The organism is Marinifilum fragile JCM 15579 (assembly GCF_001310955.1).
Classification (GTDB): Bacteria; Bacteroidota; Bacteroidia; order Bacteroidales; family Marinifilaceae; genus Marinifilum; species Marinifilum fragile.
Genome location: NZ_BAZX01000015.1, coordinates 1 through 57671, shown reverse-complemented (window position 1 = coordinate 57671; position 57671 = coordinate 1). Strand labels below are relative to the sequence as shown.

Genomic DNA, 57671 nt, shown 5'->3' with positions numbered 1-57671 from the left:
AGATACAGATATTTAAATGTTTCTGCAAAAAAGAATGTTGGCATGTAATCTTTTTTCTTCATGGTTCTAACATCTTCAACCGACGAGAATGCAATCTCAGTTCTACAGTATTTTTTAATATCTGACCAATACTTCTCCGCCATATCGTAATATTTTTGCTTCCCGGTAATGTGGAACAAGTAATAAGCCGATTCGATAATTTCAGGATTCAAATCATATACAGGATAGGTTGGCTCACTATCTTTATAATCGTAAATCATTGGCTCCAATCCATACTTATTCCATAGGTTGTTCCATGTATCCTGAGTTTTTTCAGCTCTTCTTAAATCCCCATCCAATGCAAGAATCGATTGGAAGAATGCATCGTAAAGAGTTACTACACTAGCAAACTGACGACCTGAATGTGGATCGATACAATCACGCTCGGCAGTATGCATATTCACACGACCATACCATAAACTTTTCTCATCTTCTTCCGCAACATATTTGTTAATGGCCTTAATACTTACATCCCACATTTTCTGTGAATCCTTGTCGCCAAACAATAACATACTTTTATACAAGTACTCATAGTATGAATCAGCTCCTGCACAAATGTGCGAATGATCGTTCAACCATTCTCCTGTTTCAACATCAATTAAATCAGCAACCAAATTAAGCTTTGATCTTCTTTCCCAGATGGCCATATTAGCTTTCTTTGCAGTTTGATAGTAAACAGGATTGCCAGTATAGTAACTCAAAATCCCTAGCTCGAACATATACGAAGCAGCTTCGGCCAAATTGATTTTAGTTCCTTTGGTTTCGCCGGTTTTCAGATTTACCCAGTAATAAGGCAAACCGGTTGGTGAATCAAATGCTTTCAACATTCTTTTCCCAAAATCCTCTGCTTTCAACAAAATTTTAGGATCGTAAGTGTACTCATACATGGCAAGCAATCCTCCCATGATTCTAATGTTTACCTCAAAGGTTTTTACAAACAAATCCTTATCCCAATTAATAAAGTCAATCACATAATTTTCAACCTCTTTTGCTTGTTCATCAAGCCCCATTACCTTCATGGTACTATAGGCATCAATTGGGGAAATATGCAATGATTCTTCATACCAATCCTGATATGATTTAGACAATGGCAACAACACATCATGCCCCCATGCATACTTTTTATAAGCATCCCAGGTACGCACAAATTCTTTTTTCACTTCCTCGGCCAAAGGACTAATTTTCACCGGCTCCTTTTTGCTTTGCTTGGGCTGACATGCAGCAAGAACTATAATCAAACCAAGCAACAAACAACTTCGTTTTTTCATGATATACAGGTTTTCTTTGTTCTGAGGATTTAAATCTCATTTGCTTAATGAAATCACAAAGTAAAGTCAATCGATTAAATCTTATTTAATTCATGATTAATTCACTAAAAATCTGATTAATCCATGTAAAAAAGATTAATTGATTAGAATTTCGTCAACAAAAATCCAATGCTTTCGACCTCCCGCCATGTGCCAATCTGGTATTGGTCCGTTTTTGAATGTTATTCTTAAGTAACGGCAATTAACCGATGGAAATTCAATCGCAGGTCTTGTTACATATCTGCGCTCATCTTTTGGAGATTCCAAGTTTATATTTTTTACCAGTCGGTAGTTCTTTTGATCATTTGAAACATATACTTCGATTTCATCCGGATTAAAGATCCATGCTCCTGGATAAATTAGAATTCCAGGTTTTACTTCACAAATGGTTCTGGATTCCCCCAGATCAATATCAACATCTAGATCTTTCAAGTCTATACCCGTCCAAAATCCATCATTAAAGGTTGTTGAGCCAAAGCCGCCATCTATGAGTTGAGCTCCTGATTTTTCACCATAACCAATATCTTTGCCTTCAACCTTAACTTTTGGATAGCCTGTTTGGGAGTTAAATGGAATTCCTTTTAGGTAATGCAACTGTAAACTTCCACTCTCCTTTAGCCCAGCTTTGAATGCTTTAGCATTAATAGTAGCATCCTTACTAATCACTACTGGTTTCTTATATTTCTCAGAATTCGCATTGGGTTCAGAACCATCCATTGTATATCTGATTTCGGCCCCATTTGTACCACAAAGCAATTCTACCATTTTACTCTTCTCAAAACTAAAAGCAATATCATTAACGTAAGGCATTAGAACCTGTTTCTCTTCGTGCAACTTGTACTCCTTTGAGATTTTCATACCATTTAGTTCATTCAAATCAGCTTTTGAATTCCCCCATGATTTATTCGGTTTACTGCCCATTTCGAAAACCAGCTCACCTCCATTTTTAATTTGATCGTAAGTAATAAATGGTTTGGTAAATTCTTTTCCATTTAGTTTTGCCGATTGAATGAAAATGTTCTTTTCGGAATTGTCATGGGCTACAACTGTAAATACCTTACCATTCTCAAGATTAATACTTGCTTTTTGATAGGCTGGAGATCCAATTTGATACTGGTTACTACCCGGACAAACAGGATAAAATCCCAAAGATCCAAAAATATACCAGGATGACATTTGACCCAAATCATCATTATTATCCAGGCCTGCAGGATGATCATGATAAAAGCGAGGAAGAATTTCTCTTACCAACTTCTGAGTTTTCCATGGCTGACCAGCATAAACATACAAGTAAGGCATCTGATGGGATGGTTCATCTCCATGACCATATTTCCCAATAAAACCAGAAATGTCTACATGCTGTGAACCTCCAATTTCAGAATCATCAGCAAAGATTTCATCCAGCCAAGATGCAAACTTCCCCTTGCCTCCGTGCAATTGCATTAAGTAAGTCATATCGTGAGGCACATAAGAAGAGTATCCCCAAATGTTACCCGACACATAGTTCTTCACCAATCCATCCCACTTGCTTTTGTCCACATTCACCAATTTACCATTCTGCAGTTTAGGCAAAAGGTAGCCTGATTTTTCATCAAATAAATTACGATATCCTTTCGATCTTTGCTGGAAAAGGTAGGAGTCTTCAGTCTTTCCTAGTTTATGAGCCACCTGACTCAAACACCAATCATAGTAATTGTATTCAGTTGTTTTCGAAACAGAACTTCCAATTTCACCCGGAACAAAATCCATATCGATATAAAAGTTCATTCCATTTACATCGTAACTATTACTATGCTTTTCCAGATTAAAAGCTGCTGCTTTCATCGCATCATAGGCAGCCTGATTGTCGATTCCCTCAATATCTTTCAATATGGCATCAGACATAACCGAAACGGTGCTGTATCCTATCATACAAACATTATCGTGCCCAAGGCATTCCCATACTGGCAAACCAACTTTTGAATCGGTGTATCTTGATGAGAGCGAATTCACAAAATCAACGGTTTTCTTTTGCTCCACAATTGCCATTAAAGGATGAACAGCACGGTAGGTATCCCAAGTAGAAAAGTTGCTGTATTGATCGAAATCAGAATGGTATTTTTTTCCTTCCACCATATATTCTCCGGTAACATCCGAAATCAAGTTTGGTGATATCATGGAATGATAAAGAGCAGTGTAGAAGTTTCTCTTGTCTGATAATTTATCCGTTTCGATATGAAACTTGTTCATTTTATCTTCCCAAAGTTTCTGAGCTTTGCTTAGTGTCTGATCAAATGAAATATCTTCTGCTTCAATATCGAAATTGGCTTTGGCTCCTTCATAACTCACGTGTGAAAGTGCAACCTTAACTTCAACGCTTTCTCCTGAATTCACATCAAAACTAACGAAACCTTTCACTCTTTTGGCGGTTGCTTTCTTTGTACCAGTTTGAATTTGATCATCAATGGCAACACCACTTTGTTCGAATGCTTTTGAAAAATTTGCATAGAAATACACTTTTCTATCTCCTCCTTCACCATTGCAGTGTTTCCAACCTCTAATTTCCGTATCCGATAAGATCTCAATTTCCGTTGCCTGAACATTTTCCATGATATTGTGAGTAGGATCAAGAATTACATTTCCTTGCCCGGCAGTATTGAAAGTATATCTATGAAACCCAACTCTGGGTGTACAAGTCAATTCAACTTTTACATCGTAATCATCCAGAACAACAGAATAATAGCCTGCAGAAGCTTTCTCTTTTTCATGAGAAAATCTGGAGCGAAATCCACTATCCGGATCTTCTTCTGAACCCGCTTGTATCTTTGTTTCACCTAAAGTTGGCATCAACAAAATATCACCCAATCCAGCCAAACCAGCTCCACTAATATGGGTATGGGCAAACCCTTTTAATATGGAATCGCTATAGTGATAACCCGAACACCAATCCCAAGCTTTAAAATCATTACTTGGACTTAGCTGCACCATACCAAAAGGTAAAGTTGCCCCCGGAAATGTGTGGGCATGACCATCGGTTCCAATCATGGGATCGACATACTGAATGAGTTGCTTTTTATCCGCAAAAAGGCTAGATGTGATAAACAACAAAAGGAATATTGTAATTAATTTTTTCATGAATAAATTGCTTTAGGATACTATATCTCTACATATATCCTGCAAATAAAATCCTAAATGGTTAAGATTTTGATTAATTCATGATTAATCCCCGGTATATTTTATTATTTCTGACGTTTTCTTCTAATTCTGATATCTCCTTCAGGCAATATGGTCACCCATAAAATTTCAATTAGCAATAGGAATCTGCGCAGTACATCAAAGTACAAGGAGAAATAAAAAATGATTGTTGTTAACCAAATAATTGTAACATTGAACCAAAATGTATCAATTAAATAATTGCCAAGTCGCTTTTGTGAGGCAAACAGCTGAGCTCGCCCATTTTGACTAATGGGAGTTTGAAAAACAGGATCTTTTAGTTGAATAAATTCATCCTTATACCTTATCAACTTATTAATTTCTCTTCTGTTGGTTACGATTTGCTCAATAGCCTCGTTGTGATGGGTATTTTTGTATTCAATAATTTTCTTTCTGTCGCCAAGTTCATCAATAATCTCTTCGTAAACCTGATCTCTATGATTTGATTGTTCTTTATATTCTTTCCAGCCTGCTTGCTTAACATGCTCGAGCCAGGTTTGCACTCTTGCCGAAGAATCTCGCAAAACTCGTTTAGTTACTTCCAAGTCTGTTGGAAAGGCATAAATATCTGAAAGCTTTAACAGTTCGTTTTTAAAAACTCTATAATGTTTGTCGTTATTTTCCTTTAACCATGATTTATAGCTTTGCTGCATGGCCGGAATCAGGAAGGATGAACGAAAAGACGATTCACTCATCGCTTTCTCATATGGAAAAAACTGCTTCTCAAATTGATTGTTCTTAAATTGCTCAACCACCAAAGCCTCGTAAGCCCATCGTGAAGTCATTAAATCTCCAACGATTGGAACATACTTTTTTGTTGTAATGGCAGGATGCAATTTGTTAAAGTTCACAATGACTCCTGAGAACAGCAATTGCGGGACCAAAATAAATGGTATGGATACATAAACAGCTACCACAGAATTCAATCCAGCAGACAGGTTTAAGCCAATTAAATTGGCACATGACGAAGCCGTATACAGGATTAACCAATACTCCCAGGTTAGGCCTTTAATTTCCAAAATGTAGGTAGCTAAAATAACAAATAAAAAACTCTGTATTGCCGAAATAATCAACATAATAATGACTTTGGAGTTTAAATAGCTCCATCGACTCAAATTCAGGAATTTCTCGCGCTTCATCATTCTTCGGTCGTGAAGAATTTCTTCTGCCGAAATAATCAAACCAAGGAATAAAGCAACAACAACAGCCATGAAAATAAAAGAGGGAATATTTTCATTCTTCGCAAATACATAGTCCAAATGATCGGATTCAGAACCACTAATGTATTTGGTAAAATATCCCAAAATTATGGCTAAAAGTGGTGCCTCCAACAAGGTAATCAGCATGTACTGTCTGTTACTCAGTTTGGCTTTAAAGTCTCTGGTAAGATAAATTTTCAATTGCTCCCAACGCTTTGGGATGCTAAAAAAGTTCTTGGGTATCAATTTTTTTCTGCCAGAACCATGTACCTTGTTCTTCTTCTCAATATTCTCTTTATAGAGTTCGTACCAATCATCTGAACTTCTTTTGCGCTTACGAATTTGCTTGCCATATTCGTTCATCATTCTGGCCTCAACAATTCGTAAAATCTGTTCGGAGTTAACGTTACCACAAGTTAAACACTCACTTTCGTTGGCCTTTACGTAATGCGATTGGGTTTTAAAATAAACAACAGCATCAATCGGATTCCCAAAGTAGATTACCTTGCCTCCTTGATCCATCATGATTAGCTTATCCAAAAGTTTAAAAATATCAGACGAAGGTTGATGAATGTTACAAATCACCAATTTTCCTTTCAAAACCTGACGTTTTAGAAGAATCATTACCTTTTCGGAATCCATACTGGATAAGCCTGAGGTGGGTTCATCAACCAGGAGAACCGAAGGTTCGCGCATTAACTCCAATGCAATATTTAATCGCTTTCTTTGTCCTCCACTCAGCACTTTATTAATCGGATCACCAACCTTTAAATTCCTGGCTTCTACCAAGTCAAAATCCTCAATGGTTTTGTTTATGATTTCTTCTATTTTCTTATCCGAAGTACCATCAAAACAAAGTTTGGCATTAAAATACAGGTTCTCGTAAACCGTTAGTTCTTCAACCAACAAGTCATCTTGCGGGACATATCCAATAACCCCCTCAAGTTTATCTTTATCCAAATGAAGGTCATAGCCATTGATATAGATATTTCCCTGACGCAGGGATAAATTCCCATTTAACACATTTAGCAAAGTAGATTTTCCGGTACCACTACCGCCCATCACTCCAACCAATTGTCCAGAGTTCATTTCCAAACTAACCGGATAAATTCCATTATTGGAACCCGGGAACTTGAATTCTATATTTTTTGCAATAAACCGAAGATCGGTGAGATTTTTCTTCTCAATATAAATGGAAGCAATCTGGGAGTAATAAATCGGATCGATTCTATGACTTCGAATAACCGAACCATAGGATAAAAGATAAGCTCTATCTACTTTTATATTGTGTCCGTTCAAGAAAAGGTTATACTCTCCAAAATATTTCATCAGGAAGGTATTCGTACTTTCCAAATGCAGCACAAAAATTCTTCCCCGAAGCTTCTCACTCCGAATATGTTTCACCACCTCATGCGACCAATCCTCGCTATTGTCAATTAAAAGCAGATGTTCGTTAAAAGGAATAGACAGTTCATCTCCAATCAAAAATTGTCGACTTAATTCGAACTCTTTTTTGGGAATATTAAAGGTTTTTGAAACCGTTTTTACCAAATCTAATTCATCGTAACCAGTATATTCCGTTTCATCGATAAATTCGAGCAATTGAAGCATGATCCAAACTTTCTGCTCCTGCTCTACTTCCTCCACCAATTTTTCACAAACATCTTTCACTTGTGGATGCTTGTTTATAAAACAAACCTCTCCCGTTTCATCGCAATGAGAATCCTTTAAATATCGCTCAAAATCCTGTAGATACTTTTCGGTCCACTCCTTGCTAAATTGTTTCTGAAGCCACCCTTCAACAACATCACGTGCTGCTGTTTCGAATCCCAGCTTTTGCTCATCAACAATGATGGCAAAAAGTCTCATTAAGGCTTTCAGTAACGATTCATTCATAGTCTAGGTTTGGAATTGATTTTGGTTTTAACAAGGCCTAATTTAGATAAATAAAATGAGCTATGGAAACTCCTGTTTTAAAGAGATATTTACCATTATCTAAAGAAATCATTTAAAGCTCTAAGTTTCAACTGAAAAAATTTTTTATCCTTAAATTCATTGAATCCCGCACAAATAAAGACCTATAGCTCTCTATTAAGTTGCCATCTCTTTGAAGATCAAACTTCTTTAAGGTTTTTTAACACTTATTCTCAGGTCTTAACCAATTCTTGCCATACCTTTGTAGTGTACTATAAAAGATAGTATTTTCATAGATTAAAGATTTAGGTTAGTAATTAGTGGTTAGAGAGAATCCCGGACGCCCGTTCGGGATTTTTCTTTTGTATATCCACCAACAAATCCTTCCAAAAGTCAGATTTAAACCAATTATTAATCCATTAAAGTTATCAGTCCTTTTGACTCCCAATGGCTGACTGATTATATCACGACATTTCAATTCAAGTTTTCTCCTACAGCTCACACTGAAATTTAAATGGTATTAAATTTCTTTAACATTTGTTCAGTTCGCTTAACGCTTTAATCAACTACATTTGAATCATACAAAACAGAGAAGTTTTTTCATAGGTTAGATTTTAGGTTAGTAATTAGTGGTTAGAGAAAATCCCAGACTAGTTGGTCTGGGATTTTTCTTTTATACAATGGTATCAAGCAATAAAATTATAATTACTTAACATCAGCTTAAAACAATTCACTGTAAGCAAGCATACATTTGTACTGTAAAAAACGCGAAGTTTTTTTCATAGATTAGTGATTTGGGTTACATTTAGTGGTTAGATTTGAAATCCGGGTGGGGACCCGGATTTTTTTATTAATTTATCTGAACATGAATATGATCATCATGCCTCACCGATCTGCAACCTTGAAACCTAACTCTTTTATCCTCTAATTTTAGCCTCTGCTTCAAATGCGGCTCAATAAACATCTTTGTGAGTTTTCTTTGACTTAAAATAGCATCGATTAAGGCATTGGTTCCACTTTTAGAAAACTTTATATCATCATTAATCCTTCCAAGGGTCATATATTTTGGATAATCATACTGAAAATATCCTTTTTGCAAACAATCTTTGCACTGATCAATCTCATTCCTTAACGGATTTTCAAATACTCCATATCCACTTATAGACTTGCTTTTATTTGCGATTTGTCCATTGATATCTTCATACACCAAACTAAAATCAACCTTACAACCATCGTTATGGCTCAAATGTGGCAACAAAGGAAAACCATCAAAAAATGGAAAACAAGCATCCAAGTATCGAGCCTTTACTTCTGGTTTCTTTTCCTCTAGATTTTGGGAAATATTCTGCAAAAAATCATGGGTTTCAGAAGTAACATAGTTACGATTCAATAATACTGTTGCAAAAGTTGCTGCTTGCAAATTATCATTATTTCTAATCTTCTCCCTTCCAAACCATGGAGCAACAAAAGGAACAATCAGAAAGCTTACTGTGACATATAAAACCATAAAAACCACCAACCTTTTACCCCAAAAAGTTAGCCTAATCTTATTGTTTATAACGACACTAATTAAATAGATCAATCCGCCTATTTGCGTTATAATGGTTAGAAGAACGAATATTATAAATCGACTCAAATATTTTACCAGCTTCATCATTTCTCCAAATACTCCTTTAATCTCTGGTTGATAAAATACTTCCAACCACCTTCACAACTTTCACGTCTGAACTCGGGAACATCACTAGGGAAACTCTCAACACCCGTGGCTGTTACTCTAATTTTGCAACCTTCATTTTCTTCAAATAGTTCATAAGTTACCATGCAACTCCGTCGTACCCTTCATATTCCCATTGGCAAACCAATTTATCTTTTGGAACCACTTCAGTAATTTTCCACAAGTGCATAAACTCTCTTTCGCCAGCATCCACATTAAATTGGGTAGTAAAACCAACTTCTGCCTTATGATCTGGCATCTCAGCGAAGAACCATTTTCGCATTTCATTGGCATCGGTAATGGCTTTCCATACTTCTTCTTTGCTTTTGGTGAAGCTTTGTTCTGTAATTATTGGAGTGTTATCCTTATTCGTCATATGCAAATTTTTATTTACTCCTTTATTCTTAATAGCTAAAGAAAGCTTATTCAATACTTCAACTTAATCTCAATCAACTTCTCAATATCCTTTATTTGAGATTCATCGTTAATTTCAATTCTTACACCTCTGCCTTCGGCATATTTCTTCGCTTTCGATAGATCTGTTTTTATGCTTTCGGCAATATCTGTCTGCATAATTTCATCATAGGCTTTTTGGCCGAAAACAAAAGCCACCAAAAAGCGATTTTCTCTTGGCAAAAAATAAAGAATGGCTCTTTTCTTATCCTTTATGCGAAAGCTCCATCCATAATTTTTACCAGGATAATTCCATTCCTCTATTGCATTGGGGTATTTCTCGTATACCAAATTGTAAATATTATCCCACAAGGGATACAAATCGCCTAATTGATCTCTTACATCATTAAAGGTGGGCTTTATGGTTTTGTCGGGGAAAATGCTAATATCGGTCACAGGTTTGGGTTTATTTAGGATTAGAAATAAAAATAAGTCACATTCACTTTTTGCGTTCATAGTAAGTAACAGGCCCGTCCACATAAGATTGGTTAATGATTAAGGTATCCTTTTTGGTAGAAAAGTAAGACTCTGTTCCCTTATTGATGACCAAAACCAATGTAGAATCACTATTGACATCCATCGAGTTATCTATCCTATACTTTAGTTGGTATGGATACTTGTGACTCAACACCTCATCTCTGTAATACTCCACCGTGTCGTTGGTTTTGAACACAATCTTTTCCTGGTATCCTTCTGATGCGGGCGTAAACTCGCTTCGTGTGCGAGGACTTTCGGTTTTTACCCACTGCCATTCTCCCTGCAGCGATTTGTATGCCTCAGCTAAAGAATCATCTTCCGGTTTTTCATTGGTACAGGCAATCGTTAGGTAAAGTATACCAATAAGGATTATTACAGGTGCAAAAGGTTTTTTTGTGGCATCTTCTTTTGGTATCATACTCAAAGGTTTTGTTGATCCTACTAATTTAAAGCATCTAATTCTTTTATACCAATCGAATAAGTTTCAAATTTTCGTTCTTCCCTTCTTGCCCATTACTACCGCAAGTCTGTGACTTGTGGCTATAACAACGCTATACCAGCACAATATCTATTAATCCTGTCCCATTGGCATAATCAATTGCGCTACTATACTTGTATTCGTGACATTCAACAACAAATCCTTCTTCCACGGGATTATTGTGTAAATAATTTAGTTTCTGATCTAAAATCTTATTATCCGATAATTCAATAGGATTATTGTTCTGTTGCCAAAACTGAATATTTTTGTTGTTCCCATTTTTCTTGCCTGCTCGTTCAAACATCCACAACATCCAATCCCTACGGCTTTCTCTTGGATTCTCTCGAATAGCCTTAATGATTTCCTTTGAGGTATATTTTTTTAGATCTCGAACAATATCCTGCATCTTATCTTGTTTAGTACCAATAATCATATGCACATGACTGGTCATGATTACCCATCCATATACTATTAAGCCTTTATTTTTAATGCAATAATTTATACTATCCACAAGTATGTCTTTGTATTGTGGTCTCACAAATACATCTATCCAATGTACCGTAGCAAAACTTATGAAATACCTGCTTTCCTGATCTCTAAATTTATAATTTCGACTCATTGGTATTTTTTGTTATTACCACAAGTCACATACTTGCGGCAGTTAGGGGGGCCTCTCCCACTATCACACTGCTAGGATTGTCCATTACAACAAAAAACAAGCAGACGATCTAGATTTAATTATTTAAGGTATTTTTACACCATATTCTGGATCAACTTTTATATTAAAGAAAATGTCATATAGATCGGGATTCGTTTTAGAAACCTTTAGTATAAACAAATCACCAGGAGCAATATCATCAGTATAATAAGTTCCAATTTCTATATTTCTTATCTTGATAATAAATTTTTCGCCATTCCAATACTTAAATTTTAAAACATGTTTTCTGGTTGTTGTACCTTTAGGTCTATTTTTCCTATACTCCAACACCTTTGCTACAGCAACGTAGTAACCATTCTGAGCTTCATCTTTCTCTCTTGTATACTGGAATAATATTGCCATTATAGAAATTCCAATAGAAATTCCAATACCTATAAAATGTAGTTTTTTATTTCTTTCCATCTCCCCTCACATATTCATAAATTGAGTAAAAAATTGATTTTGAATCACTTCCTGAAGACCACCCCATAGCTTTCTCAACATTAGTATTAACAAATTGAGACTTAAAAGTATCTACCATCTGTGCGATTAGCATAAACTCGCGCCATCTGGGGTATTCTGAATTTTATTTGTTTAAAGCATTCTCTAAAAACCACATTAAATTCCCCTTAAAATAGAACATCAACAAGGCAATGGAGAAAGCAATAGCTAAAGCAATTCCATTCATTTTCATCTGTTTGGTTGTGGATGCTATATGATATCTTTTTTGCATTACACCTAAATTGATCAACACAAATAGTATTACAGGCAGTACCAATACCCAAAAACTAAACTGAGAATTGGGAGATAAAAGCGGGATTATTCTATAAAACAATATCAACGATGGCAGTATTAATATCAACACAAAACCAATAGGCTTGCGTATGAATACACCTGTTATGGCAAGCATGCAAACAATGGGATCGAAAAGTAAGTTTGATCTCAAGATGATCATAGGGTTTGCAAATAGCTCTTTCACAGAATAAAAAGCTCGCACATAATTTACCTGTTCGTAAATTCCCACTCCCAATTTCATTAACATTAAAATTAATACAAGGGCAACAATTAAATTTTCTATAATTTTTGTTCTATCCATTTCGTTATAAGCATAAGTTACAGACTTGTGGCAGTTATCGACGTATTATTTTCAACTTCTTATAAATCGGCGAACATGAAAAATCATCATGGTCCGAAAACTTGTAACCTTTAATAATTAAAGTTTCATTATCCATCCACATCAACTGCTCAGGTGCCCATCCAGGATCAAATCTCCAAATTTCATTTAGTTGCTTCTCTTTATTCCGCTCAAAAAGTTGGAATCCATTATCGCTATAACCCGCTTCTATATCATCATTAATACTCATTAGAAGTTCTCTACTTTTATTAAAAAACACACGCCCAATCGTATACTGCTTTTCTCCTGTTAATTTATTTAATAGAAAGTAGTTATTACCTTCAAACCATTGTACCCTAAACAAATAATAATCCTCAAATGCTTTTTCAAAAGTATATTCCGCTTCTTCCAATGTATCATTAGCTACCAGCCTAATATCCCTACCAGACTCTAACAAAACTATTCTATCTTGATTTTCAATTCTAACAGGAATATTAAACTTTGTAATTTGATATTTTTCAATCGCCTTTGCTTCAGCATGTCTGTTGCTAAAATTTTGAATTATGGAATCTATGACAGCCTGATCTTCAAAATATTCTTGAATTTTCATTGAATCACAATCAACAATTTCAATTCTCCAATCAGCCAATTCAATGATTTGCCTCTTACCTTGCCCAATTGAATTATTAAAAGAAAGCATTACTAATAAAAGAATAAGCATGCTTCTTGATTTAAGTAGTTGTTTCATCGTATCTTTTGTTTAGTACAGAGAATCGTTTAATTAGGCTAAAAGATCTTTTAGCATTTTTTTACTTCGGTATAAATTAATTTGAAACGCTAGCAAATAAAATACATATAAGAAGGTTATCATTCCAAATATCAAAAAGAAAGTAGGTTTTGATGTACCTGTAAACATGTATATCACATAGGCTGCAGCATTCATTAGTCCAATCACTGCACTTAAAAATGTAAAGAATATCCAGACATGTGTGTTTAATTTGAATTTACATTCTATGGCAACCCCATCTTGATTTCGTTTCATATTTCCATTCACAATTAATGTAAAGTGATTAAAAGCAGTTTGATTTTCTTCTATCCTGAATGATTCTTCTCCCACTTCTCCCTCAAACCTCTTGCCTATAAACCAGTTCAAGAATTTATTCGTTCCCGAATCTTCATTAATGAGCCTTGAGATAATTCTTTTTACTTCATCACTATTGTAAGGTGATTTTATAAGAGATTTATGGTATGGGACTAAATACATTATCATTAAGTTGTTGAATGAGCACTAAATTTAACAATTCCCCCTTATCCATTCCTCATCATTTTATAAAACTTTTGCTAGAATTATTATAAATAACCGACCTCTTGTGTCAACACAATTGCCTTCTTGTTTATACAACAAATGAGCTAGTCATAAAATTCTCCTGTCTAAGTATGAAATTTAAACGATCGAGTCAATTGTTTCATGCTCTTAGTCATTAAAACACTTGTGCGAGTCAAGATTATTGCTGTCTTGTCTGACTCGGATGGGTATATTCATGACTCAGATGGGTATATTGTTGACTCGGACGCCAATTTTAGTGACTCGGAAGGATATATCTGTGACTCAAACGGGTATTCTGTTGACTCGGATGGGTAGTTGAGTGACAAGACGACTATTTTAGTGACTCGGATCGGTATATACTGGGATACAAGAGTTTTTACTTTACTAAATATTACAAAAAAAGCTCCACTTGCAGGTGGAGCTCATAACAATGTAACAGAAAACTAACTTTCTTGGTCTGCTGTTACCTCTGCTTTTCTGTATTCGGAATTCTTTTTTTTCCAATACTTGCTCTGGTAGCGTTTTAGCTTCTTTTCATCTTTTCTGAAAAGATATTTGCCTGCTGCACGTAGCTCATCCAATCCTTCTTTAAGATAGGTGTAAGCTTTATCGCGTAACAACTTGGCCTCGCTACCACTTAAACGATTTTCGTTGGCAATGGCCAGTGCTTTTGAGGCATCAACACCCAACTTCTCCAAATCATCCAATTTGGTAAGGTCGTAGTTAATGGCTTGCAATGGCTCGGGATGCTTTCTTCCCAACACTACCAAATCGCTTGCATCTTGCAAGGAATCGGCATGGGTATTTCCATCGTCAATATCAGAAATGGCATCCAACACACTCTTATCATTTCGATAAGCATACTTAAAAGTATGAATGGTGTCGAACTTTGCCTCGTTAAGCTGCTCTCTTAAAGCTGCCCAATCTTCCTCGGCATTATTGGCACAATGGTTTTCTTCCAACCAAAGCGACTCGGTTTCCTGGCATGCGCCTGCTCTTAGCTCCAAATTATCCGTTTTTTCCGACGTATAATTTATGGTAGCCAAAGCATCAGCATCAACACGTGCACATCGTACCGTGTCGTAGGTTTCACGAACCAAAATGTTTACCGGAACCGTAATTGCAATCACCCTATCGTTAGGCATTGTCGAAATTGTTGGCTTTAATACTTCTAAAGCCTTTTCTTCATCCATTTTTTAACAAGTTTTAGTTTTATAAATGTTTGTTGTAGTAACTTCTGTATAAAGAAGTAATGAGAGGGTGGTTTGTATACAACATTGTCCGCAGGCAATATTGTTTGTGCGCTTGGTACTATCGAATAAAGAATTTTATTGACACTCTTTACTTTACAATAGTATAGTTAAAGCTAAACATTTTAATTAACACCATAATGTTAAAAAATCTTAAAATATAACTCATACCCAAAGAGCATTGCATGTGAATTTTTAAATTTTCGCTCAAAATTGTAAATTCGCTACGCTGTTAAAAAGAGAAGCATCACCTTGATTCCCTCGAAAAAAGACGGCGAATAAAAATTCAAGTTTTAATCCCTAAATAAAATTTAAACACATGAAAAGGAGTAGTATCATTCTTGCTTTCTTAGCTGTTATTGTAATTTTTAGTGCATGTAATAAAGTACCTCGATCAGGTAAATTAAAGTTTAAGAACAGTATTGATAGTGTAAGCTATGCATTGGGTTATATCGAAGCGGATAACTACAAGAAAAGTTTCGATCGCGTGCCTTTCCAAATGGATACTGCCGCTATGGTTGAGTTTGCCAAAGCTGTGGCCAAAACAAAACTATCGGAAAGATATGTGGAGTTTAGAAAGAATCAGTTCGAAGACTTAAACGAGGATATTTTTTACAAAGGATTTCTGAACGAGTTGGCATATGGCAAATCGTATTTTACAAAGATGAGTGCTGATATCTATTTAAGAAAGATTTTTGAACAGAATAAAGCCAAAAAAGATTCTCTTAAAAAAGAGGAAGGATTAGCCAACCTGGCCAAAGGAAAAAAGTTTTTAGAAGAAAATAAAGCTCGCAAAGGTGTAATCGAAACCGAAAGTGGCTTACAATACGAAATTATTAAAGAAGGTACTGGTAAAATTGCCACGTTTAACGATCGAGTAAAATGTGTTTACCATGGAACTTTAATTGATGGTACGGTTTTCGATAGCTCGAAAGAACGTGGCGACACTACTGCTTTTGGTGTAAATCGTGTAATTAAAGGTTGGACCGAAGCGCTACAATTAATGCCTGAAGGATCGGAATGGAAATTGTTCGTACCTGCTAACCTGGCTTACGGTGAAAATGGAAACAAAAAAATTGGTCCAAACGAAACTTTGATTTTCGATATCAACCTGGTTGAAGTAGTTGAAAAGGAAACGAAGAAGTAATTCGATAAAATATAAGATGTTGATGGAAGGGATGCCGATTGGTGTCCCTTTTTTAATGAATAATTGGCAATGTGGAATTAAAATTCTTTTCATATTCGACTTTATTCTCTAGCCGGATAGTTCTTCCTTTTTATTCATTCATAATTTCACGGGCATTCATATTCTCGCATAGCTCGGTTCTATTGATGAGAAAGGAAGCAAAAAATCTAGGGCGTGTAAGCACAAACTTATTCTATCTGAAAAGCTACTCTTTATACACAAATTAGGAATAACTATTTTGATTAGATAATGATGAATTATTTATAGTATTTGCATGTTGAGTGTTTCCCTTTTAGGGAAACTGTCGACAGACTAAAGGGTGAGAAAAAATAATTTCACCCAAAATGCACCCTTCTCCCTGTCGGGATCTCCCCTAAAAGGAGAACTTAAAATTAAACGATTACCCATCTAATTCTCCGTAGAATTAAATTCAGGAAAATAAATGTGTATAAAGAGTAGCTCTTTGAGGAGAAGGGGCTAGGGGTTGAGGTAAAGATTATTGCAACTAATATTTTGCTCCTACAGAGCACCCCTCCCATCATGAAAATTCATATCATATTCCACTATTAAACTTTTGCACTATTCTACCTTTCTACTTTTCCACCTTTCAAGTGACAAAGGAAAAGAAAGTGCTTAATTGGACGGTTTGACTGTTCGACTATTCAACTGTTGGACATTCTTTTACTATTAAAATAGAACTTTTACTATAAAAATAGTAGGATTTAAAAATCATTCTACTATATTTGTAGTAGAATTATAATCGAAATTGTATATGGATATCAAATCACTTACCAAAGCAGAAGAGCAAATCATGCAGATTTTATGGCAGTTACAAGATGGAACTGTAAAAGAAGTAATCGAAAATTTTAAAGATTCTAAACCTGCTTACACTACTGTAGCAACCGTTTTAAGCGTGTTAGAAAAGAAAGGATTTGTAGAACATCATAAGGTGGGAAACACAAAAGTGTTTACTCCTATGGTAAGTAAAACTGATTATACCAAAGTACAATTCTCGTCGCTCCTACGAAATTACTTTAATGGTTCGTTTCCGAAAATGGCAAGCTTTTTTGCCCGCGAAAACGATTTGGACATCTCCGACCTGGAAAATATCATGAAGCAAGCCGAAGAGGAAATGAAACAAGATCACGATAAAAATGAATAATATGAATGTTTATTTTGACTTTCTGATAAAAGCATCGGTCAGCATAGGCATCATGTATGTTCTGTACTGGTTGTTGTTACGCAATTTAACCCACTTTAAGGCCAACCGATATTTTCTGCTGGCAAGTGTGATTCTGGCAGTAATCTGTGCCGCATTTCCTGTTCGGTATGAAGTATTAATGTCGGCACCACTGCAGGTAATGCAAAGTTCTGAATTTGCAGATCAATTTCAACGCAAAATCAGCAATACCACAATTGTACAAGAGGAAAGCTTCCCATTTGGAATTTGGGAGTTTCTATTGGGCGCATACCTAATCGGCTTTGTTATGGTCTTGCTTCGCCTGATTGTTCAATCGTGGAAACCCGTACAAATTATTTTGCGAACCAATCCGAAAAAAATCGACGATTACCTGTTGCATGAGAATACGGTTTATAAAATGCCATTCTCATTCTTTAACAGGATTTTAATTCATCCCGAATATTTTAAACAAAACGAGATAAATGACATTTTAACTCATGAAAAAGTGCACATTCAAGAGCGTCATTGGATCGATTTGTTCATTATAGAGCTGTTAACAGTGTTTTTTTGGTTCAACCCATTTATTTGGCTGTTTGAACGTGCTATTAAACAAAACCACGAATACCTGGCCGACAAAGGTGTATTATCCCGGGGCCAATCACCAGTCAGGTATCAGGCTTTATTAATTAACCAGCTAATGGGCACAAAAGTTATTGGCATGGCCAATCATCTGAATTTTGCCCTCGGCCCAACCCGATTTAAAATGATGACGAAAGAAAAATGTTCGAAACGAAAATTGTACCGAATGATTTGGCTTCTGCCGGTATTGGCATTATTGATGTACTCTTTTGCTCAGCCTGAGTATAAGGTGCAGGCACAAGAAAAGAAAGAAACCAAAACTGTTACCATTCCTGACAACAAGGAGTTGGAACACACTTTAGCAGATGGTACAGTGGTTACCATTAACGGAGGAACCACTCTTACTTATCCTGTAAAATCTACAAAGAACAAAGAAGAGGTAACAAAGGATGATAAAACAAACTTTGATGTAAGCGATTCTAAGGTTCCTTTTAAAGTGAAAAACAAGAAAGGAAATATCAATACACTTTCTAATGTTGAAAAGCCTAAAACAAGCAAAAAAGTTCCTGCTAGAATTAAAGGTACAGTAAAGGATGAAAAGGGAAATCCTATTCAGGGTGCCTCAGTTATTCTAAAAGGAAGTAAAGAGGGAAGCATTACCGATTCTGAAGGAAATTATGAATTCGAATTGCCTGCTGAAGGAGAGCATGGACTAATCGCTATGCATGCTGGTTACGAAATGGTAAGTAATACCATTAATTTAAAATCAACAAAAGGTGCTGATTGGAAACATGATTTTATTATGACAGCCGTTGACTCTAATGATAAAAAAGACAAGCAAAAAGTGTTTAAAGCATATGGAACTGTTGTAGATGAAGCAGGAAACCCAATGCCTGGAGCTGCTATTATTGTACAGGGAACAACTTTAGGAACGGTTGCTGATAGGGATGGAACTTTTAAATTGGAAATTCCAACCAATAAAGATTGGGGTCTTATAGTATCATTTGTAGGCTATAGAACTATTAGTAATAAGGTTGAACTTAAAGGTGATAAAACCGATCTTAAGTTTGAATTTGTGTTAAAACGTGAGGTTATTAAAATTTCATCAAAGGATTTAAAGAACGCAGGAGATGTTCCTCCTCCACCACCACCACCAGCTCCACAAATGGAAAAGTCGGATGAACCTGTTTTTGTAATAGTTGAAGACATGCCGCAATATCCACAAGGATTTTATGGACTGGCACAACATGTAAAAAAACAATCTGCCAAAATCAAGGAAAGTTTCTTCTTCGAAGGTAAAACGTTAAAAGGAAATGCTACTATTGGTTTTACTGTAAACCCTAAAGGAGAAGTAAGCAATATTCAAATCCTTAAAAAATCGAATGAGGTAGCAGCCGAAGCTGCACAAATTATTGCTTCGAAAATGGAGGCTTGGAAACCAGGTTCTCAGCGAGGCAAAAAAGTACCTGTTGATTTTGCAATGGAACTAGAGTTCTAAACCAAAAACGATTTCGATATTATTCTAAAAAAGTGCTGTTATACACTACTAAACTAGTGTTAACAGCACTTTTTATATTTTTCGATTTGACATTCGTCTTTATTAGGCCTTTATCAAACTCTCTAACTTCTCTACCAATACTGATCCAGGCACCACTCCTACTGATTTGTCCACAATTTCAGATTTCTTTACAAAAAACAATGTTGGAATACTTCCCACCTGGTACTTGGTTCTTAAATCGGGGAATTTATGCACATCCACTTTTTGGAACTCTACTTTCCCTTCATAATCCCCTGCTAGTTTTTCTACAATTGGCATTAATGTCTGACATGGTGGACAAGTCTCGGCGTAAAAATCTATTAAGATGGCATGTTCTTTCTTCAATAGATTCTCTAATTCCTTTGCGTTTTCTATTTCTTTCATTATTCTAGGTTAAATGTTTCAAATCCATTAATCTGGCTTACAAATATGCCAAAACTTTATGCTTTGTTCATTGTTGAATATTCCCTAAAGATTGTCAATTTTTCCTTTCGCCTGATTTAATCCTTAAAATCTCTTTCTATCTTTAGCTGAATCTCAAAATTAACAGAAATGGGAAAAATAAGATGCAAGTGGGCAGGCAACGATCCATTATATTGCGACTATCACGATAATGAATGGGGCGTGCCACTCCATGATGATCAAATGCTATTTGAATTCTTAATTTTAGAAGGAGCTCAGGCGGGTTTAAGTTGGATCACAGTACTTAGAAAACGTGAAAACTACCGCAAGGCTTTTGATAATTTCGATCCGAATATCGTAGCCAAATACGATCAAAAAAAGGTGGATGAACTGCTCCAGAATGAAGGAATCATCAGGAATAAATTGAAAATAAATTCAGCCATTAAAAATGCCAAGGCTTTTCTTAAGGTTCAAGCAGAGTTCGGCAGTTTCGACAAGTACATTTGGAGCTTTACAGGTGGTAAAACCATTAAAAATGCATGGAAGAACTTGTCAGAAGTACCTGCACTTACCAATGAAGCTACTGCCATGAGTAAAGATTTAAAGAAGCGAGGCTTTAATTTTGTGGGGCCAACCATTTGCTATGCTTTTATGCAGGCAACTGGTATGGTTAACGATCATACAACCGATTGTTTTAAATACAATACAGAATAAAAAAAAAAGGATGTCCAAAAAGTAAGTTCCAAGCTTGTGGTATCATATTGAAATATTTTATTCTCAAATCCAAAGACTCTTAATTACACTCAGAATAACAATAAGGTTCAACTTTTTGGACTCCCTCATATTTTTTAGGATTTAAAAGTAATTGGAACCGTATAGGAACAATGAACCGGCTTTCCTTTTTCTTTTCCCGGACTCCATGTTGGCATACCTTTCACTAGTTCCAATGCAATTGCATCAACTTCTTTATTTCCGGATCCTCTTGTAATGCATACATTATCAATTTTACCTTCTTTCGTTATAATAAAGGTCACAAAACACCTCTGTCCTGTAATATATTTAGAATCTAATTCACTCATTTTTTGCTTCAAATATCGTTGCATATTGTCAATCCCACCTTTAAACTTTGGCATCTCCTCTACAATTACATAAACATGTTCTCCTTTGTACTTTTGGGGCGACTTGCGTTTCAAATTCGTTTCACTAAACTTAATATCTCCCTTAGTCACATCACTTTCCTTATCAAGAGCTATTTTTAGAAAGTAACCTTTTTCTGTTTTTTCTCCTTTCAACACAAAGTCTTTAACCGCTATATTTTTTGTTTGTAAAGACACGAACGAAACATTTATGCTTGCACTTTTTGCAGCACTAATTTCAAATTTACCATAACGATTAGTAACTGTGCCATAAGTTGTACCTTTGACAATTACAGTTGCTCCAGGAATAGGTTTACCATCAATTGCAAGAACAACACCTGTTATTTTCACATTCTCCTGATTAGATACTGCTGCAACTTCATAGGAATCAGCATATACTTTCTCAATTTTTAAATTAAAGATTACTACTGCTAAAATTACCGGCAGCATAACTAGTAACTTAAAGCGTCTGTTTTTTGAACTTTTATCTTTTGACATCATAATCATTCGTTTTTTATTAATGGAATAATTAAAGTTGTTGGCTAAACCAACCACTTCGGCTCCCATTAGTTGATTAATTAATAGTGCCTGATACTGTCCAATGCTAAAGCCGCGCGCTATAACTTCATCATCAGCCAATAATTCATGCGTTTGTTTTATTGCGATTTGAAAAAGCCATACAAATGGGTTAACCCAAAATATAATGCTTAAAATTTCAACCAAAAGCAGATCGATCCAGTGCTTTTGAAGTGCATGAACTTTTTCGTGTATAAATATGTTTCTCAATGCTTCGTTTTCGAACTCTTCTCTGCTGATCACGACATAGCCAAAAAAGCTAAAAGCGGGTATTTTCTCATCAAGGAGTATTACTTTACAGTTATCTTTCACGATAAACTCCTTTCCTTTAATCATACTCCATATCTGCCAAACCTTTATGCTGCTTCTTATCAACAGCACCAGAGAAATGCTTAAATATATTCTCATTAAAAGCTGAGGAATATCGTAACTCGTTCTATTTTCTGATATTCCTTCTGGTATTGTTCCAGTTATCCATTTATCAACAGATAAGTCATTTAAAACATTTACTGATGATGCTTCAACAAGCACTGTATAAGGAATTTTTACAAGAGGAAGAAAAACTGCAAGAACTATACTCAGCATTAGAAACCACCTGATTTCGATAAAAAACCTTTCGTTTCTTAAAAACAGGAAATACAAGACATAAAAAACTGCCAGAATTCCTGAGGACTGCATTAAATAATGGAAGAATTCATTCATATCTATTTCTCCTTCTCAATTTGTTCTTTTGCGATCTTTATCATCTCTTCCAACTCCTGAATGCTTAGCTTGTTATCCTTTGCAAAAAAGGATGCCATTCGAGAAAATGAGCCATTAAAATAATTTTTCACCAAAGCCCCTGCTTTAAAACCTGAATAATCTTCTTTCGAAATTTTAACCGCAAACAAATGGGATTTCCCAGCTGGAATTTTATCTGCAAATCCCTTCTTCTCTAATGCATTCATCACTGTTGCAACAGTTGTATATGCTGGCTTTGGATCTGGAAAGTGTAAAACCACCTCTCTTACATTGGCTTCTTTTAATTCCCATAATATCTGCATCACTTGCTCTTCAGCTTTGGTCAACTCCTTCATCTTAACATTTACTTTTAGATTAATCTACTACAAACTTAGTACTAATTTTTTAGTAGACAAATTTATTTACTAAAAATTTAGTAGATAAACTTATTTTTAAACTGTAAGTATTGATAAATGCAAGCTATTTTGCTAACTATGCAAAAAAAATTGAGCATGGAAACTTTTGAATTATCTAAAGAATCATACACCCTTTGGGATCGAATTAAAAAAGAATTGTCGCTCTTGATTCTACTTGTGGCTATACTTCTATTTTTTGTAGGATTTAAAGTTGTATACTTTACTTCTGTAATTGTAATGTATTCACTATTGTTATTGCTCAAACGCAATCGAATTGTTACATCCATATCCTTTGATGATCAAAAACAAGAACTCAATATAGACTATTACTATTTCATCTTTATTAAAGGAAAAGAAAGGATCCCCTACTCCAAACTAAATTATAAATTGAGCATGAAACGATTTGGTTTTGGTGCTGCAACTCAAACCCTGGAAATATTTAAAGGTAAAATACTGTCTGCTGAACTCCGAAAAGATGGAAAATGGAGTTGGCCTGAGGATAAAACGAATGTCATCTGCGATAAATTATCAACAATTCAGAATTTAAACTAGGATTAATTTCTTTTAAGGTATAATTCTTGATAGATCCTTCGAGAGAATCTCAATTTATTTATCTTTGATAATAGTGTATAACCATTGAAAATAAGGTCCTATTCGAAGCTCAGCAACATATTGTTTATTAATAGCCGTACTTTTGAGCTATTTTTCTTCTGCAAATGCGCAGCAGAACACCCAAAAAGACAGCCTTTTAAAACCCACTAAAAATATAGATCTACCTGATAGTACGATAATCATTTCACGTGACACTATCGTATTTTTATTGGATACTGTAAGAGAACGAAAAAAGGATTCAAATAAGAGTGGAAGTAAATTCTACCATGCAATACAACGGGGAGCTTATAAACGTAAATTTACCAAAGAACTATACAAGTTATTTTTTGTAGCCCCTGATAAAATTTCACCTACCGATACCATAAAAACAGAACGTAGTGAAACCGCTTTTGTCATTTATCAGGGAAAAACAATCAGAAACATTCAGATAAGAGTTATTGAACCCTTTGGGTCTAGTCTTCATGATACTACTAAAGTTGCTAACAGCTGGATTGAAAGAGCAGGTAACGACCTTCATCACACCAGTAAACGAGGGCACCTAAGAAAAATGCTACGTCTTAAGGAAGGAGATAAACTAGATGCCTACACGCTAGCTGACAATGAAAGATTAATTAGACAGCTTAACTATATTAAGGATGCTTTTTTTAGAGTCATACCAGTAAGAGGCTCTAATAAATTTGTTGATTTGCAACTATGGGTGAAAGATCAGTTTTCCTGGGGGATTGACATAGATCTTGGTTCAAACTTATCCACTGAATTCGGAATTTACAGTCGAAATCTTTACGGCATTGGTCATGAGTTCAGCAATAAGTTTCATTACGATAGCGATGAAGATCAAAAATTTGGATACTCTGGTAGATATACGGTTCGTAACATCAGAAGAAGTTTTATTGACGCTAGCTTAATTTATGAAAACACATATGAAAAATCGGTAATTGGAATTGATTTTGAAAAAGATTTTGAAACCTATAACACCAAGAGAGCTGGTGGGCTTAGCTTATCGAAAACGATGCGTTCAAATAAAATCATGGACGATGATCCAATTCGTAACGAAATCCCTCTGGATTTTAATTATGGGAACCTTTGGTATGGAACTTCGATTAAGCTAGACTCTAAAAATTTATTTGCCAGACGAAAGATGTACTTTACGGGAAGAATAGCCAGTACAAAATTTTTTGAAAGGCCGGAAACTGGTCCTGATTTAAATCAATTCTTCCACAACAACATCCTGTATCTTGGAGGGATCAGCCTTAGTCAGACACAATTTTACAAAAGTAACCTGATTTACAATTTCGGTAGAACTGAGGATATTCCTTATGGATTTTTAGCTCAAATGAATTTTGGTTATGAAGATCGGGAATACTCACATCGACTGTATTTGGGATTTGATTTTCAGAATGCAAGCTATGTTCGAAAAACAAGAAGTTATTTTTTTAATCGCATAGCCATAGGCGGATTTTTCGATTCAAAAAGATTTGAACAAGGAAGCTTAATTGCCCAATCGAAATTCTTCAGTCGAATTCGAAAATTGGGAGCATTAAGATTCCGTAATTTTGGAGATTTAAAATACACTCTGGGTATCCGAAGATTTCCAGAAGAATTTATCACCATTAATAACAAAAATGGTATTCGTGGATTTAAAAGCGAAGAGGTGATGGGAAATCAAAAACTCAATCTAAATCTCGAAACCGTAGTCTTTACTCCATACATGATAGGTGGCTTTAAATTTGCCTTTTATACTTTTGGAGATCTTGGAATTATTGGCAGTAATCAGACACAAATTTTTAAAGGTGATTATTACTACGGATTAGGTTTTGGTGTGCGATTACACAACGAAAACCTTGTGTTCAAAACCATACAGTTTCGCTTGGCATTTTATCCAAAAGCTCCAAGTGATTTTCAGTCTACAGCCTTCCGTTTATCAGGAGAAGAACGTCCTCGATTTAATGATTTTAAAGTGGGACAACCTGAGGTGGTCCCTTATGAATAGATTGTACAAACCTAAATCTTGCTCTCTTTCCAATTGACAAATCTTAAATACAACCAAGATCCAAAAGCTAAAAAGGCAGCATAAAAATACTCCGATACCCAAACGCCTGAAATAGATAGTTTGAATACTTCAATCAATAAATAAACACCTCCCAGGTAACATGTCAGTACTACAATTTCAATGAGCATGGCATGAAAAGTATTGCCTGTTCCTGAAACTCCCTGAAACAATGTGATGGCAATAGGAAATAATAAAGCGGCACCAAAAATCACATATAGTACAGGCTTGGTTTCTAAAATCAAACTAGGCTCTTCCGTGTAAATAGATATCACCAATTCCGGGCTTATTAAACTAATGCCAACCAAAGCCAAAACGGCTAAAAACGATAGCTTTACGGTCCTAAAGATAACAGGCATCACCTCCTTAGGTTCTCCTTCACCTAACACTTGACTAACCAAAGTATTTGCTGCTGAAGCAAATGCCCATACCGGAACCATTATCAATACATAAATACTTCTGATAATATTGGATATGGCCAATTCCCTCTCTCCCATTTTCTCAACGAATAAGAAAAATACAAACCAGCATGAAAGTGCCAGAAAGTTTTGTATCATCATTGGAAAAGATACTTTTAGCAATCGCGAATACAATTCTCTATCCACCTTTGGAAAAGCAAACAGCTGGTACTTTTTAACCGGAGTTTTTCTAAAAGTATATATCAGAAAAAATACCAATACACACGCCTCTGCAATTACCGATGCCAAGGCTGCACCTTTAATGCCCATCTCTGGGAAACCAAACTCACCAAATATTAAAGCATAATCTAAAAAGATATTAACGATTGCCATAAAGGCTGTACTCCAACTTATTACTTTGGTTTTGGCAATTCCAATATAAAATGCCCTGAACAACAGGTTCACGCAGGCAAATAAAATTCCCCAGGCACGCACAGAAATGTAATCGGTACTTGCTTGAAATATGGCATCCGATTGAACAATCCCCTTAAGAATTGGAGGAGCTTGAATCTGCATAAAACCTAATAAAAGAACGGCCAGAATCAACAGAAAATACAAGGCATGATCAAAGGTTTTTCCAACTCTTTCATAGTTGCCTTCACCAAATCGACGCGCAATTACAATTTGGGTCCCTAATCCGAATCCCCAACCAAGCATAACCACAGCAAAATAAAAGATTGTGGCAATGGCTGCAGCTCCTAATGCCACTTCACTTAGGTGCCCCAAAAAAGCAGTATCGGTTAAGGCAATGATATTCTGCGCCACACTACCCAAAATAATGGGATAGGCAATCTTCCAAATGTTTCTATAATCAGTTTGTATTTTCACGCTAAAGTTCTATAAAATAAAAAGCCGGCTCCTTAAATTGAAGCCGGCGAAAATTAGTTCTTTTATTTCAGATAATCATCAAAATAATTGCTGACTTTCTGTTTTAAGTGAATTCGATCTCGACCTCTAACATTGTGCTCTGCTCTTGGATATGGGAAGTAATCAACCTGAACATTATTCTTGATACATTCACGAATGAAATTCAAGCTGTGCTGCCATAAAACGGTTGGATCAATGGCTCCCTGGCAAATTAAAAGTTTTCCTTTTAAATCTTTTGCTTTCGCGATTAATGATGTTTTCGCATATCCTTCCGGATTTTCTTCAGGAGTATCCATATAGCGCTCTCCATACATCACCTCGTACCATTTCCAGTCGATTACTGGTCCTCCAGCAACAGCAACTTTAAATACGTCTGGATAATTCGTAATCAATGAAATGGTCATGAAACCACCGTAACTCCATCCATGTACACCAATTTTATCGGCATCCACATATGGTAATGATTTCAAAAACTCAACGCCTTTAAGTTGATCAGCCATTTCAGGTTGTCCACACTGACGGTGAATTACAGCCTCAAATTCTTTACCTCTGTTTGAAGAACCTCTGTTATCCAATATATAAAGCAAGTATCCGTTTTGAGCCATATACTGCTCCCACAAACGAGCACCTCCCAAATATCTGTTGGTTACCAACTGTGCATGCGGACCTCCATAAACATATACCACAACTGGATATTTTTTGTTCGGATCAAAATCAGCTGGTTTAACCATGCGGTAATGCAAATCGGTAACACCATCAGCCGATTTAATTGTTCCCAATGAAATTTCGCCCAAATTGTAATCCTTCAATTTGTTTTCTGCCTTCACCAATTCTTTTACGAATTTCCCTCTGGTATCAGCCACATTTATTATTCTTGGTACATTTAAGCTACTGTAATTATCCAAGATGTATTTTCCATCGGCACTCACCTGTACACTATGATATCCTTCATCTTTGGTTAATCTATATCTCTTACCAGTTTTCAAATTCAACTTGTAAGCATGTCTATCTATCGGACTTACTTCGGTAGATACATAGAACATGTACTTTTCTTCTTTATCAAAACCTAATATTTCGGTAATTTCCCAATCACCAGAAGTCAATTGTTTAATCAACTTTCCTTCGGTATTGTACAAATAGGCATGATTAAAGCCATGACGATTGTTGGTTTGATAGATGAACTGATTTGGCTTGTTCTTCAGGAATACCAATTTATGCGATGGCTCAACCCAACGATCATCTTTCTCTTCAAACAAAGTTGCTACGAACTTACCAGTTTCAGCCTCGTATTTGTTTAATTTTGCATGATTCGAAGCACGATTCAATACCTGAATGTAGATGTATTTGTTATCAGCTCCCCAAGAAATGTTGGTTAAATACTGATCTGATCCAAAATCATCTGGCTTTATCCATGAAGTCTTCTTGGTATCCAAATTGTAAACACCTAAGCTAACCACTTCACTACCCATTCCTGCCATAGGATATTTAATCTCTCTTAAATCGCCTACTCTCGTGTTGATATCTACCAATGGGAAAGAAGTTACATTGGTTTCATCTTTTCTGTAAAATGCCAATTGCTTTCCGTTAGGAGACCAGAAAATTCCTCCGCTAATGCCGTATTCGCTTCTGCTAACAGCCTGACCATTTACAATATTCTTATCTGTATCAGCAGTAACTGCAAACTCTTTTCCATCTTTACCGGCAATGTATAAGTTGTTTTCAATAGTATATGCTACAGCACTAGATGCATCACAAAAATCTTGATTTTCTGCTTTTGAGTTCACCTTTAGATTAAGCAATACTTTTTTTGCAACGAAATCATAATGAATCAAAGCTCCTTGCTGATTAAATTCCATTACATTTTTTGATTGCCATGAAAAATGAGGAATTCTTCTTAATGCTTTTATTTCATTAGCTTCTATACCTGCATTTAGTTCTTCCAAACTTAATAATACCTTTGGTTCATCTCCTGGTTTTGCAAACAGAATTTCATTCTCTTTCACATAAGTGTATTCACTTAAATCTCCTCTCCAAGATAATTGTGACAAGCTTTCTGGATAAAATTGTCTCCATTGCCCTAAAATAGCATCTTCCATAGACAATTTTTTTGTCTGTGCCTCTAAACTTAGGAAAACTCCACAATTAATTAATAAATAGACTAAAAGGAATATTCTTTTCATCTTGTTTAGTTTGTTGTTAAATATCTTTTTATTTTTTTTTGCATTCAAATGTATCCTTTTTAGTATAAATACAGTAATAATGTTAGAATAAATTAATCAGGACGACTACCAATTGATTTGATATTTGTCAAAATCAAGTTGAAAAAACTACTCGAATAAATTACTAATCGTTTTCAACCCGTTCGAAAACAGCTATGTAAATCGTGTTTTTTCTTCTTAATTGGTTCAACTAGTTAAAGAAAAAAGAAATGCCAAAGAAAAGAATCCCAAACAGTATTAAATTTCTATTTTTAATAGCAATTGCTGCAATTGCAACTTTTTTAATACTACAGCCTTTTGAAAATACAAACAAAGAAGCAGTTATCGAACAGGAAACAGAAGCTGAAATCATGGCTGATGCTGAAAAAACAGGAAATATTTTTAAGTACAACAACATCTTGTTTAGTTTACCATCTCCATATCAGATTTCGTTATTGCTTGAAAAATCTGGAATTTCATACAACAAAGACTTGCTGAATTCGACTAAAAAATCAGGCGATTACGTTGATAATTTTAGCAAAGCAATCAACTTTGGTGTTTATGGTTCCGATTTAGGCTATATCAATATTTACAAGCAAACTCAGGATGCTGCAAGTTATTTTGCAGTTCTTAAAATTTTATCGCAAGATATTGGTTTGTACAATGCCATGGATAAACCAACTGTGGAAAGAATTGAAAACAATATCGAAAACAGGGATTCACTTTTGGTAATTGTTAGTAATACTTATCGCAAAATAGATGACTACTTAAAAGTAAATCAGCGCGAAAATACTGGTGCACTAATCTTAGCAGGCGGATGGATTGAATCTGTTTATTTGTTAACTCAGCAAATTAAGGAGAAACCAAGTAAGGAATTAATGGATCGTATTTCAGAACAGAAGCGTCCGCTTGAAAACCTTATTAAATTGCTTGTTCCTTACTCCAACGAATCGAAGGATTATTATTTCTTGGTAGATAAACTTATTGACCTTGCCTATACATTTGATGAAATTGAAGAGCAATACAAATATGTAGCTCCAATTACCGATTCGCATAAAAAACTTACCATTGTGAAAAGCAAATCTGAATTGATCATGAAAAAGAAACAATTTGCTAAAATCACAGAAAAAGTTTCTATAATCCGTGAGCACATTATTAAGTAAACTGAAAATATCTTTAACTATGAGACTTAAATATACCATTATACTATTTTCCTTATTATCAATTCTTTCACTAAGTGCAAAAGCACAATCTGATGTTACTCATAAGAATTGTACCAAGTACCTTGGAACTGAATTTATTTCGGATGGTCAACAATACAAAGCTTTGTTATCAGGTGGTGAAGTTGCCGAATTTCATACTACATTTTATGCGGGCAATCATTACCGAATTGTTGGTGCTACAGGCAAAGATGAAGGCAATGTAATTTTCTCACTTTACGATCAGGAAAATCATCTAATTTTTACCAATCGAGATCATAAAAATTCTCCTTACTGGGATTTTAAATTCGAAAACTCAATGAATTGTACAATCGAAGCCAAATTGAACCAAAAGAATGTAAGTTCAGGTTTCGTATTAATGTTAATTGGATTCAAACAATAGTAAAAGTAACTACTCTTAATAAGGTTGACCACCAACAAACCCTGCCATTCCATGAGTGAACGAATACTAAAAGCTTTAATGCAACTCTTTGCTATCATTGCACACCCACAAAGTTCTGCAATTGAGAGGCGTAGAATGGTATCTAAATATTTGAAGCAACATCTTGATCAGGAAACCGCAGAAGAGTACCTAGTTCTTTACGATCAGCACTACGAAGAGAACCAAAGAAGAACAACCAGAAAATCAAAAATAAAAAAATATACTTCGGCAAGCTCGGTTCGGGTTTTACGAATTTGTACTGAAATTAACGAAGAACTTATTATCAGACAAAAGGTTGTTGTTCTCATCCAACTTCTTGAATTTTTAAATTCGGAAGATGAAATTAGTGAACAAGAGTTTGCCTTTGTCGAAACTGTAGCTGATACTTTTAATCTGGCTAAAGAAGGTTATGAGAGACTTCGAAACTTTGTTCTTAATGATTTTTCTGAAATTAAACCATCCAGCAGATTACTCACGATAAGTAACTCTGAATCAGATCATGAAATTGGTGAATATTACTACTCGCCTGGACTAATTGGTAAAATTAAGATTCTTAGATTGCAAACTGTAGATATGTTTGTGATGCGATTCAAAGGAATCGATGAATTATTCATGAACGGACAATCGTTAAATCCAGAACGAGTTCATGTTTTAAGTCAAGGTTCATCCATCCGTAATCCTAAAATTGATCCCATATACTTTAGCGATATTGTAGGTACATTTTATCGAGATGATAAGCAGAAAAGAGTTGTTTTTGAAGCTCAAAATATCGAATATCGATTTAAAGAGGATAACATTGGTGTACATGACCTTTCGTTCAAGGAAGAGTCTGGTAGAATGGTTGGAATCATTGGATCCAGTGGTGCAGGTAAAACCACTTTATTAAACGTTTTAAATGGATCTGCTGAGCCTAGCAAAGGAAATGTTGTAATTAACGGTTATGATATTACTTCTGATAAATCGAAACTTGAAGGTGTAATTGGGCATGTATCGCAGGATGATTTGCTTATTGAATCGCTAACCGTTTTTGAAAATCTATATTATAATGCTAAACTTTGCTTCGACAAACACAGTAGTTTTCAATTAATCAGACTGGTTTTAAAGCTTTTAAAAGATTTGGGATTATACGAGGCTCGTAATCTGAAAGTAGGAAATCCTTTAGATAAAAAAATTAGTGGCGGACAACGCAAAAGATTGAATATTGCACTGGAATTGATACGCGAGCCATCGGTTTTATTTCTTGATGAACCAACATCCGGATTATCATCACGAGATTCAGCCAAAATTATGGATTTGCTGAAAAATCTGGCTTTAAAAGGCAAATTAATTTTTGTTGTAATTCATCAACCAGCTTCGGATATTTTTAAAATGTTCGATCGCTTATTGATTTTAGATACTGGCGGATACCTTATTTTTAATGGAAATCCTTTAGATGCCATTACCTATTTTAAATCACAAACTTTAAGAGCAAATCATACCGAGAGTGAATGTAATTTTTGTGGTAATGTTGATGCAGATCAGATATTTAATATTGTTGAATCGGAAGTTCTCGATGAATATGGCAATCCTACACAAGTAAGGAAAGTTTCTCCTATTCAATGGTATCAAAGATTTAAAGATCATAACAAAAATGGCAAGGACATTGAGGACACAAAAGAATTGCCGCCTGTTAGCTTTAAAATACCTTCAGCACTGAAACAATTTTGGGTATTTACCAATCGAGATGTCATTTCAAAATTCGCTAATCGACAGTATTTGTTCATCAACCTGTTCGAAACGCCCCTATTGGCATTAATTCTATCGTACATTATAAAATATTATAATATAGATGCTGGAAATGAGCTTGGTTACACATTTAGCAACAATAGCAATATGCCAGTTTATCTGTTCATGGCAGTTATTGTAGCCCTATTTATTGGATTAACATTAAGTGCAGAAGAAATTATAAAGGATAGAAAAATACTGAAAAGAGAACGTTTTTTAAACCTTAGTAAATCTGGATATTTGATATCGAAAATTGTTATTCTATTTACAATTTCAGCTTTTCAGGCATTCCTATTCACCATTATAGGCAATTCCATACTGGAAATCAAAGGGATGTTTTTTGAATACTGGCTTGCCTTATTCAGCGCCTGGTGTTTTGCCAATATGCTTGGATTAATTATATCTGATAGCTTTAAAACTGTGATTACAATCTATATTTTAATCCCTTTTATTCTGATTCCTCAGCTGATACTTAGTGGTATAATTGTAAAATTTGACAAATTAAATCCTAATATTTCTGCTCCAAATTCTATTCCTTGGTATGGAGAAATAATTACGGCCCGATGGGCTTACGAAGCATTAGCTGTAAAACAGTTTAAGGATAATAAATTCAATGCAAACTTCTACGTCTACGAAAAATTAATGAGTAAAGCCGATTATCGTAAAAATTATTGGCTTCCTATCCTTAAAAACAAATTAAACGAAAGTGAAAGGTATTTAAATCAACCTGATAAGCTCAAAAAATTAGAATCTAATTTAGTTTTATTGAGAAATGAACTATCGCTGGAAGATTTGAATAAATTGGCCTTTCATTTTGAAAGAATGGACTACCTGTCTCCTATAAAATTAGATGATTTAACGATTAAAAATCTACGTACCTATTTTGATAAACTGAATCGCTACTACATTAATCTGTATAATATCTCGAACCGAAAAAAGGATGAACATTTGGTTGAAATACAGAAACAATACGACAACAAGCAGGAGTTTGTTAACATGAAAAAGGAATACTCAAATGAAAGGTTAACTGAATTTGTACGTAACAGCAATGATATTGAACGAATTATAGAGTACAAGGATCGATTGTATCAAAAGATTGATCCAATTTATCGAGATCCCGAATGCAAATTCCTAAAAGCACATTTTTATGCTCCCCAAAAGTGCCTGTTTGGTAAATACTATGACACTTATTGGGTGAATATTGTGGTTATTTGGTGCTCGAGCATTTGCCTATACATTGTATTGTATTTTGGCCTGCTTAAAAAAGCTTTGGGTATATTCGAACAAAAAATTAGGAAAAGGAATTACAATTCATAATTACTTGAATTGGATAATAAAAAAACTGCAACCTAACAGATTGCAGTTTTTTATTATCTAATTGAACTACGATTTATTCATCATCCTCAATCATATTGAAAGGAATCTTTACAATAGATTGATAGTCTTCACCAGCTTCCAACATGTCCTCATCATCCATTTCGTAATGCCAGTTGATGATCACTTTATTTCCTCTTTTAAAAATGGTTTCCAATTTCTTAAATACGTCCAAAATACATTTCGACGAACTGGTGTTAAAATACTCTAATCTAATAGAAACTTTAGTTTCTTCCTTTGGCTCTTTCACATACGAATCCAGCCACTCCATAACAGGCTTGTAAAAATCAAGCGAGTTTTCTGGTATTGAACGACCTTCAATTAAAAAAGCTCCTTTTTCTCCATCAAAATTAATACTTGGAGTTTTTGGGCTACCTTCTAAAACTAGTGAATTCATGGAAGTTATACTTTAAGTTTTATATTACAACATCAATAGAAAGGAATAAATAGTCCGCATTATAATCAATAAATTGATATTCCATATTATTGCCACTTTTCCGGGCGATTTCTACCATTCCTAAACCACCTCCTCCTTTTTCGGAGAATTGCTCATTATTTAATATAATTCTATACAAATTTCGGGTTTCCTCTAAAGACAAAGTATTAATCTGGTCAATTCTATCACGAATTAGTTTTAGCCCTTCAATTTTTATAAAGTTACCAATACTAATGCGGTACTGCATTCCTTCATCTCTTAAAATAAGTACTCCAAATTTGTTGTAATCTACATTTAAATCGGATGGTACTTCTCCATGATGATGAAGATTCTGCACCAACTCTATTAAAACATTAAAAATTTTCTTGAACATTTTAGGAGACTCGTCCTTTGCCTTAAGAATCCTCTCAATTGAATTAAGAATTCGAGTAACATCCTCATCATCAATTCTGCCTTTGTAATCAAAAATAGCATCTTCATCTATTTTTTCTTCATACCATTGGTCAAGGTCAAAATTCATATATATTAGGATTAGGGTTACTCAATAACAAAATTAGCAAATTATCTCAGAGTTAAAAGTTAAGCCTGATCAAATTTCCTATTCAGCTCTTATTTATCTTTCTTATAATTATCTTTCTTTTTACCATCGAACATGGTGTATTTTTGGAACTTACATTCCAATGCACCATTATAAAGAGTTATTTTTCTTGATGGTCGTAATCCAACACTATCAAAACACTCTTTACCATAGCTTAAAATCCAAGCATCATAACCAGAAAAATTGTGCTTTAATCTTTCCCCAATCATAGCATACAATCCTTCTAAATCTTTAGGTTTTAAACGTTCTCCATAAGGTGGGTTGGTAATCAAAAGTCCTTTTTCTACCGGAGGAATAAACTGTTGGAATGGAGTTACATTCAATCTAATTTTTCTTCTTAGGCCTGCATTACGGATATTCTCTTCTGCAATTTCCATTGCTTTATCAGAGATATCAGCTCCAATAATTTTTCCTTCGTAATCAACCTCAGTTTCTTCATTGTATATATCGTCCCACAAATCCTCATCAAAATCCTTCCATTTTTGGAATCCAAACTCTTTACGATACAATCCAGGAGGAATATTGTAAGCGATTAATGCAGCCTCTATCAAAATGGTTCCTGATCCGCACATTGGGTCAATGAAATTAGATTTCTTATCCCAACCAGAAAGTAAAATTAAACCTGCTGCCAACACTTCATTTAGTGGAGCTGCAGTTTCCCCAACGCGATATCCTCTTTTGTGTAGCGATTCTCCAGAACTATCTAGCGAAACTGTACAGGTATTTCTATCGATATGAATGTTAATACGCAAAGTAGGATTCATCATTCTTACTGAAGGACGATCGCCTGTTGCATAAAAGAATTGATCTACAATAGCATCTTTTACACGGTAAGTAACAAATTTTGAGTGTTTAAAGTCTTCCGAACTAATTGTACTATCAATCGCGATAGTATCTTTATTACCGATGTACTCACTCCAGTCAATTTCCTGAATTCCTTTATACAACTCGTCAGTATCGTGAGCTGTAAATTTGTGAATTGGTATTATCACTCGGGTGGCTGTTCTTAAATGCAAGTTTGCTTTATATAGCAAAGTTTTATCACCCACAAAGCTCACTGCACGTTTTAAAATTCTAATCTCCTCTGCGCCTAATTGCTCTAATTCATTAGACAATACTTCCTCTAAACCATGAAAGGTTTTTGCAATTAATCTGAATTTACCCGAGTCTGTTTTCACAACCATCTTTTTTAATCTACATCTAAACTATTTCAATTATCAAATCAACGAAAACGTCTTTTCTTAACAAATTTTAAAGTACTTGCCTTTGATTCGAATTTCGGCTACAAAATTAATCTTTAACACCTAAAAACATAGGCTTTTAATCAGATATTCAAAAAAAAAGCCGAAAGCGATGCTTTCGGCTCATAATCAGCAATTAATCACTAATTAATTCAGTATCGTATAATTTAGGATTTATGAGCACCTCTATGGCTTTTTGTACAAATTCGTTCTCACTATTCACGATTTTATAATACTCTGTACTTTCCCATAAATCTCTTGCCAGCAATGCTTTTACATGCAATTTTATATCGTCCACTACTGCATTATAATCCTCCTCATTCTTTTCAATCCCTTCTTTTTCTCCCAAAGCAACAATTTCTGCCATCATTTCATCGCTTACTTCGAAATTCTTCGAGAATGAGTCGAATTTTGGATACTTCTTTCTTAATGATTCCAGATTTTTATCCATATAGTTCACCACATATGGATAAATCACATTTTTGCGAACCAATAAGTTGAAATATTTATAGTTTGCAGTTGTATCGATAGGAATAAAAATATCAGGCATAATTCCACCGCCTCCATATACAGTTCTTTTCTTCACCAAAGTACTGTACTTTAAAGAATCAGGAAAATGAATACTATCAGCATTAATCATTTCTCCAGATTTGTAACGGTTCAAAATATCCAAGTGATAATCTTCTAAACCATTTTCATACGGTTTTTGAATACATCTTCCCGTAGGAGTATAATAGTGCGCAGTAGTTAATCGAATCATAGAACCATCAGAAAGTGGAAATTGTCTTTGAACCAATCCTTTTCCAAATGTTCTACGACCAATAATCACACCTCTATCCCAATCTTGAACTGCACCAGAAACAATTTCAGAAGCTGAAGCTGATCCTTCATCCAAAAGAATTACAATTCTTCCATCTTTAAAAATTCCTTTCTCAGTAGAAATGTTTTCTCTTCTAGGAGTTGATAAACCTTTGGTATATACAATCAGTTTTTCTGCATCCATAAATTGATCAACCATTTCAATGGCAGCAGTCATAAATCCTCCTCCATTGCCTCGCAAATCGAGAATCAGATCTTTCATTTTTTGAGCTTTTAACTTGGTTAAAGCCTCTAAAAACTCATCGGAAGTTGTAAGGGCAAATCGATTTAACTTCATGTAACCAATTTGCTTGTTAATCATATATGCAGCATCCAAACTATGAATTGGAATTTTATCGCGAGTAATTACAAACTCTAACAATTCCTTTTCTTTCTTTCTCTTTACCTTCAAGTTTACAATGGTTCCCTTTTCACCTCGCAAACGCTTATGCACATCGGTATTTTTCATACCAATCGCTGCAACATTTTCGTTGTCAATCTCCAGAATTCTATCGCCGGCACGAAGTCCAACTTTTTCAGATGGTCCCCCCGGAATTGTGGCTACCACCATTAAAGTATCACGCAACAAGTTAAATTGAATTCCAATTCCACTAAAACTTCCTTGCAAGGCTTCATTCATCTCTTTAATCTCATCCTTGCTGATATAGATTGAGTGAGGATCAAGCTCGGCCAGAACTTTTATAATTGCATCTTCAGTCAACTTCTCAACATTTACAGTATCAACATAAAATGCATCCACCAAAGCCAATAAATTTTGATATTTAATTGCCTGTTGTTTTACCGATTGAGCACTAAGCGTTCCACCAATTGCAAAAACACCTAAGAATAAAAGTGTAAAGCCATTCCTCAAAAATTTTTTCAAACTACTCATATAAATTATGCTTTTTAATAAATTTTGCGCAAATTGATTGTACTTTACAGAACTTGACGAAAGATACAATCTTTTTAAGAAATACGGGCATTGAATTCAACAAATATGAAACATAAAGCCAATATATTACTGATTGGATTTACTTATTCTTTAAGTATTGAATCTCTACCTGGAATTAATTTTTCTAAATGCGATTCTTTTAAGGAGTTAACCGAATTGCTTCTCTCAAATGAATACAAGCTAATTATCTCTAAATTTAAATTTGGAGATAAAACAGCCTTAGATGTTAATCAAACTTTAGAATCTTTAAAAACTTACTACCCTGATTCAAAATCATTAAAATTACTCGTTTTAACCTCAACCGAAGAAGAGGATAACATATGTAAGGTAAATAAACTTTTGTATTTCCCCGAGGAAATGAACCTAAAATCGTTAATTCTTAAATTAATTGATTTACCTCGCGAACCCCAAAAGACAGACAAAGATCTTGCCATTATCGATTTCAATGAGCTTTTTATCCGAGTTGATAATAATAGAGCCTTTATTAAAGAGGTTATTGAAAAATTTTCAGCATTAAAGAATCTAGAATATCAGAAATTCTGGTTCCTTTAGAAAGTGGAGATTATAAAAAAGCTAAAGATTCTGCTCACAAGTTAAAAGGAGTTTTAGCCAATTTCTCAATGCTGGAGGCAAAAGCAACTATTATTGAATTGGAACAAATTATTCTCTCTGAAGATATGGTGAAATCACTAAGCAAATTGAAGGAGTTGAATGATAAGATTGATCTTGCAAAAGAATTCTACCTATCAAACCAAGATCAGTTTGAAACCACATAAAAAAAACGGTAGCACTTTTTAAGTACTACCGCTATATCTTGTTTTTCACAAATTTATTCCCACTCAATAGTTGCTGGTGGCTTAGAGCTTATGTCGTATACAACTCTATTTACACCTTTTACATTATTGATGATTTTGTTAGAAGTTTTAGCAAGAAACTCATATGGTAAGTGTGACCAGTCCGCTGTCATACCATCAGTAGAACCAACAGCACGAAGAGCTACAACACTTTCATAAGTACGCTCATCTCCCATTACTCCAACCGATTGAACTGGTAATAACATAGCGCCAGCTTGCCAAACATCATCGTACAATCCATCTTCTTTCAAACCTGAAATGAAGATGTCGTCAACTTCTTGAAGAATTCTAACTTTTTCAGCAGTAATATCACCAAGAATACGAATACCCAATCCTGGTCCTGGGAATGGATGACGATTGATAAACTTATCTTCTAATCCCATACTACGTCCAACACGACGCACCTCATCTTTAAAAAGCAATTTTAATGGCTCTACCACTTTTAGCTTCATATAATCCGGTAAACCACCTACATTATGGTGCGACTTAATGGTTTGAGAAGGACCTCCTGTAACTGAAACTGATTCGATTACATCAGGATAAATTGTTCCTTGACCTAACCATTTTGCATTTTCTACTTTATGAGATTCTTCATCGAATACCTCTACAAATGCATTACCTATAATCTTACGTTTCTTTTCAGGATCAGTAACATCTGCCAAGGCAGAAATAAACTTCTCTCCTGCATCAACACCAGTTACATTTAAACCTAGAGATTCGTATTTCTTCAATACATCGGTAAACTCATTCTTACGCAAAAGTCCATTGTCAACGAAAATACAATAAAGGTTTTTGCCAATTGCCTTATGCAACAACATAGCTGCAACAGTTGAGTCAACACCACCTGATAATCCAAGAATTACACGCTCGTCACCCAATTGAGCTTTTAACTCTGCTACTGTTGTTTCAACAAATGCATCTGGAGTCCAATCCTGAGAACATCCACAGATGCCAACAATAAAGTTTTCCAACAAAACAATACCTTCAGTACTGTGATAAACCTCCGGATGGAATTGAATACCATAAGTTGTTTCACCTTCAATTGCAAAAGCAGCATTTTCCACGTCAGTGGTACTTGCTGTTACTTTATAATTTGCAGGCATTCTTTCAATGGTATCACCATGTGACATCCAAACCTGAGAATTCAAGCTAATTCCTTTTAAAAGAGCACAGCTATTATCAACCGAAGTTAAGTTAGCACGACCATATTCTCTTTTGTTTGATGCCATTACTTCACCACCAAAGCAGTGAGCCAAATGCTGGGCACCATAACAAACTCCAAGAAGTGGTAATTTGCCTTTTATTTCTGATAAATCTGGAATTGGAGCTTTTTCGTCTCTTACTGAGAACGGACTTCCTGATAAAATCACACCCTTAATCGACTCATCGATTGCTGGAGGATTATTATAAGGATGAATTTCACAATACACATTTAATTCACGAACACGTCTTGCAATTAACTGAGTGTACTGTGAGCCAAAATCTAAAATCAGAATTTTTTCCTGCATAAATCTTACAAATTGAGGGTTGTTCAGTAATCTTATTTGGCGTACAAAGATACACAAATTTGCGACTTTAAAACGTCTTTATCAAGAATTCAAAAAACAACTCTATAATAAAAAAAGAACCCCCGAGGAATTCCTCAGGGGCTGCTAATTATTTAAATTTTTTAAGCAAATCTTTTACTGCGTCTTTGTGAATAGTGTATCCCATCATTTTCAGCTTCACGTAGTCTTCATGGAAGAAGTAGTATCCAAACTCAGCTGAGTTTTCATCAATATTACGAGATCCTGAACTTGAATCCTTAATCAAATACCAATCTTTTCCCTCCTTGTCAACATAGTAACCAACCATGTGCATACCATGATCATCAGTAGTTGATCCGTTAGAGAAACGGAATTGACGGGCATCTTCGTTAATATATGCCGATGGAATATCAAAACTTGGAACCATTGCACAATTTGTTGTTCTCAAGAAACCAGCTTCCGAAACATCTCCACCAATACTCATGGTGTATCCTTTACGAATTGCTTTCTTAATTGACTCCATATATTCATCAAGAGGAACATTATAATATTCTTCTGAATGCCACCAGTTATCAGGCACTTTGTATTCAACTTGCTTCCAATATGGCTCTTGTTTATAAGAAAGAATTTCTACATAATCATCAGGATTAAGTTTTAAATAATCTTTCAAATAAGTTTTAGGTGTATACTCCTTACCCTCTACTGTAAATTTTGTTGGGGGAGTTCCTATATAATGATTCATGATAGATTTGATTGTAGCCAATGCTTCTTCTTCGTTCCATGCATTGCTTCTTTTCAAACCATTCAAGAAAGCCATCATTTCATCATACATTTTTTCGTGTGTATGAAATTTTCTTCCATTCAATAATCCTGTATAAGCTGATTGAGGACAAGCGCCATAAATCTTCCACATTCTTGCCACAGAGTTACCTTCTGCTCCTTGTTCAAATACTGAATTTCCTCTTTCTTGAATAAAACGACGAGCTTTTTCAATGTATTCACAATAAACTGTGTATAACTCAGAAATATCTACTTTCTTTTTGTGTAAACGATAAACTTCCGATTCGTAAAACGAAGTAGTAGAAAAACACCAGCATGTTCCAGTATTTCCTTGCGAAATTGTTGGGCGTGCCCATTCTGTATTATCCTTGTACAATTCAATTTTATTTGGAAGATCGTACGAACTTTGATCCATAAAGAATCTTTTATCAACAGCATTCTTTTCCAATTGAGCATCAACCATTCTAATATCCTTTAGGATAGAATTTTGATAATAACCTGGTTCGTACTCTTTAAATTTAGATTTGTCTTGTTTTTGTTGTGCAAAAACAGATGAACTTAAGGCAACAGCCATAAGCACGATTAAAATCTTTTTCATGTTTGTTGGTTTTAGTGTCAAATTGAACAATCGAACTTAAGGATTTCTCTTTATAGAAACCACATAATTCTTTCGAGATGCTAATTTATAAAAAAAGTTGATTGCTGATTCCTTTAGCGATTAAGTTCTATTGTGAACTTGCTACCATCTTCAGCCAAGTGAGTATTTTCGAAAACGAACTTTGCCTCTTTCAAATGAGCGTCCAGCGTTTTAAATCGAGAAGAAAAATGTCCGATGATCAACTTTTTTACATTGGATTCACTAGCAACTCTTGCAGCCTGTTCTGCTGTAGAATGATAAGTAGCCTTTGCCAGCTTTGCTTCTGTTTTTAGAAAAGTTGCCTCATGATACAGTAAATCCACATTTTCGATAATTGGAAGAATCTTCTTGTATGGAGCTGTATCAGTGCAAAAAGCATAGGAACGGGTTGGTAAAGGATCTTGGGTTAGTTTTTTATTCGGAATAACCTCTCCTTCTTCGGTCACAAAATCCTCTCCCATTTTTAAGGAGTGGCGACAACGAATCGGAACATTGTAAAAATCTAACAAATCGGCATTCAAAGAACGAGGTCTTTCTTTTTCTTTAAATAAAAAACCAGCACAAGGCATTGCACCATGTTTTAATGGAAAAGATTGAACGATTACTTTGTCATCCTCAAAAAGCGTTTGTGTTTCTTTTCCAAAAATAGTGTGGAAATAAATATCGTATTGCTTCCTGGTTTCAAGAAGTTCCAACTGAAAAGTGATTAACTTCTCTAATTTGCTATGTCCATATATATGCAGATCGGATTTTCGCCCTTGAAGTGCGTATGTAGAAAGCAATCCGATTAGGCCAAATATATGATCGCCATGAGTATGCGATATAAAGATATGATTGATGCGACTCATTGGAACTCTGAATCTCTTCATTTGAATCTGTGTGCCTTCACCACAGTCAATTAAAAAGAACCGCTCAAGTACATTGAGCACTTGAGCGGTTGGATATCTTTTGGTTGTTGGTAAAGCAGAGTTACTGCCTAAAATTGTTACTTCAAATTTCACCAATTACTTGTTTAATTCAATTTGAGCTTTCATAGTAGAAACAGCCTCATCCATATTAAACGCAATATTTAGAACTGAATCTAGCTGTGAAATGGAAACCAATCTTTCAACAGCAGGCTGCAAGCCATACAGAACAAATGTTCCGTTTGCATTTTTACACAACCTATTCGCTACAAGAATTGCACTAAGACCAGAAGAATCACAATATGTACATGGAGTTAAATCCAAAAGAATATTTTTCTCACCGTTTCCAGAAATTAAAACCAATTCTGATTTTAAAGCAGGAGCGATATGAGTATCCAATTTGTCTTTCAATACCTGCACTAGAGTGTATCCATCTTTCTTGTCAATCTTGAAGTCCATAGTACCTTATTTTTAAATTATTCAGCGTCTTTGTCGCCTTCTAATTGCGATTTAAGAGCAGCTAATTCTGATATATCACCTAAGGTAGTCTTTTCTAGTGAATCTTTCACTTTTTTAACACCTTTTTTCGTTGTTTTAGCAGCTTCTTTTTTCGCAGCAGTCTCTTCAGCCTTCTTCACATCTTCGAAAGTTCTTGAGTGAGAAAGGATAATTCTCTTAGCAGCTTTTGAGAATTCGATTACTTTGAATTCTAATTTCTCTTCAACTTTAGCTTGAGAACCATCTTCTTTCACAAGGTGACGTGGAGTAGCGAATCCTTCAACACCGTAAGGAAGAGCGATAACAGCTCCTTTTTCGAATACTTCTACGATAGTACCTTCATGAACAGAATCAGTTGTAAAGATTGTTTCGAATACATCCCATGGATTTTCTTCCAATTGCTTGTGACCTAAGCTTAATCTTCTGTTTTCCTTGTCGATTTCAAGAACTTTAACTTCGATTTCAGCTCCAATTTGAGTGAATTCAGCTGGGTGCTTCACTTTCTTAGTCCAAGAAAGATCTGAGATGTGGATTAATCCGTCAACACCTTCTTCGATTTCAACAAATACACCGAAGTTAGTGAAGTTACGAACTTTAGCTGTATGCTTAGAGTTAACCGCATATTTAGTGTCAATCTCAGCCCATGGATCAGCTTTCAATTGCTTGATACCAAGAGACATTTTTCTCTCTTCGCGATCCAAAGTTAAGATTTGAGCTTCTACTTCGTCTCCAACTTTCATGAAATCCTGAGCAGATCTTAGGTGCTGTGACCAAGACATTTCAGAAACGTGAATCAAACCTTCAACACCAGTAGCGATTTCAACGAATGCACCGTAATCAGCCATAACAACTACTTTACCTTTTACAGTATCACCTACTTTCAACTCAGCATCTAGAGCATCCCATGGGTGTGGAGTAAGTTGTTTAAGACCTAGAGCGATACGTTTTTTATCGTCATCGAAGTCAAGGATTACAACGTTCAATTTCTGATCAAGCTCAACAATTTCGCTTGGGTGAGTTACTCTACCCCAAGATAAGTCTGTAATGTGAATCAAACCGTCAACTCCACCCAAGTCGATGAATACACCGTATGAAGTGATGTTTTTAACAGTTCCTTCCAATACCTGACCTTTTTCAAGCTTAGCAATAATTTCTTTCTTCTGTTGTTCAAGTTCAGCTTCGATAAGAGCTTTGTGAGAAACAACAACGTTTTTGAATTCGTGGTTGATTTTAACAACTTTGAATTCCATAGTTTTACCAACGTATACATCGTAGTCACGGATTGGCTTAACGTCAATTTGTGAACCTGGCAAGAAAGCCTCAATTCCAAATACGTCAACGATCATACCACCTTTAGTACGACATTTGATGTAACCTTTGATAATTTCATCATTTTCAAGAGCCGAGTTAACTCTATCCCATGAACGTAAAGCGCGAGCTTTTTTGTGTGAAAGAACTAACTGTCCTTTTTTGTCTTCTTGAGACTCAACGTAAACTTCAACAGTATCACCAACCTTTAATTCTGGGTTGTAACGGAATTCGTTTAAGCTTACAATACCATCTGATTTGTAACCAATATTGATTACAACTTCTCTTTTATTCAAAGAAATAACGATACCGTCAATTACTTCTTTTTCAGCAACTGTAGATAAAGTTTTATCATACATTGCTTCTAATTCGGTTCTCTTTTCACCTGCGAAACCTTCGTCATTAGTGAAAGCATCCCAATCAAATTCTGCGTCTGGTGCAGAATTGTCAACTTTTTTGTTTTCTTCAACCATGTGTTAAACTACTGATTTACTAATAAATTAGACATTATATATAAAATTCCGTGCAAAAGTATAAATTATTCCGGAAGAATATACAAGTTACGACATTTTTTTCGCAAAATCTTGCAATAAAACATACACTTAGAGGGGATTTTAACTATTTAGAATGCCGTATTTAAATTAACAAATGTAAATGATGAATTATGTATTTTAATACAAACACAATCTTTTCCTTCTATTCCTAATTAAAACATTTTTTGTGATTTAAACTGGCATAATTTCATTTCTCCCTTACCTTTGCAACAAATTTCGTAGAATAATTAAATAATAATGAGTCTAGAAAAAGAATTACAATCACGTTCTTCGGTTTGCGAGTTGTGTGGTGCCAGCGAAGGTTTAAAACCTTATGAAGTTGCTCCATCGAACGGATCGGCCGACCAACACATTTTGGTTTGTGGAATCTGCCACGAGCAAATGGAAGACAAGGATAAAATAGATGCCAATCACTGGCGTTGTTTGAATGATAGCATGTGGAGCACAGTTCCTGCAGTACAGGTAATGGCATGGAGAATGCTTAACCGATTAAAAGCAGAAGGCTGGCCTCAAGATTTATTGGACATGCTTTATCTTGATGAAGAAACCATGGCTTGGGCACAAGCAACAGGCGAAGGTGAAGATGATGAAGACCAAGTAAAACATATCGATAGTAATGGTGTAGAGTTACAACCTGGCGATAGCGTAGTATTGATTAAAGACCTTAAAGTTTCGGGTGCTGGATTTACCGCAAAACGTGGTACCGCGGTACGTCGCATCTCTTTGGTTGCCGATGATCCAACTCACATCGAAGGACGTGTAGAAGGACAACAAATCTATATTCTTACCAAGTATGTGAAGAAAATGTAATAATCTACTTATAACGATTAATAAAAAAACAGGAACTCCAGTTGGGGTTCCTGTTTTTTATATTATTCTACATACTCTGTATCTTAATTCAATTCTTTAAAAAACACTTTTAGATATAACCAATCCTACCACTAACAGCACGATAAGAGTAAAAAAATCAACAATTTATTCCAGTCACTTGCAAGCAACCATTCTTTAGATCTTCCGTAGTAAAATTACATTAACCACTATAAGAAGTAAAAATGCTGCTTTTAAGAGACTATTACTTTAATTTATTTTGTTTTATTTTACAGGTAGAAAACTTAATCCGTAAACAATTACTTAAAAAACTATCTATATGAACATTACTATTGTTGGTACAGGTTACGTTGGTCTTGTTTCGGGAACCTGTTTTGCAGAAACCGGCGTTACCGTTACTTGTGTTGATGTTGATCAAAAAAAAATTGACAACCTAAACAAAGGCATTATTCCCATATACGAACCAGGATTAACTCCTATGGTGAAGCGAAATATGGAAAAAGGCCGCTTATCATTCTCAACCAGTTTAAAAGATAGTATAACAGAAGCCGATGCCGTATTTATTGCTGTAGGTACTCCTCCTGACGAAGACGGTAGCGCTGATTTACAATACGTACTTGGTGTTGCCCGCGAAATTGGTAAACATGCACAACACTATATGGTAGTTGTCACAAAAAGTACTGTACCAATTGGAACAGCTAAACAAGTTAAAGCTGCCATTCAAGATGAGTTGGATAAAAGAAATTCGGACTTGACATTTGATGTTGCTTCAAACCCTGAATTTTTAAAAGAAGGTGCAGCTATCGATGATTTTTTAAAACCTGATCGTGTAGTGATTGGTACAGAATCGGAGAAAGCGCAAAAGGTAATGAAGAGATTGTACAAGCCATTCTTAATGAACAATCATCCTGTAATTTTCATGGACATTCCATCTGCAGAGATGACCAAATATGCAGCCAATTCAATGCTGGCTACAAAAATTTCATTCATGAACGATATCGCAAATCTATGCGAAATTGTTGGTGCCGATGTGAACAATGTGCGCAAAGGTATTGGATCGGATTCTCGTATTGGAAATAAATTTATTTACCCGGGAACTGGTTACGGCGGGTCTTGTTTTCCTAAAGATGTTCAGGCATTGGTAAAAACATCAGAACAAAAAGGACACCCTCTTGAAATTCTTAAATCGGTTGAATTGGTAAACAATCGACAAAAAAGTGTGCTTTACAAAAAGGTAATGTCTCATTTCGACGGAGATATTAAAGGGAAGAAATTTGGCATTTGGGGATTATCCTTTAAACCAAACACCGATGATATGCGCGAAGCTCCGGCATTGGTAGTTATCGACAAGCTGATTAATGAAGGTGCCGAAGTGGTTGCCTACGATCCTGTTGCAATGGAAGAGTGTAAAAGAAGAATTGGTGATTCGATTCAATATGCAAAAGATCAGTACGAAGCATTAATCGATGCCGATGCTCTTATTATTATTACCGAATGGAACGAATTTAAAGTTCCAAACTTCCGAGTAATGGAAAAACTATTGAAAAACAAGATCATTTTCGATGGACGTAACATTTACGACATTGATGAAATGAGAGACAATCATTACACCTACTACTCGATCGGTAGAGAAGTTATTGGCATAGAAAGTAAATCTATTGCTAAATAATTAATTATTAACTTACAACATCAATTCCTCCCAATATTGGAGGAATTTAACCATACACACATGAAACGAGTACTTGTTACCGGAGGTGCAGGGTTCATTGGATCACACTTATGCGAGCGCCTTCTTAGAGAAGGGAATGATGTAATTTGCCTTGATAACTATTTTACTGGCTCGAAAAAAAACATTGCTCATCTTCTTGATAATCCATACTTTGAATTGGTACGTCACGACGTTACGGCTCCTTACTTTGCCGAGGTTGATGAAATTTACAATTTAGCCTGTCCGGCATCACCAGTTCATTATCAATACAACCCAATAAAAACCATTAAAACTTCGGTTATGGGTGCTATTAATATGCTGGGATTGGCCAAGCGTGTTAAGGCAAGAATTTTACAGGCATCTACCAGTGAAGTTTACGGCGATCCTGAAATTCATCCACAAACAGAAGATTATTGGGGAAATGTAAACCCAATTGGTATTCGTTCGTGCTACGATGAAGGGAAACGTTGCGCTGAAACCTTATTTATGGATTATCACAACCAAAATAATGTTGATATTAAAATCATACGTATTTTCAATACTTATGGTCCAAATATGAATCCAGACGATGGACGTGTTGTATCGAACTTTATTGTACAGGCTTTGCAAAACGAAGACATTACCATTTTTGGTGATGGATCGCAAACCAGAAGTTTTCAATATGTTGATGATTTGGTTGAAGGCATGTCGAGAATGATGCAAACCCGTCATAACTTTACAGGACCTATTAACATTGGAAACCCAAATGAATTTACCATTTTGGAACTTGCTCAAAATGTAATTGAGTTAACCAATTCAAAATCTAAAATCATTAACCTACCTTTGCCACAAGATGATCCTACGCAAAGACAACCAGACATTAGTCTTGCCAAAAAGGAACTGAACAATTGGGAACCAAAGATTCAATTAAGAGAAGGATTACAAAAAACCATTGCTTATTTTGATACTCTTTTAAAAAATCAATAGCATAATGACATAAACATTACGGCTAAAAATAAGGAATGCCTAAGCATTTATTTTAAGTCAAATTAATTACGCAAAAAATTTACTATAATAAATATGAAAGGAATTATATTAGCCGGGGGATCAGGCACACGTCTTTATCCAATTACCAAGAGTATTTCAAAACAAATTATACCAATTTACGACAAACCGATGATTTATTATCCATTATCGGTTTTGATGCTAGCCGGTATCAAAGAGATTCTTATCATTTCAACTCCAAAAGATCTACCTCTTTATAGGGATTTATTTGATAATGGTAGTCAATATGGGCTGGATATTTCTTATGCCGAACAACCTTCTCCTGATGGTTTGGCACAAGCTTTTCTTATTGGTGAAGAGTTTATTGGCGATAGTCCTGTCTGCATGATTCTTGGGGATAATCTTTACTATGGATATGAATTTAGCAAACAACTGGTAGAGTCTGCAAAATTAACGTCTGGAGCTTCCGTATTTGGATATCATGTAAATGATCCTGAAAGATATGGTGTAGCAGAATTTGACGAGAACGGATTAGTGAAAAGCATAGAAGAAAAACCTAAAGAACCTAAATCAAACTATGCAGTAACAGGTTTATATTTTTACGACAACACGGTTGTTGAGAAAGCAAAATCATTAAAACCTTCGAAACGCGGAGAACTTGAAATTACCGATCTTAATCAAATCTATTTACAAGAAGGCAAATTAAAACTAAGAGTTCTTGGTCGAGGAATAGCATGGCTGGATACAGGTACACATGAAAGCATGTTGCAAGCCTCCAATTTTATTGCTACCATTGAGCAACGACAAGGCTTAAAAGTTGCTTGTATAGAAGAAATTGCCTATAGAAATGGATTTATTAACAAAGATCAACTGCTAGAACTTGCCAAACCACTTCTTAAAAATACTTATGGAGAGTATTTGGTAAATATTGCAAATGAAACCATCACTCGTTTAGAAAATTGACATGGAAATAATTAAAACAGAAATTCCCGATTTATTAATCATACAGCCAAGAGTATTTGAAGACGAAAGAGGTTATTTCTTCGAAAGCTATAACGAGAAAGAGTTCCTTAAACACAATCTAAACTTGAATTTTATTCAAGATAACGAATCTAAATCCGGATATGGTGTGATAAGAGGTTTACACTATCAACTTGCTCCGTATTCTCAAACAAAACTGGTTCGTGTTATTGAAGGTAAAGTTTTCGATGTAGCCGTTGACTTAAGAGAAGGATCGCCTACATTTGGAAAATGGAGAGGAATTGAATTATCAGCGGAAAACAAAATACAGTTTCTTATACCAAGAGGCTTTGCTCATGGATTCTCAGTACTAAGCGAAACAGCGACCTTTGTTTACAAGTGCGACAACCTATATAATCCGGAAGCTGAAAGAGGTCTTAATTTTAACGATCCAAGTTTAAATATTGATTGGAGAATAGCCCCTAAAAATGCGATCATTTCACCAAAGGATAAGGTCTTGCCAAACTTTAACGAAGCTGAAAGAAATTTCAAATTTGGAAAATAAAAGTCGCCTATGACAAATATTTTAGTAACAGGAAGCAATGGACAATTGGGTTCTGAGATCAAAGAACTATCAAAGAATTACCCAAATGTCCAATTTGTTTTTACCGATATTGAAGAACTGGATATCACTTCTTTTGCCGACATTGAAAACTTCGTTGCGGATGCAAATTTTAGTTATCTGATAAATTGCGCGGCATACACTAATGTAGATGGAGCGGAAGAAAACAAAGAAATGGCAGAGCTATTAAATGCCGAGGCTGTAAAGAACCTTGCTACCATTTCAAAGCAAAATAACATTATTCCAATTCACATCTCAACCGACTATGTGTTTTCTGGCAAGGGGTTCAAACCATACAACGAAGAGGAACAAACCGAGCCCCAAAGTGTTTATGGAGACACCAAATTAAAAGGTGAAAATTACCTTCATGAAATTTGTCCAAATCATATCACAATTAGAACTTCCTGGTTGTATTCCCCATTCGGAAAAAACTTTTTGAAAACCATGTTGAATCTGGGAAAGGAAAGAGAGGAACTACAAGTTGTTGTCGACCAGGTTGGCACCCCAACCTATGCACATGATTTAGCCTTGTGCATAATGCATATCATCGAAAGATTAGAGAAAGACAATCATTTCAAAGATTTTGGCATTTACCATTACTCAAATGAAGGCGTTTGCAGTTGGTTCGATTTTGCAACTGAAATACAAATTGTTACTAACAACAAGTGTAAAATTAATAGCACTGACAGCGAGAGCTTTAAAACTTTGGCAAAAAGACCTCACTATAGCGTCTTGAATAAATCAAAAATTAAACATATTTTTGAGCTTGATATTCCACACTGGAGGGGAAGGATATCTCATTGTATCAATCGAATAAAAAGTTAACCAAGAAATTTTTCGAAAATGGACAAAACGGAAATTTTAGAAAGTGTAATTGAAACGGCCAACAAATGGCTAGAGGGGAATTACGATCAAGAGACAAAGGATGCTGTAAAAGAACTACTTGATCAGGAAGATAAAACGGCTTTAATAGATTCATTTTATAAGGATTTAGAGTTCGGAACAGGTGGATTAAGAGGTAAAATGGGACCTGGAACCAACCGTATGAATATTTATACAGTTGGAGCTGCAACTCAAGGATTGGCAAACTATTTAAACAAATCATTTCCTGACAAAGAGCAAATTTCTGTTTGCATTGGATATGATTGCCGTAACAACAGCAAATTATTTTCTGATACCGTAGCAAATATCTTCTCGGCTAACGGAATCAAAGCTTATATTTTCGAAGACTTACGTCCTACTCCAGAAATGTCATTTGCCATTCGTCATTTGGGATGTCAGTCGGGTGTTATCATCACAGCATCACACAACCCGAAAGAATACAATGGATACAAGGCATATTGGGAAGATGGATCTCAATTGGTACCTCCACACGATAAAAATGTAATTAACGAAGTAAAAGCTGTAAAGGTTGAAGACATCAAATTTGAAGGAAACCCAGATTTGATTGAAGTTTTAGGTGCCGAAATGGACAAACTTTATCTTGATACAGTTAAAACTCTAAGCCTGTCTCCTGAAGCCATTCAGAACCAGAAAGATTTAAAAATTGTATTTACACCATTGCATGGAACAACTGTAAAATTGGTTCCTGATTCATTGGCAAATTATGGTTTCGAAAATATAATTCACATTCCGGAACAAGACGTGGTTGATGGAAACTTCCCTACCGTTTGGTCTGCAAATCCAGAAGAGCCAGAAGCATTAAAAATGGCCGTTGATAAAGCTGATGAAGTTGATGCCGACTTGGTAATGGCTTGCGATCCTGATGGAGACAGATTGGGAATTTCAGTTAAAAATGACAAAGGCGAATGGGAAATTATCAACGGTAATCAAACCGCTTTAATCTTCACCTATTACTTGATTAAAAGAAGACGTGAGTTAGGTTTACTTACCGGTAATGATTACGTTGTAAAAACCATTGTAACTACTGAATTATTCAAGGATGTTGCAGAAAAAAACAATGTTGAATGTTTTGATGCATATACCGGATTTAAATGGATTGCTGATGTAATGCGCAAAAATCCTGAAAAGAATTACGTTGGCGGTGGTGAGGAATCATTTGGTTACATGCCAGGGGATTTCACTCGCGACAAAGATGCGGTATCGGCATGTAGCATTATGGCTGAAATCGCTGCATGGGCAAAAGATCAAGGGCAAAACCTTTTTGATATCCTAAAAGAAATCTATTTAGAGTATGGATTCTCTAAGGAAAAAATGATTTACATCGTCCGTGAAGGTTTGCAAGGATCTCAGGAAATAGCGCAGATGATGCACGACTACAGATTCAACACTCCAAAAGAAATCAATGGATCGCCTGTTGTATTGGTTAAGGATTATACAACAAGAAAAGCCACAAACCCAATTACAGGTGAGGCTAAGAATCTTGATTTTGAAACAACTGCAGATGTTCTTCAAATTTACTTAGAAGATGGATCTAAAATTTCTGTTCGTCCTTCTGGTACTGAACCAAAAATTAAATACTATTTCGAAGTACGTGAAGAACTGCCATCTTTAGAAAATTTCTATGCTACTGAAGAAAAAGCAAATAAAAAAATTGAAGGAATAATAGATTCTTTGAATTTAAACTAATATTTTTAGGGTAGCGTTACTGCTACCCTACACTTATTTTATTTATGAACACCAAGAAAACAATTCTTTCTGTTGACGACTCACCAATCAACAACAAGTTGATTGAGGCATATTTTAGACGTGATTATGAAGTAATTTCAAAGGAAAGTGGCCAACAAGCCCTTGCCTGGTTAGAGGGTAATATACCTGATGTGATTTTACTGGACATCATGATGCCCGTTATGGATGGAATTGAAGTTCTTGAACGAATTCAGGCAAACGATAGGCTTAAAGAAATTCCCGTAATTATGGTTACGGCGAAAACTGAGATGGAAAGCATTAAAGCTACTCTAAACCTTGGTGCTCAAGACTACGTTAAAAAACCTATTGATTTTACCGAGTTACAAACAAAGGTCCTGATTGCATTCCAAATTAATGAGCAAAAACAGGAAATTTCTAAATACAAATCCTATTACGACATTCATCAGGGAATGATCCATGCGCAACGCATACAACGATCTATTCTTCCCGATGCAGAACATTTTAGAAGATTATATCCAAAATCATTTATTATTAATTTACCCAAACATGTAGTAGGAGGAGATTTTTATTGGATTCAGCAAAACTTCAACAAAAATAGCATTGGTGTTTTCGATTGTACTGGCCATGGTGTTCCTGCAGCTATGCTAACTGTAATGGGACAAATGGAATTGCATACTTTATCTCAAAATGGTAACGAAATTCAAGCCGAGCAGATTTTCCCTTTATTAAGCAGGAAGTTTAGTAAACTATTAAATACTTCTGCAGATACTTACACTCAATATGATGGAATGGATGGTATTTTCTGTTCAATCTATCCACAAGAACAATTAATTGAATTTGTTGGTGCCAAAAGATCATTGGTTTTAATAAGAGAAAATAATTCTCAGCTAATTGTAAACAATGAAGACACAGAGGTCAAATTGTGCAACGAGCAATTCTCTTTATTTGAAATTGCCGGAGATAGAAATTCCATTGGAAAGGAATCTGAATTTGTTGAATTTACAGTCAATAAAATAAAGTTCTTACCTGGTGATAGAATTTTCTTATATAGCGATGGAATTACCGATCAGTTGGGTGGCGATCAGCAAAAAAGACTGAAAAGAAAACAGTTTTTTGAGAAGTTGCTTGAAATCCAAACCAAATCCATCAATCTTCAAAAATCAGATATATTCACTTGGTTAGAGAAGTGGAAAAGTAACTATGAACAAACCGATGATATCCTTGTCATAGGAATCGAACTTTAATACTCTGGTTCGTTAGGAAAAAATTCCTTCTTAAAGTTTACTAGATACAATTTCTCGGTAGCACGTGTTAAGGCTGTATAAAGCCATCTGTAATATTCTCTGTTCAGCAATTCATCAGTAAGGTAACCTTGATCAACAAATACAGCTTTCCACTGTCCTCCCTGTGCTTTGTGACAAGTGACTGCATATGCAAACTTAACTTGCAGAGCATTAAAGAATTTATTGTTTCTAACTTTCTCGTAACGTTTTTTATTGGCTCTGATATCTGAATAATCTTCTGCAATGGTAAAAAAAAAGTTGTTTGGTCTCCTCATATCCCAACGAGGCTGTTTCGATATCTAAAGTATCCAACAATATCATGGTATCCAACTCCACATCATTGTAATCAGGAAAACGAACGGTAACCTCAGCATATCGGTAACCATACAATTCAATACGTTTGCGGATCTTTACAATCTCCACAATATCACCATTGGCAATAAAATCCATATTTTCCATATCGTGAGCCCAGAAATAGTTGTTCTTCACAACCATTAACAAATCGCCAGCAGATATTTCTTCTTCACGATACATTACAGTATTTCGAATCCCTTGGTTAAAACGATTTGCTCTTTTATTCGATCTACTTATTACAATTGTATCCTCAACACCATACTTATAATGAGCGGAAGACAATTCTTCTATCAATTCACCTCCCCCTATTTTATATATGTCTGGATAATTCTGAGTACTTAAAACAGGAAATCCTTCTCGTCCATCTTGCAGCATGTTTCTTAATTCGGTGGCATTCATCAGAATTCCAGATTCCTCGTTTTGCCTAACCACCTGTCTTAAAATCATCTCCTCTATTTCAAGATGATAACATGCACGTAACTCTTCAGGATCGAGTGCCGGACTAATATCCAAACCTACAGGGGGCAACTGGGCTGAATCCCCAATTAAAATCAACCTGCAGTTTTTCCCAGAGTAAACGTACTCAATCAAATCATCAAGCAAACAACCAGAGCCAAAGTAAGAAGCTTCTGGAGAATAATTTGAAATCATCGAAGCCTCATCAACAATAAATACAGTGTTGACATTTAAGTTTCTATCTTTTACAAATACAGCTTCTGCATCTGCGAGTGATTTTTGTCGGTATATTTTTTTATGAATGGTGAAAGCAGGTTTTTTAGCATACTGACTTAACACTTTTGCAGCTCGACCTGTAGGTGCTAACAACACCGATTTTATTTTAAAATCACTTAAAGTTGAAGTTAGAGCACTGACCAAAGTTGTTTTTCCTGTTCCGGCATATCCTTTTAACAAAAATATTCTTTGATTTTGAACTTGAGTCACAAAATCCGCTAAACCAACTATAGCCTTAGTTTGATCGCTTGTTGGAGCAAATTTAAGGTGTTCCGTTATCTTCTCAGCCACATGATTTTTTAGCATTTCCGTTAATTTTTATGGATATAAAAATAGCCAAATAGAATTTTTTTTTAAATTTGCAGACAAACTTACACAAACTAATAAGAATAAAAATGAAAAAAGTCTTTCAAATCTTACTTGCCATAGCAATTGTTGCACTAGCTTATTTAAGCTACCAAAGCATTAACAAACCACTTGAATTTGGTAAAATTAAGAAGCAGCGTTATGATAGAATTATCGATCAATTAAAAGATATTCGTAAAGCGCAAGTTGCTTATAAAGATGTTAATGGTAAGTATACAGGAAGTTTCGATACTTTGATCAATTTTATCAAGACAGACTCAATGCCATTGGTAAAGTCTGAAGGTACTCTAACTGATGAGCAATACGAATCAGGTATGACTGAAAAAGAAGCTGTGAAAAAAGGTTTCATCATTCGTGATACCATCATGATTTCAGCTCTTGATACAATCTTTGGAAAAGAGTATCCAATTGAGAACCTAAGATATGTTCCTTTTACACAAGGTAAACATCAATTTAAAATGGGTGCTGGTGTTTTCGTTACTGGTTCTCAAGTTAAAGTTCAGGTTTTCGAAGCTAAAGTTTCTAACATGGTTATCTTCGAAGATGTATACGATGAGTATAGTGAAGAAATTAAAGAAGAAAACGGAAACCGTATTCGTTTGAACAAATATCCTGGTTTGATGGTTGGTTCACTTGAAGAAGCGAACAACAACGCTGGTAACTGGGAGTAAACAAACTGTTTATGAACGACCTTGTATTTGTTGATTCAACATTTGATAAAAACAAATCGAAAGAATATAAATTATCCATCCGAGTTAGCTCGGATGGATTTTCTTTTTCTATACTCAATGCAAACAAGCACTGTATAGCTCTGGAACGATTTAAAGCATTTAATCAGAATACTGAGGCTGACACTTTGAATTCTATTAAAGAACTTATTAGAAATAATGAATTGCTAAATTTAGAATACAATTCAGTAGCTGTTCTTTGGGTTTCTAATCAAGCTATAATAATTCCGAACGAATTTTTTAGTGAAGAATTTGCTTTTGAAAGTTACCAACTATGCCATAATTTTAGTCGTGATGAAGAGTTGCATTGGAATGATTTGGAACATTTGAATTCGAAAAATGTCTTTGCCGTACCTCTATCCTTTAAAGAGATCCTTGTAAAACAGTTTTCGAAAATAGAGTTCTTCCACCACTCTACTCCTTTTTATAAAACTGCCATTAAGGATGAGATTTCCGATAATCATCCCAACGTTTATGTGAATTTGCAAAAGGAATATTTTCATATTATAATTCCTGATAGAAATGGCAAACATTTTATAAATAGCTTCACTTACAAAGAGGATGCTGATCTTGCCTATCACATTTTAAATGTGTACAAGCAGCAAAAACTCAATAACGAAAGAAGTAAACTGATAGTTGATGGTTTAGTACAAGAAGAAAGCAAATCTATTCAGTTGCTAAAAAAATACCTTGCTAATGTAGAAGTAAAACTTTTACCTGCTAAACTTAGAATTAAAAATGAGATTCCACACAAGGAATACAATCAATTCATTAATCTTTTAAATTTAACCGAGTGCGAATAGTTAGTGGAACTCACAAAGGAAGAAGAATAACACCAGATAAAAGCTTTAAAGCTCGCCCAACAACCGATTTTGCAAAGAGAATCTGTTTAATGTTTTAAATAACATCGTAGACTTCGAATCTCTAAGCGTTCTTGACCTTTTTGGAGGTACAGGCGGTATTAGCTATGAATTTGCCTCAAGAGGAGCTGAGAAAGTAATCTGCGTTGAGCTAAATCATCGTCATTTTGCTTTTATACAAAAAACAGTTCAAGAACTGGGATTGGACCAAATTCTTCCAATAAAATCAGATGTATTTCGTTTTGTAAAATCATGTCGCCAAAAATTTGATATGATATTTGCCGATCCTCCATTTGATTTAAAAACCTTAAATACCATTCCTGATTTAATATTTGAAAAAGAATTATTGAATGAAAATGGCACTTTAATTGTTGAACATGGATCTAAAAATGATTTCTCATCGCATCCAAATTTCACAGAAAAAAGAACCTACGGAAGTGTAAACTTTAGTTTTTTTGAGTACAAGCAATAGTATCGAATTCTTAAACTATAAAAAACGAACATTTTTCTTAAAATGTAACATACTCAAAACCGCTATATTACTGAGTTTACTTAGATATTATCACAAAAAAAATGCAAAGAGATATTGCAAGTAAAAAAACTTGCGTTATCTTTGCATCGCTATCAAAAAAAAC

Annotated in this window: 52 protein-coding genes (1 of these 52 running past the window's edge); 22 read left to right on the top strand and 30 right to left on the bottom strand. The window is 35.0% G+C overall.

Features of this window, described 5'->3' with window-relative positions; translation table 11 throughout:
* The 14 genes from JCM15579_RS12255 to JCM15579_RS12195 all read right to left on the bottom strand — a co-directional run.
* Nucleotides 1–1307 carry the 5' portion of a glycoside hydrolase family 47 protein gene (locus JCM15579_RS12255; protein ID WP_054720526.1) on the bottom strand. 124 nt of this gene lie to the left of the window's left edge, so the window shows 1307 of its 1431 coding nt (coding positions 1–1307); its start codon is at nt 1305–1307; its stop codon lies beyond the left edge, outside the window.
* A 135-nt stretch (nt 1308–1442) separates the two neighbouring features.
* Nucleotides 1443–4460 (bottom strand): GH92 family glycosyl hydrolase, encoded by a 3018-nt coding sequence (locus tag JCM15579_RS12250; protein ID WP_054720524.1) that lies wholly within the window; start codon nt 4458–4460, stop codon nt 1443–1445.
* Between the two features lie 104 nt (nt 4461–4564).
* Nucleotides 4565–7633: an ATP-binding cassette domain-containing protein gene (locus JCM15579_RS12245; RefSeq protein WP_054720522.1), complete on the bottom strand. Its 3069-nt coding sequence runs from the start codon at nt 7631–7633 to the stop codon at nt 4565–4567.
* Between the two features lie 868 nt (nt 7634–8501).
* The gene (locus JCM15579_RS12240; protein ID WP_218186160.1) at nt 8502–9353 is read right to left on the bottom strand and encodes a hypothetical protein; all 852 of its coding nucleotides are present in this window, start codon (nt 9351–9353) and stop codon (nt 8502–8504) included.
* Nucleotides 9305–9472, bottom strand: coding sequence for an SRPBCC domain-containing protein (locus tag JCM15579_RS22320; protein ID WP_218186159.1), 168 nt, complete (start codon nt 9470–9472; stop codon nt 9305–9307). The genes JCM15579_RS12240 and JCM15579_RS22320 overlap by 49 nt, the downstream gene beginning before the upstream one ends.
* Nucleotides 9466–9741 (bottom strand): SRPBCC family protein, encoded by a 276-nt coding sequence (locus tag JCM15579_RS20850; protein WP_054720518.1) that lies wholly within the window; start codon nt 9739–9741, stop codon nt 9466–9468. The genes JCM15579_RS22320 and JCM15579_RS20850 overlap by 7 nt, the downstream gene beginning before the upstream one ends.
* A gap of 50 nt (nt 9742–9791) precedes the next feature.
* Nucleotides 9792–10214, bottom strand: a complete 423-nt coding sequence (locus JCM15579_RS12230; RefSeq protein WP_172677426.1) for a DUF3788 domain-containing protein — start codon at nt 10212–10214, stop codon at nt 9792–9794.
* Nucleotides 10215–10257: 43 nt separating this feature from the next.
* Nucleotides 10258–10713, bottom strand: a complete 456-nt coding sequence (locus JCM15579_RS12225) for a hypothetical protein (RefSeq protein ID WP_054720511.1) — start codon at nt 10711–10713, stop codon at nt 10258–10260.
* 133 nt (nt 10714–10846) lie between these two features.
* Nucleotides 10847–11392: an REP-associated tyrosine transposase gene (locus JCM15579_RS12220; RefSeq protein ID WP_054720509.1), complete on the bottom strand. Its 546-nt coding sequence runs from the start codon at nt 11390–11392 to the stop codon at nt 10847–10849.
* Nucleotides 11393–11515: 123 nt separating this feature from the next.
* Nucleotides 11516–11893: a hypothetical protein gene (locus tag JCM15579_RS12215; RefSeq protein ID WP_054720507.1), complete on the bottom strand. Its 378-nt coding sequence runs from the start codon at nt 11891–11893 to the stop codon at nt 11516–11518.
* A gap of 163 nt (nt 11894–12056) precedes the next feature.
* On the bottom strand, nt 12057–12506 hold the full coding sequence (locus tag JCM15579_RS12210) for a hypothetical protein (RefSeq protein WP_157471453.1): 450 nt from the start codon (nt 12504–12506) through the stop codon (nt 12057–12059).
* 94 nt (nt 12507–12600) lie between these two features.
* On the bottom strand, nt 12601–13332 hold the full coding sequence (locus JCM15579_RS12205; RefSeq protein ID WP_054720503.1) for a hypothetical protein: 732 nt from the start codon (nt 13330–13332) through the stop codon (nt 12601–12603).
* A gap of 33 nt (nt 13333–13365) precedes the next feature.
* Nucleotides 13366–13854 (bottom strand): hypothetical protein, encoded by a 489-nt coding sequence (locus JCM15579_RS12200; RefSeq protein ID WP_054720501.1) that lies wholly within the window; start codon nt 13852–13854, stop codon nt 13366–13368.
* Between the two features lie 500 nt (nt 13855–14354).
* Nucleotides 14355–15104 (bottom strand): hypothetical protein, encoded by a 750-nt coding sequence (locus JCM15579_RS12195; RefSeq protein ID WP_054720499.1) that lies wholly within the window; start codon nt 15102–15104, stop codon nt 14355–14357.
* Nucleotides 15105–15480: 376 nt separating this feature from the next.
* Here JCM15579_RS12195 and bamJ point away from each other — a divergent pair, with 376 nt between their 5' ends.
* The 3 genes from bamJ to JCM15579_RS12180 all read left to right on the top strand — a co-directional run bounded on the left by bamJ (nt 15481) and on the right by JCM15579_RS12180 (nt 19604).
* Nucleotides 15481–16308, top strand: a complete 828-nt coding sequence (gene bamJ, locus JCM15579_RS12190; RefSeq protein ID WP_054720497.1) for a BamJ family beta-barrel-assembly machinery protein — start codon at nt 15481–15483, stop codon at nt 16306–16308.
* Nucleotides 16309–17119: 811 nt separating this feature from the next.
* Nucleotides 17120–17509, top strand: coding sequence for a BlaI/MecI/CopY family transcriptional regulator (locus JCM15579_RS12185; protein WP_054720495.1), 390 nt, complete (start codon nt 17120–17122; stop codon nt 17507–17509).
* 1 nt (nt 17510) lies between these two features.
* Nucleotides 17511–19604 (top strand): carboxypeptidase-like regulatory domain-containing protein, encoded by a 2094-nt coding sequence (locus JCM15579_RS12180; protein WP_054720493.1) that lies wholly within the window; start codon nt 17511–17513, stop codon nt 19602–19604.
* Between the two features lie 102 nt (nt 19605–19706).
* Here the strand turns inward: JCM15579_RS12180 and JCM15579_RS12175 are convergent, their stop codons facing one another.
* Nucleotides 19707–20027, bottom strand: coding sequence for a thioredoxin family protein (locus JCM15579_RS12175; RefSeq protein ID WP_054720491.1), 321 nt, complete (start codon nt 20025–20027; stop codon nt 19707–19709).
* 168 nt (nt 20028–20195) lie between these two features.
* Between JCM15579_RS12175 and JCM15579_RS12170 the strand changes: the two genes are divergently transcribed.
* Complete coding sequence (locus JCM15579_RS12170) at nt 20196–20759, top strand: DNA-3-methyladenine glycosylase I (RefSeq protein ID WP_054720490.1); 564 nt, start codon at nt 20196–20198, stop codon at nt 20757–20759.
* Between the two features lie 134 nt (nt 20760–20893).
* Here the strand turns inward: JCM15579_RS12170 and JCM15579_RS12165 are convergent, their stop codons facing one another.
* Complete coding sequence (locus JCM15579_RS12165) at nt 20894–22459, bottom strand: M56 family metallopeptidase (protein ID WP_054720489.1); 1566 nt, start codon at nt 22457–22459, stop codon at nt 20894–20896.
* Nucleotides 22460–22461: 2 nt separating this feature from the next.
* Nucleotides 22462–22833 (bottom strand): BlaI/MecI/CopY family transcriptional regulator, encoded by a 372-nt coding sequence (locus JCM15579_RS12160; RefSeq protein WP_054720487.1) that lies wholly within the window; start codon nt 22831–22833, stop codon nt 22462–22464.
* 156 nt (nt 22834–22989) lie between these two features.
* Between JCM15579_RS12160 and JCM15579_RS12155 the strand changes: the two genes are divergently transcribed.
* Together JCM15579_RS12155 and JCM15579_RS12150 are read left to right on the top strand one after the other, a co-directional pair.
* Entirely contained in the window at nt 22990–23445 is a 456-nt protein-coding gene (locus tag JCM15579_RS12155; protein ID WP_157471452.1) for a hypothetical protein, read from the top strand.
* Nucleotides 23446–23587: 142 nt separating this feature from the next.
* Complete coding sequence (locus JCM15579_RS12150; protein WP_054720483.1) at nt 23588–25495, top strand: BamA/TamA family outer membrane protein; 1908 nt, start codon at nt 23588–23590, stop codon at nt 25493–25495.
* A gap of 11 nt (nt 25496–25506) precedes the next feature.
* On the opposite strand, the gene JCM15579_RS12145 is transcribed toward JCM15579_RS12150, so the two are convergent.
* On the bottom strand, nt 25507–26838 hold the full coding sequence (locus JCM15579_RS12145; RefSeq protein WP_054720482.1) for an MATE family efflux transporter: 1332 nt from the start codon (nt 26836–26838) through the stop codon (nt 25507–25509).
* 62 nt (nt 26839–26900) lie between these two features.
* The gene (locus JCM15579_RS12140; protein WP_218186158.1) at nt 26901–28973 is read right to left on the bottom strand and encodes a S9 family peptidase; all 2073 of its coding nucleotides are present in this window, start codon (nt 28971–28973) and stop codon (nt 26901–26903) included.
* A gap of 332 nt (nt 28974–29305) precedes the next feature.
* On the opposite strand from JCM15579_RS12140, the gene JCM15579_RS12135 reads away from it, so the two are divergent.
* Genes JCM15579_RS12135 through JCM15579_RS12125 form a run of 3 tightly spaced genes read left to right on the top strand, consistent with a single transcriptional unit; the run spans nt 29306 to nt 33797 of the window.
* Nucleotides 29306–30238, top strand: a complete 933-nt coding sequence (locus tag JCM15579_RS12135) for a hypothetical protein (protein ID WP_054720481.1) — start codon at nt 29306–29308, stop codon at nt 30236–30238.
* A 19-nt stretch (nt 30239–30257) separates the two neighbouring features.
* Entirely contained in the window at nt 30258–30677 is a 420-nt protein-coding gene (locus JCM15579_RS12130) for a hypothetical protein (protein WP_054720480.1), read from the top strand.
* A gap of 51 nt (nt 30678–30728) precedes the next feature.
* Nucleotides 30729–33797: an ATP-binding cassette domain-containing protein gene (locus JCM15579_RS12125; protein WP_054720479.1), complete on the top strand. Its 3069-nt coding sequence runs from the start codon at nt 30729–30731 to the stop codon at nt 33795–33797.
* A 73-nt stretch (nt 33798–33870) separates the two neighbouring features.
* Here JCM15579_RS12125 and JCM15579_RS12120 read toward each other — a convergent pair whose 3' ends face one another.
* The 4 genes from JCM15579_RS12120 to JCM15579_RS12105 form a co-directional block, all read right to left on the bottom strand.
* Nucleotides 33871–34251: a DUF1987 domain-containing protein gene (locus tag JCM15579_RS12120; RefSeq protein ID WP_054720478.1), complete on the bottom strand. Its 381-nt coding sequence runs from the start codon at nt 34249–34251 to the stop codon at nt 33871–33873.
* Between the two features lie 19 nt (nt 34252–34270).
* Nucleotides 34271–34810, bottom strand: a complete 540-nt coding sequence (locus JCM15579_RS12115) for a SiaB family protein kinase (protein WP_054720477.1) — start codon at nt 34808–34810, stop codon at nt 34271–34273.
* A gap of 89 nt (nt 34811–34899) precedes the next feature.
* Nucleotides 34900–36066: a THUMP domain-containing class I SAM-dependent RNA methyltransferase gene (locus JCM15579_RS12110; RefSeq protein ID WP_218186157.1), complete on the bottom strand. Its 1167-nt coding sequence runs from the start codon at nt 36064–36066 to the stop codon at nt 34900–34902.
* A 199-nt stretch (nt 36067–36265) separates the two neighbouring features.
* Nucleotides 36266–37879: a S41 family peptidase gene (locus tag JCM15579_RS12105; protein ID WP_157471451.1), complete on the bottom strand. Its 1614-nt coding sequence runs from the start codon at nt 37877–37879 to the stop codon at nt 36266–36268.
* 105 nt (nt 37880–37984) lie between these two features.
* Between JCM15579_RS12105 and JCM15579_RS12100 the strand changes: the two genes are divergently transcribed.
* Nucleotides 37985–38491, top strand: a complete 507-nt coding sequence (locus tag JCM15579_RS12100; RefSeq protein ID WP_054720475.1) for a hypothetical protein — start codon at nt 37985–37987, stop codon at nt 38489–38491.
* Nucleotides 38443–38715, top strand: a complete 273-nt coding sequence (locus JCM15579_RS20055) for an Hpt domain-containing protein (protein ID WP_083464658.1) — start codon at nt 38443–38445, stop codon at nt 38713–38715. Before JCM15579_RS12100 ends, JCM15579_RS20055 begins: the two co-directional genes overlap by 49 nt.
* Before the next feature lie 53 nt (nt 38716–38768).
* Here the strand turns inward: JCM15579_RS20055 and guaA are convergent, their stop codons facing one another.
* The 5 genes from guaA to rpsA all read right to left on the bottom strand — a co-directional run bounded on the left by guaA (nt 38769) and on the right by rpsA (nt 44920).
* A complete protein-coding gene (guaA, locus tag JCM15579_RS12095) occupies nt 38769–40301 on the bottom strand; it encodes a glutamine-hydrolyzing GMP synthase (RefSeq protein WP_054720474.1) in 1533 nt (510 codons plus the stop codon).
* A gap of 148 nt (nt 40302–40449) precedes the next feature.
* Nucleotides 40450–41697 (bottom strand): C1 family peptidase, encoded by a 1248-nt coding sequence (locus JCM15579_RS12090; RefSeq protein WP_054720463.1) that lies wholly within the window; start codon nt 41695–41697, stop codon nt 40450–40452.
* Nucleotides 41698–41810: 113 nt separating this feature from the next.
* On the bottom strand, nt 41811–42737 hold the full coding sequence (locus JCM15579_RS12085) for a ribonuclease Z (protein ID WP_218186156.1): 927 nt from the start codon (nt 42735–42737) through the stop codon (nt 41811–41813).
* Nucleotides 42738–42740: 3 nt separating this feature from the next.
* Complete coding sequence (locus JCM15579_RS12080) at nt 42741–43100, bottom strand: STAS domain-containing protein (protein ID WP_054720455.1); 360 nt, start codon at nt 43098–43100, stop codon at nt 42741–42743.
* Nucleotides 43101–43117: 17 nt separating this feature from the next.
* Complete coding sequence (gene rpsA / locus JCM15579_RS12075) at nt 43118–44920, bottom strand: 30S ribosomal protein S1 (protein ID WP_054720450.1); 1803 nt, start codon at nt 44918–44920, stop codon at nt 43118–43120.
* Nucleotides 44921–45238: 318 nt separating this feature from the next.
* Here rpsA and JCM15579_RS12070 point away from each other — a divergent pair, with 318 nt between their 5' ends.
* The 8 genes from JCM15579_RS12070 to JCM15579_RS12035 all read left to right on the top strand — a co-directional run bounded on the left by JCM15579_RS12070 (nt 45239) and on the right by JCM15579_RS12035 (nt 53957).
* On the top strand, nt 45239–45811 hold the full coding sequence (locus JCM15579_RS12070; RefSeq protein ID WP_054720449.1) for a PhnA domain-containing protein: 573 nt from the start codon (nt 45239–45241) through the stop codon (nt 45809–45811).
* 337 nt (nt 45812–46148) lie between these two features.
* Nucleotides 46149–47498: a UDP-glucose dehydrogenase family protein gene (locus tag JCM15579_RS12065; protein WP_054720448.1), complete on the top strand. Its 1350-nt coding sequence runs from the start codon at nt 46149–46151 to the stop codon at nt 47496–47498.
* A gap of 60 nt (nt 47499–47558) precedes the next feature.
* Nucleotides 47559–48503, top strand: a complete 945-nt coding sequence (locus tag JCM15579_RS12060; RefSeq protein WP_054720447.1) for a UDP-glucuronic acid decarboxylase family protein — start codon at nt 47559–47561, stop codon at nt 48501–48503.
* Between the two features lie 93 nt (nt 48504–48596).
* Nucleotides 48597–49484, top strand: a complete 888-nt coding sequence (gene rfbA / locus JCM15579_RS12055; RefSeq protein WP_054720446.1) for a glucose-1-phosphate thymidylyltransferase RfbA — start codon at nt 48597–48599, stop codon at nt 49482–49484.
* 1 nt (nt 49485) lies between these two features.
* On the top strand, nt 49486–50046 hold the full coding sequence (gene rfbC / locus JCM15579_RS12050; RefSeq protein WP_054720444.1) for a dTDP-4-dehydrorhamnose 3,5-epimerase: 561 nt from the start codon (nt 49486–49488) through the stop codon (nt 50044–50046).
* A gap of 9 nt (nt 50047–50055) precedes the next feature.
* On the top strand, nt 50056–50928 hold the full coding sequence (gene rfbD / locus JCM15579_RS12045; RefSeq protein WP_054720442.1) for a dTDP-4-dehydrorhamnose reductase: 873 nt from the start codon (nt 50056–50058) through the stop codon (nt 50926–50928).
* An 18-nt stretch (nt 50929–50946) separates the two neighbouring features.
* On the top strand, nt 50947–52692 hold the full coding sequence (locus JCM15579_RS12040; RefSeq protein WP_054720439.1) for a phospho-sugar mutase: 1746 nt from the start codon (nt 50947–50949) through the stop codon (nt 52690–52692).
* 44 nt (nt 52693–52736) lie between these two features.
* Nucleotides 52737–53957: a response regulator gene (locus JCM15579_RS12035; protein WP_054720437.1), complete on the top strand. Its 1221-nt coding sequence runs from the start codon at nt 52737–52739 to the stop codon at nt 53955–53957.
* On the opposite strand, the gene JCM15579_RS21505 is transcribed toward JCM15579_RS12035, so the two are convergent.
* Both JCM15579_RS21505 and JCM15579_RS12030 read right to left on the bottom strand, forming a co-directional pair.
* Nucleotides 53954–54271 carry an ATP-binding domain-containing protein gene (locus JCM15579_RS21505; RefSeq protein WP_245625890.1) on the bottom strand — a complete coding sequence of 106 codons (318 nt, stop codon included), beginning with the start codon at nt 54269–54271 and terminating at the stop codon, nt 53954–53956. The two genes, JCM15579_RS12035 and JCM15579_RS21505, sit on opposite strands and share 4 nt — an antisense overlap.
* A complete protein-coding gene (locus tag JCM15579_RS12030) occupies nt 54207–55388 on the bottom strand; it encodes an ATP-dependent DNA helicase (protein WP_245625889.1) in 1182 nt (393 codons plus the stop codon). The genes JCM15579_RS21505 and JCM15579_RS12030 overlap by 65 nt, the downstream gene beginning before the upstream one ends.
* 89 nt (nt 55389–55477) lie before the next feature.
* Here JCM15579_RS12030 and JCM15579_RS12025 point away from each other — a divergent pair, with 89 nt between their 5' ends.
* The 3 genes from JCM15579_RS12025 to JCM15579_RS12015 all read left to right on the top strand — a co-directional run bounded on the left by JCM15579_RS12025 (nt 55478) and on the right by JCM15579_RS12015 (nt 57508).
* Entirely contained in the window at nt 55478–56119 is a 642-nt protein-coding gene (locus JCM15579_RS12025) for a hypothetical protein (protein WP_054720433.1), read from the top strand.
* A gap of 11 nt (nt 56120–56130) precedes the next feature.
* The gene (locus JCM15579_RS12020; protein ID WP_054720431.1) at nt 56131–56979 is read left to right on the top strand and encodes a DUF3822 family protein; all 849 of its coding nucleotides are present in this window, start codon (nt 56131–56133) and stop codon (nt 56977–56979) included.
* Between the two features lie 82 nt (nt 56980–57061).
* Nucleotides 57062–57508 (top strand): RsmD family RNA methyltransferase, encoded by a 447-nt coding sequence (locus tag JCM15579_RS12015; RefSeq protein WP_306305814.1) that lies wholly within the window; start codon nt 57062–57064, stop codon nt 57506–57508.
* The last annotated feature ends 163 nt before the right edge of the window (nt 57509–57671 follow it).

Excerpts from the sequence above, each read along its gene's own strand:
- JCM15579_RS12250 (WP_054720524.1), bottom strand. The coding sequence starts at position 4,460 with ATGAAAAAATTAATTACAATATTCCTTTTGTTGTTTATCACATCTAGC.
- JCM15579_RS12245 (WP_054720522.1), bottom strand. The coding sequence starts at position 7,633 with ATGAATGAATCGTTACTGAAAGCCTTAATGAGACTTTTTGCCATCATT.
- JCM15579_RS22320 (WP_218186159.1), bottom strand. The coding sequence starts at position 9,472 with ATGGTAACTTATGAACTATTTGAAGAAAATGAAGGTTGCAAAATTAGA.
- JCM15579_RS20850 (WP_054720518.1), bottom strand. The coding sequence starts at position 9,741 with ATGACGAATAAGGATAACACTCCAATAATTACAGAACAAAGCTTCACC.
- JCM15579_RS12225 (WP_054720511.1), bottom strand. The coding sequence starts at position 10,713 with ATGATACCAAAAGAAGATGCCACAAAAAAACCTTTTGCACCTGTAATA.
- JCM15579_RS12220 (WP_054720509.1), bottom strand. The coding sequence starts at position 11,392 with ATGAGTCGAAATTATAAATTTAGAGATCAGGAAAGCAGGTATTTCATA.
- JCM15579_RS12215 (WP_054720507.1), bottom strand. The coding sequence starts at position 11,893 with ATGGAAAGAAATAAAAAACTACATTTTATAGGTATTGGAATTTCTATT.
- JCM15579_RS12210 (WP_157471453.1), bottom strand. The coding sequence starts at position 12,506 with ATGAAATTGGGAGTGGGAATTTACGAACAGGTAAATTATGTGCGAGCT.
- JCM15579_RS12205 (WP_054720503.1), bottom strand. The coding sequence starts at position 13,332 with ATGAAACAACTACTTAAATCAAGAAGCATGCTTATTCTTTTATTAGTA.
- JCM15579_RS12200 (WP_054720501.1), bottom strand. The coding sequence starts at position 13,854 with ATGATAATGTATTTAGTCCCATACCATAAATCTCTTATAAAATCACCT.
- JCM15579_RS12195 (WP_054720499.1), bottom strand. The coding sequence starts at position 15,104 with ATGGATGAAGAAAAGGCTTTAGAAGTATTAAAGCCAACAATTTCGACA.
- bamJ (WP_054720497.1), top strand. The coding sequence starts at position 15,481 with ATGAAAAGGAGTAGTATCATTCTTGCTTTCTTAGCTGTTATTGTAATT.
- JCM15579_RS12185 (WP_054720495.1), top strand. The coding sequence starts at position 17,120 with ATGGATATCAAATCACTTACCAAAGCAGAAGAGCAAATCATGCAGATT.
- JCM15579_RS12180 (WP_054720493.1), top strand. The coding sequence starts at position 17,511 with ATGAATGTTTATTTTGACTTTCTGATAAAAGCATCGGTCAGCATAGGC.
- JCM15579_RS12175 (WP_054720491.1), bottom strand. The coding sequence starts at position 20,027 with ATGAAAGAAATAGAAAACGCAAAGGAATTAGAGAATCTATTGAAGAAA.
- JCM15579_RS12170 (WP_054720490.1), top strand. The coding sequence starts at position 20,196 with ATGGGAAAAATAAGATGCAAGTGGGCAGGCAACGATCCATTATATTGC.
- JCM15579_RS12165 (WP_054720489.1), bottom strand. The coding sequence starts at position 22,459 with ATGAATGAATTCTTCCATTATTTAATGCAGTCCTCAGGAATTCTGGCA.
- JCM15579_RS12160 (WP_054720487.1), bottom strand. The coding sequence starts at position 22,833 with ATGAAGGAGTTGACCAAAGCTGAAGAGCAAGTGATGCAGATATTATGG.
- JCM15579_RS12155 (WP_157471452.1), top strand. The coding sequence starts at position 22,990 with ATGGAAACTTTTGAATTATCTAAAGAATCATACACCCTTTGGGATCGA.
- JCM15579_RS12140 (WP_218186158.1), bottom strand. The coding sequence starts at position 28,973 with ATGGAAGATGCTATTTTAGGGCAATGGAGACAATTTTATCCAGAAAGC.
- JCM15579_RS12135 (WP_054720481.1), top strand. The coding sequence starts at position 29,306 with ATGCCAAAGAAAAGAATCCCAAACAGTATTAAATTTCTATTTTTAATA.
- JCM15579_RS12130 (WP_054720480.1), top strand. The coding sequence starts at position 30,258 with ATGAGACTTAAATATACCATTATACTATTTTCCTTATTATCAATTCTT.
- JCM15579_RS12125 (WP_054720479.1), top strand. The coding sequence starts at position 30,729 with ATGAGTGAACGAATACTAAAAGCTTTAATGCAACTCTTTGCTATCATT.
- JCM15579_RS12120 (WP_054720478.1), bottom strand. The coding sequence starts at position 34,251 with ATGAATTCACTAGTTTTAGAAGGTAGCCCAAAAACTCCAAGTATTAAT.
- JCM15579_RS12115 (WP_054720477.1), bottom strand. The coding sequence starts at position 34,810 with ATGAATTTTGACCTTGACCAATGGTATGAAGAAAAAATAGATGAAGAT.
- JCM15579_RS12105 (WP_157471451.1), bottom strand. The coding sequence starts at position 37,879 with ATGAGTAGTTTGAAAAAATTTTTGAGGAATGGCTTTACACTTTTATTC.
- JCM15579_RS12100 (WP_054720475.1), top strand. The coding sequence starts at position 37,985 with ATGAAACATAAAGCCAATATATTACTGATTGGATTTACTTATTCTTTA.
- guaA (WP_054720474.1), bottom strand. The coding sequence starts at position 40,301 with ATGCAGGAAAAAATTCTGATTTTAGATTTTGGCTCACAGTACACTCAG.
- JCM15579_RS12090 (WP_054720463.1), bottom strand. The coding sequence starts at position 41,697 with ATGAAAAAGATTTTAATCGTGCTTATGGCTGTTGCCTTAAGTTCATCT.
- JCM15579_RS12080 (WP_054720455.1), bottom strand. The coding sequence starts at position 43,100 with ATGGACTTCAAGATTGACAAGAAAGATGGATACACTCTAGTGCAGGTA.
- rpsA (WP_054720450.1), bottom strand. The coding sequence starts at position 44,920 with ATGGTTGAAGAAAACAAAAAAGTTGACAATTCTGCACCAGACGCAGAA.
- JCM15579_RS12070 (WP_054720449.1), top strand. The coding sequence starts at position 45,239 with ATGAGTCTAGAAAAAGAATTACAATCACGTTCTTCGGTTTGCGAGTTG.
- JCM15579_RS12065 (WP_054720448.1), top strand. The coding sequence starts at position 46,149 with ATGAACATTACTATTGTTGGTACAGGTTACGTTGGTCTTGTTTCGGGA.
- JCM15579_RS12060 (WP_054720447.1), top strand. The coding sequence starts at position 47,559 with ATGAAACGAGTACTTGTTACCGGAGGTGCAGGGTTCATTGGATCACAC.
- rfbA (WP_054720446.1), top strand. The coding sequence starts at position 48,597 with ATGAAAGGAATTATATTAGCCGGGGGATCAGGCACACGTCTTTATCCA.
- rfbC (WP_054720444.1), top strand. The coding sequence starts at position 49,486 with ATGGAAATAATTAAAACAGAAATTCCCGATTTATTAATCATACAGCCA.
- rfbD (WP_054720442.1), top strand. The coding sequence starts at position 50,056 with ATGACAAATATTTTAGTAACAGGAAGCAATGGACAATTGGGTTCTGAG.
- JCM15579_RS12040 (WP_054720439.1), top strand. The coding sequence starts at position 50,947 with ATGGACAAAACGGAAATTTTAGAAAGTGTAATTGAAACGGCCAACAAA.
- JCM15579_RS12035 (WP_054720437.1), top strand. The coding sequence starts at position 52,737 with ATGAACACCAAGAAAACAATTCTTTCTGTTGACGACTCACCAATCAAC.
- JCM15579_RS21505 (WP_245625890.1), bottom strand. The coding sequence starts at position 54,271 with ATGAGGAGACCAAACAACTTTTTTTTTACCATTGCAGAAGATTATTCA.
- JCM15579_RS12030 (WP_245625889.1), bottom strand. The coding sequence starts at position 55,388 with ATGCTAAAAAATCATGTGGCTGAGAAGATAACGGAACACCTTAAATTT.
- JCM15579_RS12025 (WP_054720433.1), top strand. The coding sequence starts at position 55,478 with ATGAAAAAAGTCTTTCAAATCTTACTTGCCATAGCAATTGTTGCACTA.
- JCM15579_RS12020 (WP_054720431.1), top strand. The coding sequence starts at position 56,131 with ATGAACGACCTTGTATTTGTTGATTCAACATTTGATAAAAACAAATCG.